This window comes from Leptolyngbya sp. FACHB-261 (genome assembly GCF_014696065.1).
Lineage (GTDB): Bacteria > Cyanobacteriota > Cyanobacteriia > FACHB-261 > FACHB-261 > FACHB-261.
The window spans coordinates 57672-115342 of record NZ_JACJPL010000016.1; the positions used below are offsets into that span (position 1 = coordinate 57672).

Here is a 57671-nt window from a genome sequence, read left to right on the forward strand (position 1 = left end):
CCAGAGGTGGTTCTGTGGGACTTCAAAACGGGTGCAGGGGGCGGTTCAACTAGCTCTAAAGCGTTGGTCGGCGACGACAACGACAACGTGTTAAACGGTGGTTCCGGTAAGGACGAGATTTTTGGACGCGGTGGCAACGACTTGCTAAATGGCAACGGCGGCAATGACAAGCTGTTTGGTGAAGCCGGAAATGACACGTTAAACGGTGGTGACGGCAACGATATTTTAGACGGCGGTGACGGCGACGATCGACTCTCTGGTGATGCTGGCAACGACACTCTAAGTGGCGGGGCTGGCAACGATGTGTTGGAGGGCGGTAACGACGACGATCGCCTGAACGGCAATGAGGGCAGCGATCGACTCGCAGGTGGAGATGGAAAGGATGCCTTGTATGGAGGGATGGGTAACGACACGCTCACTGGGGATGAGGGCAATGATGAACTGTTTGGCGAAGCCGGAGACGATTCTTTAGTAGGTGGCAACGACAACGACCTGCTGGTAGGCGGCGATGGGGCTGACGCATTATTAGGCGGCGACGGTACTGATGATCTAGTTGGTGAAGCCGGAAACGATCTGCTAGACGGCGGTGCTGGCAATGATCGTCTGTTTGGCAGTGAGGGTAGCGATCATCTCTTGGGTAGTGTTGGTAACGATCTACTGGACGGGGGTACAGGCGATGACACTCTGTCAGGTGGTGAGGGTAGCGACAATCTAGCCGGAGCTGAGGGCAACGACACCCTCAGTGGCGACGCGGGCAACGATACGCTCAACGGCGGTGTAGGCGACGACTCCCTCTTAGGCGGGCTGGGTAACGACCAACTCCTCGGCGATGTAGGCAACGATACGCTAGACGGCGGTGCAGGTGACGATCAACTCAACGGTGGTGACGGTAACGACAGCTTATTTGGCGACAGTGGCAACGATGCCCTGTTTGGCGATGTAGGCAACGATACGCTGGATGGCGGCAGCGACAACGACCGCCTGATTGGCGGTGATGGAAATGATCGGCTGCTGGGACAAGAGGGCGATGATTTACTAGCGGGTGGCAACGGTGATGATACGCTCTTGGGCGGTCTGGGCAACGATCGCTTTGCCGGACAAGAAGGCAACGACCAATTATCTGGCGAAGCGGGCGATGATCTGCTCACAGGAGGGAATGGCGATGATCTGCTGAATGGTGGCGAGGGCAATGACCAATTATTTGGTGAAGCCGGAAATGACACGCTGAATGGCGGCAGTGGCAACGACTCTCTCGAGGGCGATACAGGCAACGACCAATTGTTGGGTGAAGCAGGCGATGACACGCTTAGTGGCGGTACTGGTGATGATCAGCTAGCGGGCGATACAGGCAGCGATCTCCTAGTAGGCGGCGCAGGCAACGATTTGATTGATGGCGGCAGCGAGATTGATACGGTTAGCTATGCCAATTCTCCGACTGGAGTCGTCGTCAACATTGACGAAACCAGCAGCTACAGCAATCCAGGCAGCACTGTTGATCCTGAACCCGCCTTCACGATCGCTGCTGGGTCTGCTACCGATGGCTTCGGGACAACAGATACCCTGCAAAACCTGGAAAACATTATTGGTTCGGACTTCAACGACGTTCTGATTGGTAATGCGGCTGAAAATGTCATCCTGGCTGGAGCCGGAAACGACCTGGTGATTGGCAATGCCGGGAATGACACGCTGGATGGCGGTACAGGGGTTAATGTCGTCAGCTATCGCCGTGATCCAGAGGCAGCGTTCATCAGCCTGGAGGACGGACGCGCGATCGACGGATTCGGCACTGTGGATAGCCTCAGCAACTTCCGAGATGTGGTTGGGTCACAGGGCAACGACACGATCGTTGGCGACGGTCAAGACAACATCCTCTACAGCGGTAGCGGCAACGATCGCATCGAAGCTCGCGGCGGCAACGACCTAGTTTTTGGCAACGATGGTATTGACGCTCTCTTAGGTGAAGACGGTGATGACAAGCTGGTGGGTGGAGCCGGGGCTGACTTTCTCAACGGTGGCAACGGCATTGATACGGCATCCTATTTCACTGCCTTATCGGGTGTCACCGCTAACCTGACGATCGCCAGAGGTACCAGCGGCGATGCCAACGGAGACACTTTTACTCAAATTGAGAACCTGGAAGGCTCCGAATTTAACGATCGTCTGACTGGGGATGCTCAAGCTAACTATCTGTGGGGTTTGGGTGATGATGATTTCTTAGATGGCCGCGAAGGCAATGACACGTTAGACGGTGGCACGGGCAACGATCGCCTATCCGGTGGAGACGGCAATGACCTGCTGTTCGGGCAAGCCGGAGACGATGCTCTAGACGGAGGTGACAGCAACGACACCCTAGTCGGCGGCAGTGGTGATGATTTTCTCGAAGGTCGCGCCGGGAACGATCGTCTGGAGGGCGGTGACGGCGATGATACCTTCCTAGGCGGAGAGGGCAATGATACCCTCTTCGGCGAAGCCGGAAACGACAACTTAGATGGCGGCGATGGCAACGACAGCTTAAGCGGCAGCACTGGCGATGATCTTCTCTATGGCAGTGATGGTGACGACCAACTGTTTGGTGATGCAGGCAGTGATGTCTTGGAGGGCGGCACAGGCAACGACCAGCTATTCGGCAATGACGATGATGACTTCCTCTACGGACAGCAGGGGAACGACACACTCAACGGCGATGCAGGCAATGACCAACTCTTTGGCGGTGAGGGCGATGATCAACTGTTTGGCGGTGAGGGTAATGACACATTAGAAGGGGAGACAGGTAACGACCAGCTGTTTGGGGAGGCTGGCAATGATCTGCTCGCGGGCAGTGATGGCAACGATTCCTTAGCTGGAGCGGAGGGTGATGATCGCCTGCTCGGAGATGCTGGTGATGATTTCTTGTCAGGGGGAGCCGGTAACGATTCTCTCAACGGAGATGATGGCAACGACCTGCTTGCTGGAGATGATGGCAACGACGCGATCGATGGTGGCAGTGGTAGCGACACGGTTCTTTACCAAGCTTCCCCTACAGGAGTCGTGGTTAACCTTAACTCCACCAGCTACAGCAGCGAAACACTTCTGGGATTGCTGCCCTTTACAATTACTGCCAGTACTGCCTTGGATGGCTTTGGCACAACGGACACCCTGCACAATATCGAGAATATTGTTGGTTCGCAATTTGCTGATGCCTTGATTGGTGACGATACTGCGAACGTGATTCAGGGGTTGGCAGGCAACGATCTTCTAGTTGGCAACGCAGGCAACGATCGCTTAGACGGTGGAGAAGGTAACGATACCGTTAGTTACCAGTTTGATCCGAATGCAGTAACGGTAAATCTGGAACTTGGTACCGCAATCGATGGCTGGGGTAACAGCGACCAACTGCTTAGCATCGAAAATGTTATTGGCTCTGCCTTCAACGACTCCCTCACCGGCAACTCTGGGGCCAACGTGATCCTGGCAGGCGCAGACAATGATACCGTGCTTGCTCGGGCAGGCAACGACACCGTATTTGGTGGTACTGGCAATGATGTACTGTCGGGTGAAGCTGGAGACGACTTGCTAGAGGGTGAAACAGGCAATGACACTTTGTCTGGCAATATTGGCAATGACACGGTAGTAGGTGGGTCTGGCAGCGACCGGATTAATGGTGGTGTTGGTAACGACGTAATTGACGGTGGGCTTGACAATGACACGCTGTCGGGTGGCGGCGGACGCGATCGCTTCATCCTTCGAGGCGGAGATGGCATCGACACAATCACTGACTTTGGTGGTGTGGGTCAAGGCAAAAATCCATCAGCGGCAATGATTGCTGAAATGGACATTCTTCAATTTGAAGGCGAAGAATTGACTGCTGAAAATATGCTGTTGACTCAAAATGGAAACAGCTTAGAAATTACATTCGAGGGTCTTGCTGAAACCCAAGTGATTCTGCAAGGCTTCCCGCTAGAAAGCCTCGACAACCTAGGTCAGGGAAATGGAGATATCAATCTAGGCAACATTGCTTTTCTGTTTAATGGTCAAGCTCAAGTTACGGATAGCTTTGACGTGTTCAATGCTAAGTGGAAAAATGGAAACCCAGACTGGAACTATGGGCATGTGCTTAATCCAGATACAGTCACCTTCCTCAACGACTTGAACAATACAATTCAAGGTTTTGATAACTCTGATGATGTTATCAACGCTCAGGGAGGTAATGATCTCCTTGGGGGGCTGGGTGGTGACGATACCCTGCGCGGTGGTACTGGCAACGACACCTTGGTTGGTGGCTTGGGGAGAGACTCTTTAGCAGGCGACGACGGCAATGACTCTCTCTATGGCCAGGACTGGGATGATTTTCTGATGGGTGGTAGAGGGGATGACCTACTGGTAGGTGACACCGGCATCAACACCCTTTCTGGTGGCTCTGGAAATGACATCTTCGCTCTTACTAATGTCGGCGAAGACACTGTGTTGGACTTCACCCTTGGGCAAGACCGCATTGGGCTCAGCAGTAGTCTTACTTTCAACCAATTAATTATCATCCAAGGCACTGGAGCTGATTCCAGTAGCACCTGGATCAAACTCAACAGTACAGGCGAGACTTTGATGACCCTTAATAATGTTGAAGCTAGCGCTCTCACAACTAGTTCCTTCTTGACGTTGACCAATCAGCAACTAAAACCCTCTCTCTCTGTCTAATCTTGGCTAGACCTGTGGCTGGCTTCTCTTTAAATTCCTGCGTTGGCACTGTTTTAGAGCAATGAACCACAGGTCTAGTGCATCATTCGAATCTGGAAATTGGGAGAAACTTGAGGGCTATGCTATGGCATTGCCAGATTCTCTGTTATACAAAACGCAAGAATGGATGTGTTACCTACGGTTTTGCCATGACTTTGATAGCCCCTCGTCCATCCATTGCGGCATATTCTTTGAGGACTTCATCCAAATCAACGATCAAATCCAGCACAGGAGAAGCATCAGTTGAAGGTTTTCCTACCTTACTATCAACCTGTTTTTGCGACAGAACTATAGTGTAGATTCCACTTAAATAACTACGTCAAATGCTTTTGCATGAATGGAACGACTGCATCCACAGCTTTATACATTTCAGGAGCCACATCATAGAAATTGAAGTGGTATCCCTCTGACCAAACCAGTTCTTTCTCGCTTTGCACCAAGTCATAAAATTTGCGGGCCTGAGCAGGAATTAAGGCATCGTCTGTGCTAAACACCAGCACCGGAATTTTGATCTTAGGAGCTTGACTAATTGGGTCAAATACTTCTACCCATTCGTCCCAGGCACCCCAAAAGATCTCATTCTTCCAGTTAGCGATCGCTCCACCTCGATGCAGATCGAAGTAATACTCACCAGGTGTGAGATTGAAGCCTTCAACGTCAGGTGTATTTGTAAAAATTTGAGTGGTTAAAAATTCACCAGTTTGCTCAAACCGCTGGCGAGCCCCTTCAGCGCGGTTGCGATTTGTTTCCAGCGTTTCCTTACCCCAAAAGGGTTCTGCTAGTGCTGGTTCATACATCCAAGGAACAACGGTAGCCAGAGCAGAAAGGCGATCGTCGCTAGCCGCAAGATAGGCAGCATTCCCTCCAGACGTACAAATTCCCACCATGCCAATTCTGCCGACAAACGGCAAGGTTTGTAAGTAGGAAACTGCTGACTGGAGATCTTTTAACTTGCTTGCAACATTCTCATTTTTTCGCGGTACCCCTTCACTTTCCCCGTAAGAGGCGTAATCAAAACTAAGAACGACAAAGCCTTCACGGGCTAACAAACGAGCGTAATTGTCAGGCATCATTTCTTTCACCGAGCTAACTGAGCCTTGACAAATCAGCGCTGGGTATTTGAGCGTGTTATCAAAATCAGTAGGAGTAAATAGATGTCCCACTAATTTCAAATTATCTCGTTGGAAACTAACTTTTTGTTTACTGGTAATTTGCATGGGAGCCTCAAAAGAAGGTAATGAACAGTGCGATCGCTCATCATCCTTCCCGGATGCTGGGAATTCGCTCAGTGCCATACTTCTGCTGATGCCAGTATGGGTAGATGGCAGGAACTTCGCTGACTTCGTTTAGGCGCTTGACTTCATCCGGGGTGAGTTTCCAACTAGCGGCTCCAAGATTGTCTTTCAACTGTTGTTCGTTGCGTGCGCCAATGATCACGGAGCTAATGCCAGGCTGATGCAAGAGCCAGTTGAGCGCAACTTGAGGAATGGTGACATTGCGATCGCGGGCAATCTCATCCAATACGTCCACAATGTCATAGCCTTTTTCTAAATCCAACGTCCCTACATCGCCAAGTTTGGCGCGCCGCGTGTCTTCCGGTTCTGACTGGCCACGACGATATTTGCCTGTAAGGAAGCCAAAGGCAAGCGGACTCCAAACCAAAATACCAACGCCCTGATCGAGGCTCAGTGGAATGAGTTCATACTCCGATTCTCGTGCCACCAGCGAGTAATAGATCTGCTGTGACACATACGGCTCTAAACCTTTGCATTCCGACACACCTAAGGCTTTCATTAAATGCCAGCCGGAGTAGTTGGAGCAGCCGATGTAGCGCACCTTGCCACTTCGAACTAGATCATCCAGTGCTCGTAAAGTCTCTTCCAGAGGCGTGAGTGCATCAAATCCGTGCACCTGGTACAAATCAATGTAATCGGTGCCTAATCGCCTCAGGCTGTCCTCACAGGCACGAATTAAGTGATAACGTGAAAGCCCGACATCATTTGCACCATCGCCCATCCGCGCAAAGGCTTTCGTGGCAATTAAAACATCGTGGCGACGTTTGCCGATCGCCTGTCCCAAAACTTCTTCTGATTTACCTTGAGAGTAGATATCAGCAGTATCAAACAGATTCACACCTGCATCAATACAAAGGTCAATCAGCCGCCGGGCCTCATCCACTTGCGTTGCGCCCATGTGCTCAAAGAACTCACCGCCGCCAAAGGTCATCGTGCCAAAGCTCAACGCTGAGACACGCAGCCCTGAGTTGCCTAAGAACCGCATTTCCATCCCATTTCTCCTAAGTTTTCCGTTGATTAGTCGCGTTGATTCATCATTGAATCCTGCGATGAAAGTGTCTTATGTTTCAGCGTCCGGGTTGTCCTTCTGTACCAGTCCAAACTCGCATAATCAAATAAGGTGGTTTACCTTCATCACGATTCGGGTTGAGTAATGGACTGCGATTGAGTTGATTGACCGTAATATAAAGCCAGGTTGGTTCTCCAAACCCAACAGAATCAGCCCAAATCAGTCGATCGTCTTGCACCAAACGGCTCAACTGCCCTTTTGGAGTCAAAACATCGATCGCATTGTCGCCAACATTGGTGATGAAGTGATTACCTGCCGTATCTATGGTCATCCCATCCGAAACGGGCTTATTTCCAACTCGTTGGATAGCAGTCGCAATTGTGCGATCGTCCGCACCGTCGCGCAACAATTTCGTTGGAACAGACCAAATACTCGTACCTGTCATTGCCCCATAAAAGAGCGTTTCGCGATCGGCGGATAAGGAAATGGGGTTGATCCCGATCCGATTGGGAGTAAATTTGCCGTTGGTTGTGCGACCTATCACTTTTCCTTCCACAACCAGATCTACATTCTCAGCCCGAAGAGATGGGTGTGCCTCAAAACGACGGGCAGTCTTGCGTTGTAAGTCAACTACAATAATGGCTGGTAGAACGGTTACGCCTGGATCAGCAATATATACAAATCCATTACGATCGTCGATCACCAGATCTTGAACCAGGGTTTTAGATTTTGGGGCAACTGCTTCACTCAGATCTAACCGATACACCAATTCGCCTGTGTTGATATCAAATGCCAACAGCTTTGGTTGCTGATCCGGCAGTGACGATCGTCCGTTGTCTGGCAGAATTGCCCATGCGCCGCGATCGATCACCCAGAGGCGATTCTGCTCGTCTAGACGCACACCATGTGGACAGTTGAGAACATTAGGGCTACTGCCAAAGGTGGTATTCCAGGCAGCATTCGGAAACGGTTTGTACTGATTGCGTCCTGTAATTTCAATTAATGCGGGTTGCTCACGAGTGCTCCGAACGACGGTGGCAAACACTCGACCATCCCGGCTGACTGCGTGATTCCAGGGGCGCAACGGCAGTTCGGCAACAACCTCCAGGGTTCCCGGTTTGGGTTGAGTACTCGTCTCGGACTGAGCCAGTCCAGTTCGAGTTGGCACGTTTGCACTGACATGTTGAACGGCTGCGAGAAGGACGATCGCACTTACAAGAACAATATTGCGTTTGTTGCATCGAACATTATTCACAGCCACACTCCTAATTCGTAGTCGCTTTGCTTTTCATCGGTCCTGAAAACTCGATCGCGTTGTCGTTATTATCCAACACAAATGCAAGGCGGCGACCAATGGGTTGATAATCATAAGCTTCAGCAAAGATTGGTACACCGCGTCGGTTCAGTTCTGCTAAAATTGCATCGACGTCATCAGTACGAAAACAAAGATGGCGATAGCCTTGAAACTGAGTATGTGCAGCGATATCAGCGGGGTCAGCGATCGCTTGTTGCGGTTCTCCACCACCGAGGATTTCTAAGCGAAAGCCATTGAGTTCCAGGTAAGCCAAATCCACACCGGGAAGTGAAGGTTCTTTCCACCGAATCACTTCCTTAAAGCCAAATTTGTCTTTATACCACTGCATCGTTTCCTCAAAATTGGGAACTCGCAGCATGATGTGATCGGCTTGGATTGAGTTGAGAGATGACTGCGACTGAGTTTGGGCAAGCAGAGGAGTTGGAACGAAGTTGGCGACCGTTAAACCGGTCGTTGCAACGATGCCAAGCACAAATGCAGCTATGATTTTCAGCGATATTTTTCTTATCATGCTCATGTGTTTATCCTTTTATTTCAGATTGACTCTGACTTTATTTTGTTCAGTGTCTCAATTTCATCATCAGTCAGTTGAATTGAAGCAACTTCTACGTTCTCTTCTAAATGCGCGATCGTGGTTGTGCCGGGAATCAAAAGGATGTTTGGTGCACGGTGGAGTAACCATGACAACGCGATTTGATTGGGTTTTACCTGATGACGATCGGCAATCTCCGCTAATGCTCCTTCTGCACTGGCAAGTGGCGCACCTCGCTTAAGGGGATGGGCACCCAAAGAACCGTAGGGAACAAAGGCAATATCATGTTTCGTACAGTAATTGAGCAAGTCTTCCTCAATTCGTTCGGTAATGCTGAAGCGATTTTGTATCGAGGCGATCGGCACAATTTGACGCGCTTCTTCCAGTTGGGCGATCGATACATTTGACAATCCAATGTGGCGAATTTTGCCTTCCTGCTGCAACGTTGCCAACATCCCAACGGATTCCGTAAACGGCACATTGGGATCAGGGCGGTGCAGTTGGTAGAGGGCAATTTGCTCTAGCTTGAGTCGTTGTAAACTGGCTTCACAACCGCGTCTGAGGTTCTCAGGACGGGCATTGGCTTGAATGCGATCGGGGGCAGGTTTGTCAATTCCACCTTTGGTGGCGATCACGAGGTTGTCCGGATACGGATGAAGTGCCGCTGCGATCAATTCTTCATTGAATCCGGGTCCGTATGCCTCTGCGGTATCAATAAAGTTAATGCCTAATTCAACCGCACGATGTAAAAGTTTTTGTCCTTCTTCCCAGTCTGAGTAAGGACCAAAGTTACCAGGCTGTCCTGTCAAACGCATCGCACCATATCCAATCCGGTTGACGAGTAATTCATTGGCGATCGCAAACGAAGAAGCAGGGTATGCAGATATATGATTCATATTGATATTGATTCAGAATTTGAGGAATGACGAGACAGATGAGCAGAAAAGTAAAGTAAGCCAAGCGCCAGCAGAGCAATGACTCCAGCCACCCAACCAGTCGCAGTTAAGCCACCAAGACGAAGCACTTGCCCCCCAACGACAGCCCCTAAACCAATGCCTACATTGCAAATCGACACATTCAAAGCTGCGGCTAGTTCTGGTGCTTGAGGTGCCAGACCAATGACGCGATACTGGTTCACAATAAATGAGGCACTGTGAGCAACTCCCCAAACAACCAGTACTGCCACAGTGACACCAGGTATTGTACCGACTAAGGACATCAACGCCATTGCGATCGCCAGCACGAGCAGCGTTAGGCTCGTTGCCCAAATGGGACGTTTAGCAACCGCTTCTCCACCCAAGAAATTGCCGAGAAGGCCCATTGCGCCAAACAGTAACAGCAATGCACTGACGAAACTAATGCTAAAACCACTGACATCTTCTAGAAACGCTGCCAGGTAGGTGTAAGCCGTGAACATTCCCGTAAACGCGATACCTGAAACTGCTAACCCGACAATCAGCACGGGTTGTTTGAACGTACCGATCTGAGCTAGCGCATTGCCTTGAGTCACGATCGGCACTTCTGGTAATGCTACCCAAAGCGCCAGAAACGCCAGAAGGGATAAGGCTGCCACTACAAAGTATGCTGCACGCCAATCGAAAACACTCGCAACAAACGTCCCTAACGGTACACCTAACACCGCTGCCATCGAGATTCCAGCAAAAACAATGGCGCTGGCTCGTCCGCGTTGGGCCTCTGGGACCAGTTGCCCTGCCGCTACACTCACCACAGACCAAAACAAAGCCAGAGCAGGTGCAGGCAAAACTCGCGCAATCAGCAGCACCCAGAAGTTAGGAGCGATTGCACACAGCAGATTTGCACCCACAAACACAACTAGCAAAAGCAGAAACAATTTGCGGCGGTTAACATGGGCGGTTAACGCTGTGAGGATGGGTCCGGAAATGGCAACGAGTAAGGCAAACGCAGTCAGCAACCAACCTGCTTGGCTCAGTTCCACGTTCAGATCACGAGCGATCAGTGGTAACAATCCCACCACGATAAATTCAAAGGTGACGATCGCAAATGCGCTAAACGCAAGTGCCCAAATGCTTTTAGGAATGAAGGAATTGGGAGGCGAGGTTTGTCTAGAGCGATCGGCTGGAGTTGAATTGGATTTCATGATGATGCTTGTGTAACAGAGTAAAAAACGCGTCTAGAAATCTCATTGATTAGACTTGTCGGGTAATAACGAGAAAAACGGCTGAAAGCTTTGTCCTACGGGGTTTATGACGATTTTTAGTAAAAACAGCGGAAAAGACTGCCACGTAAGGCTTTCAAGGATTTTCCCTTCTATTTCCCGACGACTCTATCGTTAAAGCTTTCTAGCTCCAGTCGTTTGCGTTTGGGTGGGTCTACCCGATTCGTGGCACATATTAGGCGTTCGAGACCCTGGATAGAAAAAACCATTTTCTACTCGAAATAGTTCGTGGTCGCCAAGACACTCACCTCTAGGCGGGAAAAAAGCACACCCTGTTTCAGTCACGTCCTTTAACTCGCCCACTATCAATTGCTCTCCACAATTACCAAGAGCTTGCCGCCCTTCCTCACTTTGAGCAATAAAGAACATGCTTTCGATAAATATCGTTGCTTCTCTGGTATTCCTGAGTTCAGGGCGAACTTGCCCTAGTTCATAAGGACCCGTGCTGACAAAGGAATACAATGGGCGCTGGCATTCGGCATCAGCAAAGAAGCTGTAGCGAACCACAAAGTTGGTGTCACTCCAAACATAGTGTCGCTTGAGATTAACAACAGGTAACCCTTCACCCAGGCTAAGATTTCCACATCCAACTGATTCCCACTCCCCGACTAAGTCACGGGTTGTAAAAGGCAAACTCGTTGCGGTGGTAGCAAATAACGAACGGCTTAAGCCAAGTACCAAAACCACAATCAAGACAATTTGTAGAAATCGGGACAAATATATCTTGCTTGCTTTCACCTATGCTAAATCTCCACCATCAATGACAATATCAGCTCCATTAATGTAAGGTGCGTTATCGGTGCAAAGCCACATGACTAATTTTGCGACTTCCTCAACTTGACCGATGCGCCCAACGGGAACATTCGCTTGTACAGTTTCTGCTTTTCTTTGCTGATCGCCCCCAACAAATCGATCGACCTGTGGTGTATCAATGAAACCAGGAGAGATTGAGTTGGCTCGGATTCCTTGTCTTGGGTGGGCGAGAGCGGCAGATTTGGTTAACCCGATAATGGCATGTTTACTAGCAACATAAGCTGGAATGATGGGAAAGCCAATATGTCCTGCTGTAGATGCATTGTTGATAATAACGCCGCTTCCTTGCTTCAGCATTTGCGGGATTTCGTAGAGCATTGACAGAAACACACCCCGCGCATTCGTGTTCATTACAACGTTCCAGTTGTCTAAAGTCTGTTCAACAAACGGAACGACTGTACCTTCATAACCAGCATTATTAAAAGCGATATCCAAGCGTCCATAAGTTGCCACGGTTGTATCAATCAAGTTCTTCACTTGATCAGGTACCATCACATCTGTTCTGACATAAAGGGCTTCACCTCCAGCTTGTCTAATCTCCTGTTCTACTTCCTGACCCAGATTGGTACGTCGACCACAAAAAACAACCCGTGCCCCCTCACGAGCAAAGGCGATCGCCGTACCACGTCCGATGCCAGAGGTTGCGCCCGTAATCAGGACAACTTTGTCTTCAAATCGTCTTTGGGTGATACTTGAGGCAGGAGTGGGAACAGGAGCAGATTCTTGAGCTTTTCCTGAATTGGGGTTGAGGGTGCTGGCTGCCAAACCTGCTAAAACGGTTCCACCGCCAATAATGATCTTGCGTCGTTTACTTCGTTGCATGATTGATAACGTATTGATACGGTTTCATAGGAAATAAAGTGAATCATTGAAGCTAGATGGAATGCTGAAGTACTATTGCTAAACACAACACAACATTGACAGGTCGTCCTTTAATAGTTCTGTGCCAGAATCAGTTATTGAATTAGAATTTGACTAACAGTTAAATCAGATCTCCACCATCAATTATGGTGTCGCTTCTATGGATGAATGACAAATCATTTGCGTTAAGCCACATACCTCACTGATATTAAATATCGGCAGTTTGTCCTCCATCAATAAAGAACGAGGCACCTGTCGAGAATGAGCATTCGTCTGAAGCTAGCCACAGCACCATCGCCGACGTCTCTTCTACCCGTCCGATCCGCTGAAGCGGGACGTCGCGACGGACTCCCTCCGCCTTCTGTTGAGGGTCGTTGTTTGTGAACCGATCTACCTGTGCCGTATCGATGTAAGCAGGTACCAATGCATTGACGCGAATACCCCGTCCAGCAAGCGCGAGCGCAGCCGACTTCGTAAGCCCGATTATCGCGTGCTTGCTCGTTACATAAGGGGTGACAATACCGCCTGTGTTCGCGCCATAGCCGCCGACTGATGATGTGTTGATAATGACGCCGCTGCCTTGGCTAGCCATTACTGGAGCCTCTCGGAGAAGGCAGTGGTACATTCCTCGTACATTTGTATTCATCACAACATCATAGTTCTCCAACGTATCATCAAGGAGTGAGACAATCTGCCCCTCATACCCCGCATTGTTAAATGCGATGTCAATACGTCCTTCGTAGAGGTCGAGGATACGATCGAAAAAGGCATTCACTTGATCTGGCTGTGTAACATCAGTTTGGATGTACGTTGCCTCACCGCCCTCGCTGCGGATGAGATTCTCTACCTCACGACCGAGGTTCTCGCGCCGCCCATTAAATACAACACGTGCTCCTTCTCTAGCAAACGCGATCGCTGCTGCACGTCCCATACCAGAGGTTGCTCCCGTAATTAAGACAACTTTGCCTTGAAAGCGATTACCGATCCGGGTTGGTTGTGCTGATGTGTCTGGAGTATTAGGGCTTGTGCTTTGAGCATTAGCGATACTATTTCCTGCTGTGGCGATCGCTGCAACACCTGTCAGTGCCCCTCCACCCAATTGAATGAAGCGACGGCGAGAATTGTTTTGTAATAGCTTATTGAACATTTGTTTCTCCTACTGAAGTGGGGGTTCATAGGGAACTGATGAATGCTCATGGACAATTAACCATGCTCCATCCCGTTGCTCCCAAAGAATGGTCATCCGTCCTTCACGCTCATCAACAGTTCCATCTTTAGCACGGGCTGTAATGCGCCAATTAAAACCAGTCCACGCCAGGTTGCCGCGACGCTGCGCCCAGATATCCCAGGGAATCCATTCCAGTGATGCTAAGTTGGGATAGACATTTGTGAGCAAGCCCACTTTCAAGTTTTCCCAACCTTGATGTCCGTCTCTTGGTAAACCGTTATCGTAATAAATGATGTCTGGATCAGGAGCATAGAAACGCCCAGCTTGCTCAAAATCAGGCTCACCTGTGCGGGTACTCCACGAGGCGCAGTAATCCTGCACCAGTTGTTTAAATACAGCCAAATCATTACCAGCAAGCATAGTAATGGGTTCGTAAGAGGTACTTGTCATAGAATGTGATGTTGGTGAAACTTCAGGAAATTTAGTGAGTCATCTGTGTAGAAAAAGCAGTATTGACTGTAGTTTGCTCCCAAGCATCCAGCTCTTGAGCAACCGATCGCAGCTTGCCGCGAATTCGTTCTAGAGCATCTGCCCCCAACACTAGACGCTGAGGGGGATTTTCTACATTGACGACCTTCATCATGGCTGCTGCTGCCAGGGCTGGATCGCCTGCCTGGTTACCACCCTCTTGATCCATCCAATCCCGGGTTTGACCGCTGGACTTAGCATAGGCATCAATTACTCGCTCTGAGCGAACCATCGATCGCCCTGCCCAATCAGTGCGGAAAGAGCCCGGTTCAACAATCGTGATACGAATGTTAAATGGTGCAACTTCCAGAGCGAGTGCTTCAGAAATTCCTTCTAAAGCGAACTTTGTGCCGTTGTAGATACCAAAGCCTGCATACCCAGTAAAACCGCCCACCGAAGAGATGTTGAGGATATGTCCCGAGCTCTGTTCTCGCATCACAGGCAATACGGCTTGGATCATCCACAAAGCACCAAAAAGGTTGGTTTCAAATTGGGTGCGAGCTTCTGCTTCGCTTGCTTCCTCAATACTGCCTAACAATCCATATCCAGCATTGTTAACTAGCACGTCAATACGTCCAAAGGTATTGATAGCTGTATGAATTGCGCTTTCAACTTCCTGGCGATCGGTAACATCCAAACGAATCGCTTTAGCAGTATCTGGGTATTGCTGCGCTAAATCATCCAGTTGTTCAGGTTTACGTGCTGTCGCAATCACGCGATCGCCCTTTTCAAGCACAGCTTCAGTGAGCGATCGTCCAAATCCACTAGAGCTACCCGTGATTAACCAAACCTTTGTGTTGTTGCTAGCCATGTTTGATCTCCTGTTGAGTAATGAAACTGAACATCAAAGTACTCACTGCAAAAGTCTTTGGAAGCTTAGATTAGGATGGACGGTAAAACCTCAAGACAGCAGGAATTGTAATAGGGCTGCACTCAGTGCCTCTGGTTGTTCGACATGCGGTAAGTGACCACAGCGATCGATGAGTGTGAGTTGAGAGTGGGGAAGCTGATGAGAAAGACGTTCACTCCAGGCAGGTGAAGTAAACTGATCGTTTTGCCCGTGGATAAATAGCGTTGGAATGGTGAGGTCAGAGAGGCGATCGCCTAATTTATCCTCATCTCGACCAATGGATTGAATTAGCTGCTGTTTAGTATAGCCGTCATTTATAAGCATCTGCTGGGTAAATCGTTGATCAATTGCGTGTTCAGTCACAAAATTACAATTGTTGTAAAACAGAGATTGCAGTAATTGTTGAGCGTGTTCACGAACTGATGGAGGTTGTAATGCGATGAGTGATGATTGCTCTAACATCGTTGAACTCAAATGAGCATTCACGAAAGCAAGGTGATTGACTTGATCCGAATACTGCAATGTAAAAGCAGCCGCGACCCATCCCCCAATTCCTGCCCCAACCAAGGAAACTTCTCGAATTCCTAATACTTGACAAAATCCATCTAGGAAATCAACCAGCGTTTTAATTCGATAATTGAGTAGAGGTTTGGTGGAATAGCCAAAGCCAATTTGATCCAGCGCAATCACATAAAAATGGGTTGATAATTCCTCCATGACAAGATGCCACTGATACGCTGTTTCGACCAACCCATGCAGCAAGATGACCAATGGTCCCTCACCTGCTTCCAAATAGTGCAGCTCTGTACCATACACCAGGGCATAGTTTTCTGCGATCGCAGGATGCAGTTTTGAAGAAACCATTGCCGTACTCCTGAACGTTAAACTGCCAAAGCAGTATGGGCGGAGTATAAGACACTCCTGATGGAGAAGTCTTGTAAATTTACGATCGTCGTTGTAAATTCTGGCGATTTCTTGTATTCTTGAATAAGTTTTGAGAGGTAATTAGAGGCGATCGCGATACTGTTGCGGTGTCAGCGTTGTGTGTTTGCGAAACGTATGGGTGAAATGGCTCTGATCATAAAAGCCCAACTGCTGACCTACTTCAGCAATTGAGAACTGTGGATTGGATAGGAGTTTTCTAGCTTGTTCAATTCGGCATTTCATTACATACTGATGCGGAGGCATTCCAGTGCTTTGCTTAAACCGCTTACCAAAGTGATGCGGGCTCATATTCGCGACTTTGGCTAACTCAGCTAACTTTATTTCTTGTTCAAAATGGCTTTTAATGTAATCTATCACTTGCCTTAACTTAACTTGCGGCAATCCTTCAGGTGTGTTGGAATCGCGAACAGTAATAGCGCAATGCTGGCGTAACAAATGAACTGCTAACACGTTTTGCAGCGATTCAACATAGAGCTTGTTGAATGGAGTACCGCTATTTAGCTCTGTCATAAATGCCAGTGCAAGTTGCTCTAAAAAGGGATCACGGATTGCAAACCGATCAATCAACTCAATCTGCTGAGGCGGCTGTTCAAAACTCTCGATAGCCACTTGTTCTAAATGTGATGGCGGCAGATAAAGTTCTAACAGCTCAACCTCCTCATCCCAGAGCCATTCAGGTGCTTGCTGAGCAGGCACGAACGTGAATCCGCCTGGGTAGGAGGGGCTTCTTAGCCATTTGCCATCATTAAGTCGCCGTTCTAAATGATCGGCGTTAGCAATGTGAAAGATGAGGCAGTGCTTTGGAATGCCAGGATAAGCGACGCGATCGGGAGGCGGAGGACTCACATCTTGACACGCACGAAATCCATTCCATATCAGCTCTATAGGTTTATCAATCGGTTGTTTCAACGATGAAGACATACATTTCTCTCAAACTTTTAATTCGAGGTCACATACTCTTTGTACAGTTCTTCACTCGTTTTCTCTCAATTCTTTCACCTGAGCAAGAGTTTGGGTTGAATAATCTTGTCAATTCTACCAAAGCAGAATTTTCACAGGACTAAGCAGGCAGCTTCTGCTGATTTCTTTCTAGAAGCGTTATCAGCACGGGTGACAGAGACACCTTCGCGTCCGTGCAGGCTCTCAATTGCTGACCGTAAGGCTTGTCCGCATTGATGCACCGGAATTTTTCCAACGGCCCCTCCGGTCCTGCCGCCGTACGTCTCAGGCAATTGCTCCCGGCAGGTAACCCGTGAGCCTCCGGGTAATCGACACTGGCTGCTATCGCCACATAGTGGCTGAGGTTTACGAGGGCTCGCAATCGGTCAACCTCCAGATGGTGACAGACGCCATGCCGCTTCTTATCGCCAGTATCTAACACGATTTAGAGTTCCGCGCAACAATTGCCTACTATTTCGCAACTTCTCTAGTCAAAGATGCACTATGAAGTAGCTCCGGCAAGTAACTTTAAAGGCACGGGGAAACGTTCGTGTTGAATTTCAGCCTTCACATCACAGCAGCATTAATACGCCAGCTCGTTTTTATGTTGCTGGGCAAATTCTTGCCAAGTTATTGGTTTCTGTCCTGTAATTGCCTCAAAGTTATCAAAGGTTGCGTCCGCATTAGGAATTGCACCTGAAGAGTTAAGTTTGAACTGAGTGTAAATACAGGTCATATAGGCTGGATCTGCCCCTGCGGCAAGAGCGTTTTCCAAAAACTCTTCAGGTGGACGCGCCTCAGCGTAAAATGGCTGGCCGACAACCTCAGTTAAAAGTTCAGCCACTTCATTGAAGGTTTTCGCGTCATAGCCTAATGGAATGATCTGACCGGCATATTTCTCTGGCTCTTGTAGTGTATGGGCTGCGACCAAGGCAAGGTCTTGACAATCAATCCAACTCCACCGGGCATTACCGACATGATGACGAATCACATTGCCTTCTAACCAGCGATAACCTGGACCTGTCACATTCTGCATGAAGGCTTCTGGACGCAAGTGAGTATAGCTAAATCCCTGCTGTTCAATGTATGCTTCAACAAATTGATGCCAGCCCCAGTGAGCAACTTCATTCGTTGCTGCACCTGAAGCACCAATATGAACAATATGTTGAACTCCAGCTTGTTTAGCAGCATCCACAAAGCGTTTACTCTGGCGCATCATATCTACGCTGTAGCCTGACAAAAGGAGGGCACGATTGACCCCTTCCAAGCCAACCTTAAGGGTTTCGGGCTGGTCCAAATCCAACACCACAGTTTCAATGCCTTGAGCATGGAAGTGTTTCGCTTTTTCTGGCGATCGCACGGCTGCGAGCACCCGATTATCTCCGGCGGATTTAAGTTGCCGAACGGTTTCACCGCCTACTTTGCCCGTTGCCCCGAGAACGAGAATAACTGGTTGACTACTCATAGTTCTTTTCCTCTCTGAATATTATCAATTTTTCTGCAATGCTGCTGTTGGTCTGACCAGGATGAGCACCAGAGCCGCTGCAATAAAGCAAATCACTGCTAGAACAGCTAGGGTTGCCTGTAATCCGGCAGTGTAGGTTCCAATTGCAGCATTGAGAAATGCTGTTTGCTCCGTGAGCGGCACGAGTGCAACTGCACCTGAAATATCGCCTCGCGCGACTTGATTTGCCACCTCAGACATGGGAACCCCCACCGCACCTAGCTTGGGATCGACAAGCTGCGGCAGCACGATTTGTATAACGCTGATCAGAATTGCCCCGGCTCCTGCAAACCCAACGGCATCTCCTACCAATCGCATTGTGTTGAACATACCTGTTGCCATGCCGCTACGTTCAGAGGGGGCCATGCTCACAGCTACGTTATCCATAATGCCATTGACAATGCCCGCCCCAATACCAACGACCACCAGACAGCCTACAAATGCTTTCCAGTCGGTTGAGCCTGCGACAAGACGCATCCAAAGCCCGCCCAAACCAATGCAGATAAACCCAGTTGCTAATAGTTTTCGGGGCTGCACGCGCAACGACAGTTGGGCGCTAAGAGGTGGCAGAAAGAACACCGGAAAATTCATGGGAAGCATGACTAATCCGGCTTGCCAAGGGGCATAGCCTGCAATGCCTTGAAAGTAAAGCGGTAGGTAAACCAATAGAGCAACATAGCCGAACCCCAGGGTGATTGGCAAAATTAACATCCCAACAAAGACCGGATTACGAAATAGCTCCAGGTCGAACATGGCTCGTTGTTGCCTGCGTTCGGCAACAACGAATAAACCAATAAAGATCAAAAATCCAGCGAGTGATCCTTGGACAACTGGATGAGCCCACTCTAAATGTGGACCTTCAAGCAGCGCCAAGATTAGTAAGAACAGGCTGGTCGTGAAGGTGAACAGCCCTGACCAATCTACATAGGAAGCATCTGGGTTTCTTGATTCTCGCATCCGAGGTACTGCCAACCACAGGATGGCAAATCCAACTGGAATATTGATCAGAAATGTCCACCGCCAACCCAAAGTGCTGGTCAGCACGCCACCCAGGACTGGACCTAGAACCAAACCAATGCCAAACGAACTCCCTAGCATTCCAAAAGCAGGCGGACGCAGATCGTCGCGAAACTCGTTTGCTAAAACTGCCGTGGCGCCACTGAAGAGAAACGTGGCCCCAATTCCTTGGACTGCCCGAAATAGAGCCAGCATCAAGGCGCTCTTGGCAAAGGCGCAAAGCAACGAGAGCACGACAAAAATAATCATGCCAACACGGAACATGCGACGGCGACCCACGAGGTCTGCGAGCCCTCCACCTGCCAATAAGAACGCTCCAAACGTCAAATTGTAGGCGTTGATCACCCATTCGAGTTGGGCAAAGTTTGCCTTGAGTTCTTGTCCAATGCTCTCAAGCGCAACGCCAATAATCGGGATGTCGAGTGGCAGTATGGCACAGGCAAGACAGACCCCAATCAGGGTTGCTCGATGATAGACCGACCAGATCGAGTCTTGAGGATGCGAAACTGCCATATTGTGTGTCTGAAACAATACCAGAACCATAACGGCTGCATGAAGTGCAATAAAGGCGCTACGATGCAAATCACTAATGCATGAGACGCAAAAGTAAACCACAATGGCTGGCATTGAGCAGATTGGCGACCTCGTGATGTTCGTGCAGGCAGCGCAGCAGCTCAGTTTCTCAGTAGCAGCACGCCAGTTGGGATTATCCCCGTCCTCAGTCAGCAGAGCAGTACAACGGTTAGAGGAGCGACTGAAGGCGCGGCTTTTCAATCGTTCCACTCGCAGTATTGCTCTCACTGAGGATGGGTCAGTGTTTTACGACTACTGTCGGCAAATTCTAAGTGACTTAGAAGAAGCAGAACTAGTGCTTAGCCAATCTCGCTCGCATCCTAGAGGCACGCTCAGAATTGGTCTTACGGTTGCTCTAGGACGGCTGTACATTACTCCGGCACTCCCTCACTTTACCGCTCAATATCCTGATCTCAACTTGGATATAACCTTGGGCGATCGTCGAGCTGATTTAATTGAAGAAGGGATTGATGCCGTTGTTCGAGTCGGTCATACCCCTGACAGCCGTTTGGTGATTCGTCCCTTGGCAATAGCTCGCTTTTTTGTCTGTGCGACACCAGCCTATTTAGCGCGTCATGGAGAGCCGCAGACGCTGGCAGACCTACAGCACCACAATTGTTTGAATTTAGTGCTGCCTCAAACCGGTCGAGTGCGCGATTGGGTATTCCAGCACAAGGGTCAGGAATTACATTTGGCAGTTGACGGAAATTTTCGCTGTGATCATGCAGAGGCATTGCTAGAAGCGGCGCTCGCGCATGCAGGACTGATCCAGCTCTATAATTTTCTAGTCAATCCAGCCATCATTCGAGGTGAACTCAAACCTGTACTCGAATCTTATACTGTTCCAGGGTTTCCAATCTCTGTGCTTTATCCTCACAAACGTCATTTGTCTGCTAAAGTTCATGTCTTTGTTGAGTTTATGACCGAGTTGATGGAGGGACTAAAGCGCGATCGGATAGTGGAGTGAGTTGTAGCCATCACCCCAATTTGGTGCTGCAGTAAAACGTATCCAGTTGGTTTGTTGAGCTACGCTATGTATCACTCAAAGGAACTGAACATTCACTACCGCATTTGATATCATCAACTCAATTTCGGGTGGCTTAGGTGTCTCACAACGCCCTGCCATCAACGTCTATTGCCACTCCAGTTGTAAAGCGATTGGAGAGCAAATATAGGTGGGTTTCCGCAATGTCTTCAGGCATCCTAACTCTACCTACCATCAACTTTTGCCCAGAGGCTTTATACATCTTAAGTCGTTCTGCTTCAGAGAAGTTGTTCCACACATCAGTTTTCACCAACCGGGTCTGACGACATTGACTCTAATAGGAGCTAATTCAAGCACTAATATCCCTCTTCTGTCACTTTGGGAAAGTTTCATGAATTTACGTTGTTTCAGCCCTTGATTCATCAAGGTTTCACTCCAGTTTGACAGAAGAGGGATATTTCACAACTTCTCTAATATTCGTTGGTATTGCCCTTATCCTCGCTTGAATAGGGAATTGAGGTGGATCATGTTCGACCTTTAACTTTTAGGTTGGTGATGAGATGGATAAAGTTGTTGACTCCCTCCAGCGTTCCCGACCATACAAGAAAGCCCCTGCCTGGTAGACGGGGGCTTATATGTCTGAGGAAATCGTCAAAGTCGTGGCAGTAGCGCGGCGCTGGCGATTACCTGTTGATGCTTAGGCTTGTTGAATCAGACCTGTGTAGTACCCGTTGTCTTCAGGACTCGCTGAAGCTGTCAGCAGGTGGTCGCGGACTTGGGTCGGGATGGCAGCCGTCTCAAACCGTTCACGTATTTTGTCGGGAATTGCGGCTTGCAGGTTGCGCACATCGTACTGGCTGTCGGACGGGCCGATCACGCCAGCCGAGGCAGTCAGCAGGCGGTCCCGCAGTTGTTGGGGAATCTCAGCCGTCAGCATGTGGTCGCGGACTTGGGTTGGGATGGCAGCAGTTTCAAAGCGCTCCCGAATTTTTTCGGGAATGGCCGCTTGAGCAGCAGAAGCTAGACCAAGGGTGAAGAGGGTGGCTAGAGCGGCGTTGCGAAGAGTGCTTTTCATGTTCTTTACCTCAGACTGTTTGGACTCGAACTCTCTATGTCCTTAATGTAAGCCCTAACAGTTCGTATGTCAACAGTCTGGACAAAGGATTTTTGAGAGGGGCTAGAAACCCCTTGCCCAAGCCGCTCGTTTTTGCTGTTCGCTACCGGGTTTGCTAGAGCTGCTCTCTCTAGATTCGAAATCGCTTCGCTAGCGGGTCGCTCCCAAGGATTAACTCCTGCATTGCACAGGTCAAGACCTCAGCAAAAGGTTCGGAGCCAATGCCTCTAGCCCTGCGAGCGGAGCGGAGCACCCGTAGGGCACGGCCTTGACTCGGCCTGAAGACCTTGAACTGATTCCCAATAAAAAGCTCCTGAGACGTTTTGGGGCATTGGAACTGGCTCCAGTCGCAAGGCGATTAAGGATTGGTTTACAGCTAATAGCAACGGGTTGATGACTATCACGAGCGCAACGGGCTTACTGGCTCTAGGCGCAAAGGCAGGAGGCTTGGGGAATGAAGAGACCTTGATGCCATACTGGTTTTTCAGTATTTTCACAATGTTCTCTTGCACCCAGCTCACACGGCTGAGCTTTTCTTTTAGGTCTTACCCTAGCTGCCCTACCAGGCCCCACTAGTAGCCCTCAAGACCCAGGAGACCAAAGCATTCCAAGTGCTTGCACACCGCTCAGCTTCACTCGCCACTGCTGTCCCAGCTTCCGCTCAGGTCACCTTTTAACAGGTATATCTGCCGTTTCACCTGGGAAGTCCTGAAAAATTGCTCCCCGTTCTTGTAGCGCAGTTTTGTCCGTATCGGTTAGACCATCGTTGTTACCAAATACAGTAAGCTCTACCACTGAAGTCTTAAGCTTGACTCCTCTAAGGCTAGCTTCGATCAGGTCAGCTTCACTGAGGTCAGCCTCGCTAAGGGTGGCTCTCCTGAGATCAGCCTCGCTGAGGTTAGCCTCGATAAGGTTGGCTTCGCTGAGGTTAGCTGACCTGAGGTCAACTCCAACAAGGTCCGCTCCCCTGAGGTTGATTCCGCTGAGGTTGATTCTAATGCCCTGCCTCTCAGACCGCTCAGCTAAAAATACTAGGGGAGCAGCTAGAAAGGCTCAAAAGCAAGAAGATGCGGCTTCGCTTAATTCCAGATGCTAAGAAGCCGAGGCTTGCAGTAATCGACATCGACAGCATAAGCGTCGAAGCTGCCTAAGATGACCGAGGAGGAATTTCAGGCATGGAGAGAAAGGATTTCCGAATGGCACTCAATCCTTGACATGCAATACTGGCGATTTACATAGGCTTGAAGATGATAGATACAGCAAGCTATTCTGAGGAAGAGAGAGCTAGAGTCCAGGGCGACTTCTTAGAGCTAATGCAGCTCACAGCAAAACACTAGGGATTGAAATCCCAGAAGTGTAGGATTGTCTGTACCTAGCTTATAATCTCCTGCCGGAGGTTTTTATCTTCTTAAACCCAGTTTGCAAGACTAGGTTTTTCTCATGAAGCAGTTTGCGGATATGCTTAGGTCATTAATATTAGATGTCTGACATCCATAGCGTGTAAGCAATTAGAAGTCTAGGCATGCCATTGTTTTTCGTGAAATCAAGGAAGCTATCCTCTTCACTAGAGCCGTCGCTTATTGTAATCAGCACTGCTGCGTAGTTGTGCTTCACGGCAAAGAAACCAGGCCTTCCTTCAATGCCTTTTGATAAGACAATAAGCTTTGGGCACTCGTCCCTAGATAGACAAAACCCTCTAGCGCTAGCCAATTCATTAGGCTAGCAAAATTATGCTGGGTTGCAATCAAGCTAGCAAGGTCATCCAAAGTAGTCATATTGATTACTTGTAAAGCGCAACTTTGCAGTTTAGCGACTTTGGTCCCCGCTGCCTGCTAGTTTGCCGCTGGTCCTGCCCAACTTTATGAGCTGGGCTTTTCCTTAGCTAGAGGCGGTAGCTGGAAAGGCGCAAGTATATTCCTGTGGGTAGTGCCTACCCACATCTACAGAGTCAAAAGTCATACGACGATGAATGTAGGAGGAGATGTTTTGGGAAAGTGGGCGATCCCACTCCCAGGGGAAGAGAAAACAGGAGATTACGTCACAGTCTATTTCTTCAAAGGCAGATGGAATCCAATACTGTATTGCCCACTAGCTCAAGGCATTGAGTTGAGCAGGCAGGCCTTGGCAAAGGGAATCGAAATTCTCGTTTTCCCTTCGAGGTTGGACCCCAATAGTTGTCCCTCTCGGACCAGTTCCTAACAAAAAGCTCCCCGCAGTGCCTCGGGGAGCTGAACTGGTCGTTTTTGTGCCAAATGGCCCCCTCCAGGATTCCCCTCGAGCTGGGCTTTTCCAACAAGAAAGCCCCTGCCATGAGGCGGGGGCTTAGATGTCTGAGGAAATCGTCAAAGTCGTGGGACAGCGCGGCGCTGGCGATTACCTGTTGAGGCTTACGCGGTCAGCATGTGGGTTTCTACTTGGGCGGGAATCGCAGCTGTCTCAAACCGCTCACGGATTTTGTCGGGAATTGCGGCTTGCAGGTTGCGCACGTCGTACTGAGCGTCAGAGGGGCCAATCACACCAGCCGAGGCAGTCAGCAGGCGGTCCCGCAGTTGTTGGGGAATCTCAGCCGTCAGCATGTGGTCCCGGACTTGCTGAGGAATCTCAGCGGTCAACATGTGGTCCCGCACTTGGGTTGGGATGGCAGCAGTTTCAAAGCGCTCCCGAATTTTTTCGGGGATAGCAGCTTGAGCAGCAGAAGCTAAACCGAGGGTGAAGAGGGTGACTAGAGCAGCGTTGCGAAGAGTGCTTTTCATTTCCTTTGCCTCAGACTGTTTGGATTCGAACTCTCGATGTCCTTAATGTAAACCCTTATTGTTTGTGTGTCAACAGTCTGAATCAGAGAATTTTCGACAAGCTTTGACCAGGTCCTAATAAGCAAGGCCCTAAGGGGATTGATTCGCTGCTGGTTTTGCAACCAGATCCCGCTCAGCCGTGCTTAATCGGTAAGCGAGCTGTAGGGCAACTGTAGGCTGGGATGGGTCGGTCGGACCCCAACCTTCCCAAATGCCCTCCCAAGCTGCAGGCGCAGAGTTCTTGGCTCCCCCTGTAGCTCTCATCTATATTGCTTGTGGCTCTGACGCAGTTGCTCACTGTCAAAGCCATAGACAGCAGCACTACCTAGCTTTTTATGAAAGCTGACTCAGGAGCTGATAGTTGATCGCACACCACCTGCAGCTTCGAGGCTTGATGAGCCCGCTCGATCTCAGTCTCGGCCTTCAGCTTTTGCTTCAGGGGTAGATAAACGCGTTTGACTTTGCCCTGCTCACAGGTGACATGGTTGCAGTAGGTTCGGCCATTGGGTTTAGGGTAAGCGGCGATTGAACCCTCCCGAGTTCCCTGAGCCACCAACTCTCTCACCGCCTGTTGCAGCTCTGCTACTGCTTGGGTGAGGTGAGTGGCAGCTCGGCCAACTGGAGTTAGAGAGTCATGCCAAACTTGAGGGCTTTGGCATGAAAGCAGGGTTGTTGCTTGAGGCGGCTTCGGAGCTTCTGCGTCACCGAGTGATTCATGCAAAAGTTCTGTGTCTTGGCATGAATTGCTCACCAGCGGCCCAAGCTCTGGCCCAACGGCTCCCGTTCCCGTCTGTTCATGCAAACTGCTGTTGCTTTGACATGAATGCAAAGATGCTTGGGCAGCAGCTTCTTCAGGCCAACCCAGAATTTCTGTAGGGGTACTGGTTATTGCGCGGCGCCGTCGTTTGCTCATCTGCCGCTCGCTACCTCCAGACAGACGCTCTTAGTCCAGCCCCAGCTGGCTTACCCCTGACACTCAAAGCCAGCAACTCCCCCAGCCGCTCCTGACGCTCAGGGCTCAACTGCTCTATCGCTTGCTCCAAGCTCTCGCTGCTGTAGCTCGAGGCCAGCTCCTGAAGCTGGGCAGGGGTCTCACACTGCTGCAGGGCAACACATAAGGCAGCCGGGGCAGGACTGCCCCAACTAGAGGGTAATGGTGCCGCAACTTCAATGTCGGATAATTCACTATTATCTTTGGTACGACTACGCTACGACTAAGTAAACCTAGCCTGAGGTAAACTGCTCAACAGTTGCCATTGGCGGTGCCACGCCTCGTCCCCAAGCTGAGAAATGCCGACGCTGTGCCAAGCTCACAGCCGCTGAGGCCCAAAAACTCCACGGGCCCGAAGGGGATGGTTGCTGGACCGATGAGGCCAACCGCTGCAATCGCCGCCGCAGCTACTACCGTCACCGCGACCGCTTCAATCAAAGCCGTCGTCTCCAACGAGACGTAAAACCAGGGCTCGAGAGAGTTGAGATTCTGGCGGTCCCGGCTGCTGTGCTGCATTTATATCGAGCGAGGGTGGATGACCCGTTGCATGCGGTCGGTGCCGAGTTATGGATCAGTCAAGAGCGCAGAGCACGCCTTGAGCCGGTTCACTGCTTTGGTCTAACTCCAGGCCAGTTGTCCACTTACGCCCAGCAAGTGCTAGCAGTGTTCTCGACCAAGTATGGGGCTCAGGATGGGAAACCGCTACGGCTGGAGAAGTTTGCCAGCCATGTCGAGTTGAACCCCCAAAACTGTCCGATTCGCCCCTGCCCCTTGCACCCCTGATGACCTCTGGCTTCACTGAGCAATTGGAACTGAAGTTGTGGGAGGACCTCAAGGCCGCCAGCGCAGATCCTGAGGGAGCTGATATTGGCCTGCTGCTGGGGGAATTGGAAGCAGTGGTTGCGATGATGGAAGAGCAGGAACGGATGCAAGTAGCTGCTGCTGCCATTGAGCAGATGGTGCAGCTGTATGAGCTGCGCTCTGGGGCTCTGTTAGGGGACTGGGAAGACAGGGGTAGGGTTGAAGGGCCGGTAATGAACGGGGATTGGTTGACAGCACTCGTGCGACAGACGATGGCGTTTGACTTAGCTAAGTTACTAGAACCACCGATACCGGAGCAGCGACGCAAGCGAGTCGGGGCAGTGGAGACAGGTGAGTCGATCACTGGCGTGGTAGACAAAGCAGTTTTACTGGAAGCGCTGGATGAGATAGCCCCAACAGAGGCATCTGATCCACTAGCAGTTGCCCATGCAGAGGATGTTGCAGCCTGGTCTCAAGCAGTGCTGGGATGGCTAGACAGACTAGCCACCAATAAAGCAGTGTCTTTGCTTGAATTACAGCAGGGGTTGGAGAGGCCTTCGGTTGAGGTTTGGCTGGGGCTTCTATTAGCAGGTGAGAGGCAGCCACGTTAGAGCAACATCTATACTTTTACGAGCCTGCTGGCCTCTGGCTCAAGCCTCTAATGGGCTAATCCACAAAATATTTATAGAGGGAGCAGAACATAGCATGAGTCGAATGCTGACCTCATAAACTACTGGTTCATTCATTTTGGGTAGGTGCTTGCGCTCCTACTTGGACGGAGATATTACCCCAACCAGGCGAATGTCTCTTGGCACCTATTCTTTGCTATCTCTCAACAAGCTTGTCGTAATATTTATCTTCATACTTTAATTTTTACCAATGTTAAAGCTGAGAGCTTCACCTAATGTTCTTTAGCCAGGTAATAGCTCCTGGTTTCGTGCTCCTGGTCAACAACAATGATAAAGGGTTCGCTCTTCAATTTTTAAATGTCTATTCTAGGTTTTCTGAAACAATAAAAAGACTTATGAAATGGTTTTTTAATCCATTTCTTCTGTATAATAGAATTAACCTAGTTCAAGCCTAATGCTTATGACTAAGCGTCAACCTGAAAACGTTAATGCTGATGCCTATCTGGATCGATTAGCTGCTGCTGTTCAACAGCAAACAGCTAATATCAGAAATTTGGACAAAAAGCTTGGAACTGTACTTTCTCATATAGAGCGCACGACTGAGCCTTCGCCCTTGCAGGGAGGGATCCTTGAAGAGCGTCTAGAAGCAATTGACAAACGTTTAGAAGCTATCACAGCTGTTGATCCCACACAATCAACAACTACAGGGAAATCAGTTAGAATCCGAACAACAAATGGACGATCAGTGACAGAAGTATTAATTTCTGGCAACTGTGCTCACCGTATACGGATCAGCCAGCCTCGGCCCTAGCGAGTGGGGGCAGTATAAACCTTTATACTGCCCCCACTCAAACGTAGGATGATGAGCTAGGTAACAGGGTAGAGGGGTTAATAATGTCTAAGATTGAGACTGAGCCCTCTATCCGCAACAACCAATGCTAGAAACTGACGATGATACTTGGAGCCACAACCATTGATGAGGAGGTTGTGGCATAAATTGAAGTTGATCTTTCTTCTGATAGCCCTCGTCCTGCAATGGCAAACCGCTACAACTGCAGGCACTAGAAAGTGCTTCAACCCATTCAGTAGGACGGTTTCAAGAAGGCTGAAGCAGCCAGCTCTTTCATACCATCGCAACAGCGCCGACCTGCGGCTGAAGAGGCGAGCTGAGGCTGGGAGATGTCAAGCGAAACGTGCTTAGCTGCCAGGTAATCAAGTGAACTGGAAAGTTCAACAACCTCCCAATTCATCTTCATATTGTGCCACTAAAGCCAGAGGCCAACGAGAGTAGCAACAGTCTAGATAAGCGTGAGAAGGGTAATCAGGTCTGTTTGAGCCTCTGCTGACGCACGACAGGAACGGCTCACTCCGGCCCATTCCAGCGTAGAGAGTGTAGGCCCACTTAAAGCCGTGGGCGTGTTTGAACTCTTAGAGCCACGGAGCTAGCCCCACGCCTCTACAGGCTTAGCAACCTGTATGCGGCATCAATGGCATGAAAGGAAGTGAAGGCTGGGATAGCTTCTGTTCTTGCGCGGAAACCATTGGTGTTCAATGGCATGGCTTTGAGGTCAGTGGATAAAGGGTAGATAGAGCAACTCTCGCCTGCGCCCTCTACAACAGCAGGCTGTACTCAAGTCACCTGCGTTAATTTACTAAATGTGACTAAAGACAGTTTGAAGACATAGACAGTTTTACTAGCGCAATGGCTGAATAGAGTTGCATCTAGTATGAAATAACTTCAGACTCCCACGTCACCCTCACGTTCAGAAGCTTACAATAATGCTCTACAACACACTTCGAGTCTGGATGCACAGGCCCGAATAGATGTATCCTCGGCGTGTGATTTGGAAAGTCTAATGCGTAAACTAGAGCCTGGCCTATTGCTCCCCTCCAGGACTCCACCGCCTTAACCTCAATCACTTCGGTTTGAGTCAGAAGATCGATATGACCAGCTTTTGTTTTGATTTCTCCAGTTCCCCCCTCTCGCCGATATAGAGCGTCGGCAACAGACTCCTCAGACATTCTACTCATCGATTCAGTATGATCTTCAGTGTCATCCATAGATGGATGTATGAGTTCAGGGCAGCTAACAGGCGCTTGATTGCAGTAGACTTCGATGGCTCTAGAATCTACTGTAAGACCTAAGCTGGAATATGCTGCTGCATAGAATTCGGCAGGTTTGAACGTGTCACAGAAGTGGTTAAGTAATTTAAGATCAATAACCTTTCTGCCTGGTTCATCCCTCAAATCCATACACAGACGATAACTGTCCGCTACATCAATAACGTTACAAGGGCTTCCCTTAAAACACCGAATGTAATCACTATAGAAAGTTTGACCAGAAGGAAGAATAAATTGGGTGCAGTCAATAGAAGCTCTATGGAGCGGAACTTGAGCTTGCTTACCCTCATAGTAGTGGTGCGAACAGGCAATCATAGTTTTAGCTTTGTACCAGTAGGCGAATCTCCTCATTATATTTACCCCGCATAGAGCTGTAATTGTTCTGATAGAGAAGCCCAGCCGAGGTAGCTCGGGTACTACGCCACTAATATCTAGAGTGACGCAGATAATCGGCCTGCCATTGTAATCTACCGTTAGATAATTTCCTGCCAATAACTCCATGAGCGGTATTTTTTCCTATTGTCTGGTGCGAACTAAGTGCTCTGAATCAATTCCTATCGATGGGATTCATATTTTTGTCGAATCCCATCAATTTAAGCTTTAGGTAAACAGTAGGTTTTGATAGAAGCTACAGTAAAGCCCTCCATGCCTGGAGGGCAAGCAAAACCTTGCACGGTGCAAGGTTCTAGTTCTCAGACTGCTGCGACTGCTGACGGCATAACCGTCTACGCAGGGCTTTAGGAATCTGCTCGTAGCTCTCCCAAAGAAAATCCATCTCTGCAAGGCGATAGGTATAGATCGGCTCAGCAACTCTTCGATTTCTACCTTGGAGGAACCAGCGGTCCACGGTTGAGATAGAGCAACGGCAGATCCTTGCCATCTCTTCATGAGTGACTGACCACTTGAGATAGAAGTCCTGGGGCTGCATCGACAGATAACAACCACTATAGAGCTGTAACAGGGTGAGTTCTCGGTCGCTGAGATGCTTGCCACTCATGATGCTACATCCATTAGAGGGCACTACCAGGGGCGCTGAATTGACCATCACGTTGGGAGGCCTGCGGCTCTGCTCCTAAGAATTGCTCAAGGTCATTTTCCCAAGCCCAGTCTGAGCTGCAGATGGTGCTAGATGGGCTTTGCCTATCTAGCTGGACTGTATAGCGCCAGTTCCAGAGGTGCTGATGGTTGTCGGGAGCATACTCCATACCCACAACAGTGCCGTAGTCCTGGGTTGAGACACTGTGCCAATGCACTCGCTCACCAAAGCCGAACTTAGGCTTCTTTGTGTCTTGGGGAAACCCCTGTGGCAGGGTTAGGTGAGGGCCTGGAGAACTGCCGTTATTTATATCGGCTCGGCTTTCTAAATCATGGGAAATTGATCCTGCCTTGTCTAAAGGAGGACTGAGCAGTAGCTCGCCATCAGCCTGCAAGGCTTGGCCTTTCGCTTCCCCATCACGTGGGTACTCCCTCATAGCTCCCGTGATCACTCCATCTAAGCAAATTCAAACGTTATAGTAACGCACTCTAACGCGTAAACACGTTAGACTAGAGAAAATCACGGAAACCTTGGAGGATGGAGGTGTTGAACGCCGAATGGGATGAATCTGCTTTGGTCCAAAAGCTTTCGGTCTACTTACCCGAACATGTCATGGAGACTCTACGGAAAAGGGCAGAGAGGGAGAAGCGCTCTCTAAGCAACTTGGCCGCCTACATTCTGGAGCGAGCTGTTGAGCAAGACAAAGACCAGGATTCTGAGGGTAGTAGTTAGTTGAACTTCTTGCCCATACGCTCCTCTTTTGCCGCTGGGGAACATTGGGAGACAATCAAGCGAAGGTCAGAGGCTCAATAATTCACCAGTTCACCTCCCATTTCACTACTGAAGCCAGAGGCCAATTAGAGTGGCAACGGTCTGGATGAGGGTGAGAAGGATGAGCAGGTCCGTTTGAGTTCGTGCCGGTGCACGGCTGTAAGGGGTTACCTCAGCTCCTGTCTAATACAGAAGGCTTAGGTACAGAAGGCTCAGGCTTATTTAAAGCCGTAGGCGTGTTTGGAGGTCTTAGGGTTATGGAGCTAGCTCTACGCCCCGCTACGGAAAACGTTTTCCGTAGTCTTTGCCCTTGCCCCTCAAACTTAGGGAAACCTTGTGCCTCTACATGCTGCTTGCAACTTTTTGAGTAGAACAAACTCTCAACTGTTTTCTCAGTAAAAACATTTGGTAGAATTTGATTCTAAGGTGATGAAGGGTGCGGGTAGATACGTACTTGACCTATTTTGACCTATTGCTCGCAATTGATTTTGAAGATACAGGCACCTCAAACGAGCGTAGGAAAGCTGCTTTTTACACATCGGTGCAAGGCTGGCCTAAAATTGGCCTAGTCAGGTAAAGCCTGGAGCCATTGCTAGGTATATGTTTCAGAAAACAAGGAAAATAATTCCTTCAGACCGTTTAGGTAAAAATTAACACATAACCTAAGCCAGCCAACAGACAAGACCTCACCCTTGCCCTTGCCCCTCCAAAAGCAACCGGACGGTCAATGTGTCCTGCCCGCGGCATGGTTGAACGAATGGCACTCATATCCTCAAGTAATTGCCCCCGACCCTGTACCAGCGGTTCTATACTCTGACACTGTTCCCTTGACACTTGGACGAGCGCATCAATGCTTGCTCGTTGAGTTTGACTAGCCTCAACCAGTGCAGAAGCCATATGGGCAAGCTTTGAAGGCTGGGAAGCCGGTCGCCCGTTCGTCATGCCACTCTCACCTCATCTGGAGCTGAAGTTAAAGGGGTGAGGCCAGGGCGGCGGTAATGAAGCAACTGATACTGCATCCCCTGGCTACGGGTCGCTCGCCAGCAGGGCCCGGTAAAGTAAGCTTACGCTCTCTAGCTTTTATTATTCGGTGAGTAGTTTATCAACAAACTACCTTTCCAGATGTTTCTAGAAACCTAAAAGGTGAACAAAACCAGTCGGGATAGCTTCTGTCAGAAACCAGTCAGAAGCTGTACACTTCCTTGTTATGCTCTGAGTTGGAGAGTGGCGCAGCACCCCTGGAGTGATGTCTCCGCACAGAACCCTAGAAGCAATACTCAAGATTCCGCACTGCATTGGCTGTCCCTGAATCATACTTTGGCTCTCTTAGTGGATTAGCCTGCAAAGTCATAAGTTTGTGAGAGTGAGGTGAAGATGAAGCCCAAAGCTGTCGTTCTCCTGTCGGGTGGCTTAGATTCCGCTACTGCTGCAGCCCAAGCCATTGCAGATGGTTATGAACTCATTGCTCTTTCGTTCCGATACGGTCAGAGACATGAGCGAGAACTGCAGGCAGCCTCGAAAATCGCGCAGGCCTTCCACATCGAGGAACATCAGGTCATGGAGGTCAACTTAAGCCAGTGGGGAGGGTCAGTCTTGACGGACCAAGCCACAGAACTGCCAACTGAAGGAGTGAAGCCTGATGTCATTCCCCCCACCTATGTCCCAGGCCGAAATACAGTTTTTATTGCTCTTGGTCTTTCTCTTGCTGAAGTGAGGGGAGCAGAGGCCATCTACTTAGGAATCAATGCAATAGACTACTCGGGCTACCCTGACTGTCGGCCTGAGTACCTCGCTGCCTATCAGCACCTGGCTTCACTCTCCTCTAAAGTGGGAGTTGAGGGGCTTGCCCCAAAACTCATTGCTCCCTTGGTTCTGGATAGCAAGGCGGATATCGTCCGTCGGGCTCTGCGGCTGGGAGTTCCGATTGAGATGACTTGGTCTTGCTACCAAGGCGGAACGGAACCTTGTGGCCTATGCGACTCTTGTCGCATCCGTGACCGGGCACTGATCGAAGCTGGTCGGTCTGATTTAGCTACTGTGACAGGGCAGGAGTTTTATAGAAAGGAAGCAGGAGGTTCCTCCCCTATGTCTTAGTCGTCACCTCCTGCAATAGGGAAGAGCGTTTTAAGCCGAACAACGATGCAAAAAACTCTACATTAAAAAAGATCACGCGTTAAATGACAAAATAGCAGTTAGTGAAAATCTTTCCGAATCGACCCGTCAACCTTCTAAATAAGAGATGTCATTTAGTGAGGTAGAAGGCGAGCGCCTTCACTTCCCCCACAGTTCTACAAATTCTGTCATCCGACTGCGATTTCCACATCGAGCGCTACTTAACTTAAAACTCGACACATTGAGCGATCACCTACATGACCATCGTTTCCCAGCTACTTTTGCTCCAGGTATCGCTGAATCTCCCGTAGTAAACTAGCACTGCCTTTGCTGTTCACCCGTAATAGCCGCTCTTGAGTACAGTGTTCCTCAATAAAGCCAGTTGCGGCATGTTTGGCACTAGCTGTTACCATCACAACTAGGTCATCGTTACGAACCCATTGACGAAGTCGGTCGCTTCCTCCCTTGTCATGGCTCAGATGAACTGTGATGTTCTCACAAACATTCTCTAGGAAGCTCTTCACTCTTTGAGCAACTGGCTCAGTGAGAGTGTAAATCAAAACAGCCTTATTCTTTAATTTTTGGAAAATATTCTGTGAGTTCTGATCTGCATCTCCCTCTGTCTTGCTCTGCTGGGTAAGCAAATCAGAAAGAGATGCCTCCAGTTTTAAGTCGTTGACAAGATGTCGAAAGATACTCCATTGAACCTCGTCAAGCCTGCTAGTAAAGTCCCGTATGCTATCAGCAATCTTAAACAGAAGTTGCGATCGCCGAGCTCGATCAGCACAGGGATGCACTACAAAAATATTGACTAAATCTAATCCCCAATCGATTGTATTGGGTGCTTGATAGTAATCCCACAAATCGAGCGCGTAATCAAGTAGGTTGGTATACTGCTGGGTATCAACGCCGAGAGCCAACAAGATAGTGACCAATTCGTTGAAGAGAGTAAAGTGTTGCTCTCCTGCCCCAGTGGGAACAATGCCAAAAACAAGAGTATCCAGAATCGCGGTATAAATAGGTGAAAATTCGTGGCGAGGGAAATTTGAATCTTTTTGAAATGAGCTGAGTAAATGGGGAAAAGAATTTTGTAATGCCTCTTGTGCTTTTGCCGCAACGGAGTTCTGTAAGGACAAAAATTGGGCGATCGCTCCTGGTTCATCTAGCAAGTACGCCACATCCCACTCCTGCGCTCCTTGTCTTGCACTATAGGTTGCCCGCTCCCACGCTGGATTCTGGTCTAAGATTGACAACCACTCTAACCAACTAGTTGGTACAGAATCCGCCGTAGCATTCGTGGCAGTTTGGGCTTTGCCAATCAACGACTCAAGGAAGGTTCGGTTCCTCCGGCTTGCTTGAATTGCATCCTGCTCCTCATTGGAGAGTTGATCAAACGCTTGTAGAGCAACCCACTCTGCTTCTAGGGTTTGCAATTCGTAAGCTGCCTCCAGTAGTAGTCTGACAGACTGTTGAGAGGATGGATGTTCCTGAAGAAGGGCTAGAACGTGATCGTAGTTCCCAATTTCTGCTGCTTGTACCGCTTCTTCTAAAGGATCAGATTGGGGTGTAGGCGGCAGGGTGTCCGGCAGAAGCCTTGCCAAACTCTGCATATATCGCTGATCGGCTTCAGATAATCCTGGAACGGTTAACAGTTCGTCTCGCAAAGCTGGGTTAGGAGGTTCGCTTCCTACTGCTAAAAGCATGAAAGACTTCACAACCTCTGCAACTCGGCTACCAGCTCGGTTCGTGAAGAGGATTCCATAGTTCGGTAGGATAGCTTCCTGAAAATAGGCAGCAGCGCTGCGAGTTGCATTCGTGATTTCAAATCGGCTTAACTCGCATTGGTAGATTGCTTGAATAACAGCTTGAGTAACAGCAAAGGGACGACGAACCTGTAATAAATCGGGTAACTCGGGCAGACGTAACAACTCGTTCCATGCCTGTAGTTCCGCCAGCATCTGTACCCGAAGAAACAGCAGATTCAGAGTATCCAGACGATTTTGATTGCGGAGGTATTGAAGTTCCTTCTCAGCAGTAGAGCGATCGCCCACTCGTAATGCCGTATAGAAATCTCGCAGAACTCGCCCTGTCGCTCGCGGTGCTTCATAGCTACCACTGGTTTTGCGATTGAGAACCTTGAGCATTCTAGTCAAAGCACTTCGGACTTCCACTGAATTGTTGGATTGATCACGTTTACCTTGAAACTTAAAGGCATTTCCTTGGGTTATTTCCTGTACCGCCACTTCAACGGGATCGCTGAGTTCAAGAGAGGCTCTCTGTCCTCGAAAGGTTGACCAAGTTGGACCAATAAAGGCAGTAAGTTCCTCTCGCAAGCCACGAAACTGCTGCTCAGAAAAGGTAATGCCATACCAATCCGTCCCTGCTTCCCGAGCGCAAGGAAGTACAGAAGGTAATCCTTTTTCTAATCGAGTAATCCAAGGTCGGAGGAAGGGATTTCCTTGTGCCCATTCCAGCGTCAGCCGGTTACCCTCACCAAAAAACTGTTCTAAAAACTCATGAATTTCTAGGCTGTCTCCTACATTCATAATCCCTTACCTCCCCAACGTACTCTGAAATTTAATTTCTGTTCTGCGATCACTGTTGGGTCAGTTTCATAGCTCAATGTTTCCTGATTGACTGTAATTCCGTTGAACGTGAAATTCATTGATCCAGCCAAATAGAAGGTATCAGTCAAGATTCCCTTTGAATGTAACTCTTCTACCTTATAGATTCTCAAATAGTCTGAATCTGCTTTAGCTCTCAACGTTTCCAAGAAACTGTTGTTGTGAGAGTCAGGGCGAGTTGCTACATAAACTGTCGTGCCTTGTTGAGTCAGAGAAGCAAGAACTTGTGAAAGACGGATCTTGGAACGATACCAGGATGGTTCAAGGGCTTGAAATGTATTAGCCGTGTTGTCAATCACTGGGATGTCTGAAATCCAAGGAGAAACGAGCCATAAATTTTGGCTAGGAGCAATTAATTCAGCCACCAGAATGGTTTGAAGGAGGTCTGGAACTTGACGGGAGGTTAAGCGAGAGTGAATATAGCGGGTCATTGCACTGCCTCCCGAATTCGTAGCCTCACAATATATCCCTGTACAGTTCTGCGGAAACCTTCGATAACAGGGTATACATTGAGAAATTCAACATCTACTGGCTCAGTCATTAACTGTAAAGCGGCTTGCTTTAAGGCTTGTCGATCAGTCAATTTTGCCATTAAGGAAACAGCGCCTACGGTCTTTAATGCCTGATCAACCTGTTCACGCCAATTGGGTTCCTCTAACTTCACCACATTTTCTGCGGGTTGCAACACATCTAATAGGATTTCTCGATCGGCTTCTGGTACGGTCGCAAACGGGTTATAGAACGAGATTGCTCGATTACGAATTAAGCTGCCTCGGAGCCATAAACGACCGTAGAGTACCTGAAAGCAGACATAAGGGTTGTTTCTCGTTTCTGGCAGTAGTGCATCCGTGAAACGGCTTTGAGTGCTAGCGATGTAAGCAAACACTCGTGCATCAATCTCGATACCTAAACGCTCTTCTTCTGCTTGCCAGGCACGAATCAGATTCAGCAGTTGGCGATCGGTTTCAACGTTACTGCCTGGAGTCAAAACGCGAGCATGGATGGCTGTCATCACAGTGGGTGTGACGAGGATACCTCGATGTGACAAAGTACGTCTCAGATTTTCGCTGGCGATCGTTAAGGATTGATAGGACTCTGCACCTCGAACCTGAGCGAGAGCATCACAGATCGAGTCATCTGAATCCGTTAGCTCCAATAGATTTGTCAACTCTGAGTCGATGATTTCAAAATCTGAAGGTTCTAGCGCACTTTCGACTAATCTAAAAAAGCCTGCTGGGTCTGCTGCATAGCGTTGCAAGATCTCCTCAACTACACCACTGCCACCTGGACTTGCCTCAGTCAACCAGATTTCTTCAATGCCTTCAGGCTTGGCAGGGCTATCAGGCGATCGCGGACCAGGATCAAGATCTAGCAGCAAATCTCCTGAATCAAACTGGGGACACAACTGCCAACAGGCTTCTAATAAAGCACCACCCAGCGTTGCACTGAATCGCTGTTTTGCCCACTCATCCCACCTTGCATGGGGTGGATTCCACAGAATTTGTGCTAAATCATTCAAAACATTTTGAACAAGGGAAGTGTTACACAGTTCCCGCAGTCTTTCATGGGTGGGTTGACGACCCGGAGGTAAGTGAGGATCTGGTTGTTCCTCATCTTCACCTAAGTCACCTCCAAACCCCTCGTCATTTTGTTCTTCAACTGCAAGTGTCTGAAAAATCCCATCTAGAACTGCGATCATTGCTCGTCCTACCCCGTCTGCTTGCAGCGTTTCGAAAGCTTCAGGCAAGGGAATATCTTTTTCTAGAGCACGGGCGACCAGCATTGACAAATAGATCTGGTGCAACCATCCTCTCTGGAAGATGTTGGCAATTCCATCTAAGCGAGGATCATGCAAAATACGATGTTTGAAGTAAGAACTGCGGAATGAGTAGACTTTGGCACGATTGGCATCATAGGGGCTAATCGTAAAACCTTCTGGAATCCGATAACGGCATACCAAACCATCCACCGTTTGAGCAAATCCAACCCCTGCAGATCTGCCACTCTCAGCCTCAATAAACTGAATTGATGTTTCTAGTTCTTGAACCTGACAATTGCGCTTGACTCGTAGGTTTGCTTGAGAACCCAGAGCAAAACGTCTTACTTCTAAAGGATTTTGCTGGTTATGAGTAAAGCTACAAAGCTCAGAAACAATCTCTAACCACAGCGAACCTTGGGGTAAGTCCAAAGAATTTCCGCTAGATGGTGGGACAGTTTGTGTATACCATTGCAGTTGTGCATTCGATTTATCACTGACTTCCGACGGAATCTGAGCAACCCTCAGCGTCCAGGGACGAATACAGCGAATATTTGCAACTCCTTCCTGCTGCCAAATCTGGAATGTGCCAGCTTCCTCAAACTCAGCACAATATTGGTCGATCGCTAAGGTCTGATTTCCAGCAATAAGCTCAGGTGGTGCAATCCAATGGCTAGTCTGGCTACGTTGCACACCAAAGCGCCGGGAAACACGCCCAGGGGCAAAAGTTTTAAGAGCCTGAAGGATAGGTAGATAGTATTCAGCGGATTCTGTCGTCTGCTGTGTGGCGGGGGGTGTAACAATGCGAACTTCAGGCAGTAATAAGTCGCTAAAGAGACTCGTAGGTACAAAGTCAGGTAAGGGATCGTTCGTGTGATAGTCCAACTCCGGTTCCCCTGGCAATGGGAGTCGCTGCCAATTTGCCTCTAGTCGCCTGAGGAGGGTGGGTAGAACCGCCGTCATCAATGCTCTGGGGGGTTCCCACAGAATGGCTTGTGTCTCTCCCAAAGAAATCTTGAGTGCAGACTGAAGGTAGCTTTCTAGAGATTGCTGCTGTTTTTCGTTTTCAAGGATAGATTGAATAATCGTTCTAGCTTGTTGCTGACGTTGTTGCTGCGGTGAGAAGGAAGAAGGCTTAGAAAAGTCTTTCCAGATACTCCCTTGAGGAGCGCCTTGCATCTGCTGTGCAATCCAGTCCATACAAGCAAATGCGGCTTGGATGCGAATAACATAGCGGTTGGCGATAGGTAGTAATCGCTCTTCAAGGGTGGGAGCAAACAGCAAGTCATAACTTTGATAAGCAATTCGATCGCGCCCATAATCAGACAACACGACAACCGTCCAAGGGCGCATGGCTCTACTGCGTCCAGCTCGTCCCTTGCGCTGTAGAAAAGATGCTATATCTCGCGGAGCTTTGTGCTGGATAACTGCTCCTACTTTTGGGTCATTGAAGCCAACTTCTAGTGAGGATGTAGCAACAATGATATCTGCGGTTGCATCAACTCCCGTATCTTGGGAACTGGTTCGAGTAACCCGAAGCGGATTCTGAAGTGTATGCCCAATTTCTTCGCACAGGAACCAGGACTGACCAATTAGCAGACGCGGTGCTGCAGCGGTTGCGTCATGAGTACGGAGGCTTGCTAAGGGTTGGCGTTTAGCCATAGGACGACCGAAGCTGTTAAGTCCTTCAGCATCAAGCAGGTTGTGAAAGAGACGGTTAGTGACATCTAGATCATCCGTGAAGGCAAATACACGGGAACCATAAGCACCGTTGCTAGGTGTGCTGTTTGAGGGATCTAGCACCCGTTGCAGCAGCATGGCGGTTTGAATACTGGTAGATAGTAAGCTCGTCCCTGAAACCGGATCACCTCTCAGGGCTAGGAGGTATTCCATCCCCTCTGGTTGTACATCGTCACTGGGAGAAATTTCTTCGACCGATCCGGGTTCTAATCCAACGAGTTGCGTGAAGAATTCGGCGGCACTCCGAAGTGTCGCTGACAAACCTGTGAATTGGACTCGCCTACCAACAAGCTGCTGCCATCGCCTTAGCAGGTAAGCAACTTGCGCTCCATGAATCCCGACATAAGTATGAACCTCATCCAACAGCATCAGGTGAGGAGGTTTAGCCGCATTTATCCCAAAGATATGACCATATCGAGAATCGCCAAGCGAGCGATTGAGCATCTCAGTGGTCGTGAAGAGTAGATCAGGCGGAGTCTGAATCATGCGATCGCGCGTCAACACAATCTCATCCTCATGAATCACTGCACTACAAGTTGGCTCCAGGCACGTTAACTGCTCTTTCCCTTGTTCTAAGTCGCTTCGCCTCCAACTTAAAGCACCACTACACCGAGGACATCGAATATAGGGACAGGTAAAACCGCCTCGCTCAGCTTCCCAATCATTTTTTAGGGCATAATCCTCTAGATTGGCTCGCCTAGGCGTTGAACCAAAGAGAGCTCCAATCAGAATCTTGCGTTGACCTTGAGCAGTGAGTGTGGCATCAAGACGACGGGCTTCAACATAGGTTCCAGAGAACTGGTCTTTGAGCAGCTCATTACGGGGGTAGATGGCGATCGCCTTTATCCAAAAGATTGTTTTCTTAATCAACCCAGCAATATGAGTTAGGGCAGGCAAATAAAAGGCTAGAGTTTTTCCCGTTCCTGTGCCAGCGCAGACAATCATTCCACGACTCTTCGTACTGTTTAGGTCACGGAGCATGCGGGCAGTTGCTCGGAACTGAAAGTCGGCAAGTTCTAAGATGCGGTTGGGCGATCGCAGCAAAGCTTCCAATGCGGTACGCCTTACGGAGGTTAGTAGCTTCTCCGCTTCCAGTTGTTCGACTACTTTTTCGGGTTGGATTTCTCGCTTGGGATAAACTCGCTGTCGTAAGGAAAAGCGGTAGTCTGCAACCAGCGTGGGTGAAGTTTGCCAATCACGGTTAGGAAAAAGCTGCCTCAGCCGCGCAAACAACCGCACAGCCTCATACATGCGCGTTCGATAAAGTCGTCTTCCTCTCCAATTAAAATCAAACAGAAGCTTTCGCTCCTGCATCTCATCAACTAAATCCCAGGCACTAAGATCAGCATCCTGAGTTTGAATGATTTCTTCTGCGAGTTCTTCAACCTCATCTTCGTTAAAGCCACCATCTACTACTCCCCAAGCCAATAGTTTAACTTCGCGGTTCTCTAATTGATTAAGAAACTCAAGAACTAGCAGATTGAGTTGAGCATCCATAACAATGTTGCACAATAGACTTAATTAGAGACACGAATGTAAAAGAATCGGCTAAGACCTTTTTCATCCAGCCAAGCCTTGATCTCTGGAGTGAAACGATCAAGAGTGGCTCCATGAGTAGTGGCAGCTTTTAGAAAATCTTGAACGGCTATGGGTACCTCACCAGAACTAAGACTGTTCCATTCTGAGACAAGAAGAGCAATTTCCTGGTCAATTTTCTGAAACTGACCTGAATCTTGTGGAAAAGCAACTGCATTGATCTTTGCAAGACGGCTCTTGACTCTTTGAACCTTTATTTTCCAACCCTGATCCTTTTCTAATAGCTCTAGCAAATCAGGATTAGTTTTAGGTAGCTTTTGTCTTTTGTAAGTTATCCAAACTTCCTGAAAATATGTTTCTAGTTCATTTTTTAGATCAGCAATTTTTGATTCAAATTTCTGGAAAGATTTACCTTTAAACTCTTCAATTAACCAACCCCGATCTTTTTGAAACTTTGACAGAACGAAAGCGGTTTCTCCGAGTAAAGCATCAGTTTTATGGCTGAAATCAAAATCCATTAATCCTTTTTCACGAAATGCTTTTGTAGCAGTTTCTATAGAACTCAACTCTTCAACTAAAGGCTTAATCTTACTCAGGCGATCGCGGAACTTACCTAAATCAGCGGCATATTTTTTAAGATCAGTCACATCCTGTGCTAATTTGGTTAACTGTGTACATTCATCTATTAGCATTGGGCTTCTCCCTTTATTTCATTCGCTAAATTTTGAAGTTCTTGGAGTGAGTTCTCAGTGGCTAAATAGGTTGATTCGAGATCACTACTACCTGTAGCTCGTAAGTTTTCAATCTCTGTAGTTGCAGCAGTAAGTGAGCGTCCCAAAAACTCCTTTGCCTGCTTCAAGAAATTGGATAAAATTTCAACTGGCTTTGGGGAAATTGTACTTAGTTGTGAAAGAAGAACTCCGATATCTTCCTCCCCTTGAATGTCTCGCATTGACTTCAGATATGCATTTAACTGAGCACCTCGAAAATCATTAATCGCTGCCTCTAAACTTGCTGAGTTCGGTGAACGGAAAACCCCCGCATTTTTTGCTTGAGCCACTGCTTGTTCAAGTGAGCTAATTATGTTCTGCTTAGAAAAATCTTCTCCTAATTCCTGTACAACCTGTTGATAGAACGCAAGTTGTCGCTCTTGCTCCTCCCGAACGGCCTGATCTAAAAGTGTGTCTACTGCTTTACGTGTTTCACCAATGACATCAAAAGGTGGATTAATACTGACTTCCGAAACGTTTACTTTTGGTTGCCAATCTTTGACAATCTCATTAAGAGGAGTCAGAAGTTGTGCTGTATCAATTACTTGAAGTCGAGTGGAGCCTCCTTTTGTACAGGGAATTCGAGCATCGAGAATCTCCCGTAGCTTAGGTTGATGCTTCTTTAGTGTGTTAAACAACTTCTGCCAACTGTCGGCACGGTGAGCAACATCAACCTTTTCTAAATCCATGAAGATAGCGTTAATGCGCTTCTCTAGAGATTCTGTAGAACGTCCTGCCATTCGGCTTGCGATCGCTAAAAGCTCTACAACTGCTGGCACAGGATCCAAAACAGTACTCGATTTCGCCGGAATCTTAGGAATCTCACTTAGAACGAAGTTGCTCCACTCCTCTAACTTTCTTGCGTAGGTACGGAAGTAAGCCGCTCCGTTGTCAAACCGCCAATGCTTGTAGTGATGATACAGGAGAATCGCTTGAAGGGTGAAAGTGGTGTCCCCTAAGTCGGAATCCTCGGCAGGAAGGATCAAATTGATACCTTTTGTGAGCCGTAATGACGCATTATCAGACGAACTAGCATTTCTACCTTTGAAATCATTGCGAAAAACAATGTTGGTAGATTTAAATGCCTTCTCCACGAACTGATTGCGGAGTAGCAAGGCAGCAGCCCAATCAGTTCTTGTATTGATTGCATCAAAAACGAGAGGGCGAAGAGCTTGAGCAACCAACTGGGGCAGTGGGGTGCCTGTTCGCCATTCATCTAACGCTTGAAGTTGTTCAGCCAACTTGGTGGGAAGACTGACTGTTCCTATCGCCTCAACTACTGGAGTCGTCGGAGTAACTGTAGTAGGGGTAACAACAAAGGTAGCTGTGACGGTCTTAGCTCGGGTTGAAGTCGTCGTGATAACTGGTTTTTGAACTTGAATACCTAGTGGACGCAAATCAAACGCTGCGTGAACCTCAGGCGGAAGATCACATAATTCACTACCGTCTGTCCAAAGGTTGAGTAGGGCTTCCCTACGGGAAGCATTGTCAGGAGTATCTGTACTCTTAATATTTTGAGTGATTATCGTACTAAGCGGACTTCCTCTGAAGTGAGCCAGTAACAAGGGGGAGGGAAAACGCCCTTCCTCAAGGTCAGACCGGTGATACTCCAAGATGTACCTCAGTACATTCTTGATCAAAGTGCGAGGATTGAACACTCCTGTATTCACGCGAGCGCGCATTCGCTCAATGGCTTTAGCGTTAAAAGGATACAGGCCAACACCATCAATTTGCCCAAAACCAGCGTGACAGGCAGGTCTGTAGTCACAATCCAGGCAAGCATTTGGCACGGAATGGTAAGGTTGCCCCGTCTCTTCATCCGTATCTCTTAGCCATGCCTGAATCTCTTCATTGCTAAGCCGAGCTGCGTTGAGATAGCGAGATGCTAATTGTTGCACATCCGTTTGAGTTACTAGGGATTGCTCATCGACAGTCTCAATGTCCAGATTCACACTAAAATCTGTGCGGGTACGAACTGTGTCAATCAAGCCTTGGAAGTAGCCTGTTGTACAAGCTAGCGCTGTTCGCATTGCACAGAGGGGTTCCCCTTCAATCTGTTGAGGCCGTGCGAGTACAGCTTCCAAAACTTCGCGATCGATTCCTTGAAGTTTGGCAAAATCTTCAATCAGTAGAATTAGTTCTACTCCTTGTCTTGCTAAGGCACGACGCACATCCAGCATAAGTCGCTGCAGATCTTCACGACCTAGATTAAGCACTTTCGCGATCGCTGCGTCTAAATGCCTGTTTAACCATTCGACGACCTCCTGTTTGGGAATAAAGTCGTTATCGAGATGGGTATAGAAGTCACGGGCTTTTTCACTTGCCCTCTCTCTATTAAGAATTCCCGTAGGCAAATCTTCGACTGAAAAACCGCGTCGTTCTTCTACATCTTCAACACGGTTCTGAGTACCTAAGATGTGAGTCACTAGGCGCTCAATAATGCCTTTAGGCTTTAACCAAAATTGTTCAGTAAAGTATGGATCGCGTAATAAATCTGGCAATCCTTTTGCAACTTCATATTCTATTTCTGAGAGGTATGAAATATTACTTTTCCCACTCAAACCAACAGAAATCGCTAAGTTTGCCAGCAGTTGTTCACGTGCTTCAGCTTCTGTTAAAGTATTTGTCGCCTGCCGTAAACGGCTCCGGTACTCATCAAACTCGGAGCCTTCAATACCAGTCAAGATTCGTTCAAGAATGTCTCTCAGGTTTGTCCCTACTTTTGGAATCAACAGAACTCGGTAATGAGGCTCTTTACGGATGCCCTTAAGACGGGTGTATAGCCAGCGAATCAGATGTGATTTCCCAGTACCGGAAGTACCTAGAATTGGCACAAAAGCAAAATCTGGTGTTTCTAAAAAATCCTTTAAAAGTCTCTCTCCATCGTATGGGATACGTGATTGTGCCTCCGTGAGATTCTGGCGATACATTTTAGTGGGATGATGTGTCGCTAAAAAAATGTGATCTTCCGGTTGAGTCGCCTCGACATCCATGACTTGGCGAACCATATCTGTTTTCCAGCATACATACTTGCTGAATGTCATGACTGTCCTCCATTTGTTTTACTGCCAAGCCACGTAATATGGGAGATACCTGGATCTCCAAAGCCAGCGGTTAATAGCAATACTGGTGCATCTGAAAGTTTCTCTAGCCTAATGCTTCCTTCATCTTCTAAACGACGTAGAGCAATTGACGTGACACCTGAAAGATGATTTGGTTCTCTTAATTCAATTTGCTGTTCGATTTCCTCACGAAACTGACCTGTCTCAAATATGGGACAGTATTTTCCCAGTCGATTAATGAATTCTGCTAAAGGGAGTTGCTGGTTAACTTGGTTATTAAATAGTCGTTTCAGGTTATACCTCAGATAAACTGTAGGATCTGGAACTAAGACTGGTTTTTTGGACAAAGAATTTCGCCAACAAAATCCTAAATAACAACTCCAATCCTCAAACTGTCCATAACGAGTATCATTAAGTTCAAGTAATCCATCGCCAACTTGTTGACGTAATTGTGTCTCTGTCTCTTCCCAGTTTCCAGGTGCATCATAAAAATTCTGAGCTAAATACCAAGCTATAACTCTGGCAAAATCGTGATTTTCGCAATTGTCTGGCGACAGAAAAAGATTGACAACAATAGACGGCAATGAATCTTTTTTATTGATTTCTGGATTAAGCTTGATACTCGCATCGTCCTCAATCAGAAGTCCCATATTAATACACTGTCTGGTAACAGCTTTAATCATTTTATGAGGATCTTTCTTAATTTCCTCTTCTGGTATCTCATCAAGATTACTGGAAACATCTTGTTTCTTTTTGTTTAGGCTCATCAAAAGACTTATAGGAGACAGAACTTGATAAAGCTTCTCTCGATTCTCTTGATGACCTTTAGCCTTGATGAGATAGTTGTAAATTCCAATGACACGACTGGGAACTGTGTAGGCACCTTCCTTTAAAACACTCATAATCCTAGCTCCCCGCAAAGAAATTCAAAGTAGAAGTTACGACCATTGAAAACATCTTTGAGTTGGCGATGATTAGCAGTTGGATCAGGCGTATTTTCTGGTAGAAGGATGATGCGAGGAACTCCCATCTCCGGTGCTAAGAGATATCGAACTGACAGAGGCTTGCCCTCAGCGTGAAAGATTAATGTTGGAACTTTGAACATCTGAAGGGGACGATATTCCTCAAATAGAAAAATGACATTCTTGCCTGATTGTTTAGTAAAGGCTTTATGTAGTGCTGTGGGTGCAACAACATTTTGAATCCCTTGATTAATCAACCACTTAAAAAGGCGATCGCGATTACGCTCTGATCGTTTATCTTCAAATGCTGAGTAAAACACAAGCAGCAGTGATTCTCCATCCAACAACTTTTGAAGCGGTTCATCTAAGCAGAAGCTTGGCTTATCCCATACAGGTGCTGGTAATGGAATGCCGCCAGCAAACGGTTCAACTCCTTGCGCTCGGCAAACCGGGCAACCACCACACGATCGCTCCACATGAACTCGGTTGCGGTAAGGTGACTCACGTGCTGGGATACTGTACGTTTCTGAGAAGATTTCAGAGATACATTGTTGAGGTCGTAATGCCTCTCGCATGAGCTTTAGAGTGCGTTCAGCCCACCACTGGCGTTGACTACGGGCGGGTTCGACGAACTGATTCCATGTCTCGGGGGATAAGTGAGCATCGTTTAGAATCTTGACCGTGCGTAGGCTTCGATGGTGCTCAAGAGCCTTTTTATAGGCTTCCTCTGAATCAAAATTTGTTCGTTGAGGGGGTGGTTCTGCGTCAATTTCAAGCAAACCAGCCCGGCTCATCAACGTTAGTGTCCGGATGTTCCAGTCCTGGTTGCCTGTGCTAGATGGATCGAGGTCGAGGTTGTAGGACGGTAGGACGTTGATAGGCACCTGAAATCGCCCATCAGGTAGCCGTGATTTTCGAGCGAACATTTCTTCCCAGCGGCTTCTACCTTTCTCGGATGAAATGTAGGTAATTTCGTTCAGGTTGAAGGCTACATCATAGTCTGACTGGGTATATAGCGTTAGGGATAGAGTTGCCTTCCCATCTCTGCCCCCTCGCCCAACTTCTTGATAGAAGCGATCGATGGTTTCAGGAATACACACATGAATAACAGCGCGAACATCCGGTAAATCTACCCCTAAACCAAACGCTGAAGTTGCTACGACAACATCGATTTGTCGATTTCTCCAAGCCTCTAGAAGTTGCCAACGGTCTTGCTGCTTCGATTTGCCAGTCATCTTCGCAATACGCTTGAAGCCTGCACGCTGAAGCTCGCTGTACCAACGATCCACATCTGCTACTTTGCTGCCATAAATGATGAGTGGACGCGGGAGATTATGCAGCGCTTCAATTAAACGCTGTCGTCTTTCTTCCCAACTGGAACACCAGGCAAACCAATAGGCAGGCTCTGGTCGCAATTGAACTGATGAGACAACCTGGAAAGTCCCCGGTTGCCCAAACAGTGTTTCTAACGTGTCCAGACAGGATTCAGTAACCGTCGCGGTTAGTAGTAGTGTTGGAAATGATGTCAGACGCAGCAGATCTCTGCGGAATCCAGCGAGTTCCTGAAATTCAGGGCGAAACTCGTCTCCCCATTGCTCAACGATGTGAGCCTCGTCTATGATGAAATATCTGAGAAACTCCTGCCGTGCTGCTTGATAAACGCTGGGCGACAGCGACTCAATCAAGCCCTCTGGAGAGGTGAAAATAATCGACTGGGTTCCTTGACGGATGCGATCGCGAATTTCATCACGGCGTTCCTGTCCATCTATAGAATTATCGCTGTAGTAAGCAGTAGCATAGCTGATTCCAGTTTTTTCCCGAAATGCTCGTTCTTGATCAATTGCTAATGCCACCGTCGGGACAACTACGATTGTGACCCCCACTGGATCTGATCTTAATTGGGCTGGTAAGTGGGCACACAAGCTTTTCCCAGAACCCGTTGGTAAATTAACAACTAGCGTAGCTCCTGGAGGAGACGTCAGAATTGCTCGAACGGCTTCGCGTTGTCCCACACTCTGATAGGTTTCATGCCCTAACAGCGATAAAAAGGGGTCACCAATTACTGAGGAATTATTGCGGCGTTTTGCTTTGTTCTCTGAGAGAGGAGGTTCAGGAGAAGCTGTCTCTGAATCTGATAACCATTCTGGCTTCCAAGGACGAGCGCTCAACACAAAGAAATCAGGTTTTTCAGTCAAAACATCCATGCTGCTTAGTTCCCAGACTTTTCGGTGTGTTGGGAAGGGTAGTGTTCGAGGCACCTTGATTGTTGGTGAAACACCCCCTTGCAGTTCCGCTTCATGCCTTAATACGTGCCTAATTAATGCAACAGTATCGCCAATACCAAGTTGGGCAGTGGAGTTTTCTAAAGCATTAAGCAAACGCTGTTGGCAAGACTCAAAACCTGTTAGATCATCCAGATTAAGGTTGGAAGCTTGGCTGAGATAGTCGTAAATTTTCTGAAAACTCATAACCCATTTTCTTCCTCAACATCTTGAGAAGGCGCCCGCCCTGAAACAATGTAAAATCCAATAGAATCAAGTCGAATGTGAGGATGGCGAGTCCCAGTTATCAAAACCTGCTTTAATGTACGTTCAATCTCAACTTCTAGCGCCAGCGATGTGTCTCCATTGATTTGGGCTTGCCGTTCCAAGCGAAGTTGAAGCTGCTCTAGTCGATCACCCAACTGCTGCTCTGCTTGCGTTGCATAGTGCTGACAGCGATCGCAAAAATTAGGGTGCTGTCGCAGCAGTGATTCGGACTGTTCACGCGATGTTCGACAGAGTTTTGTCCAATCATCCCGGCTCACAAACTCATCAATGACCTGCAATCTCCCTTTGCCGAGGCTGTAGTCATGAGTCGGCTTTCGTTTATCTGAGTAGGAGCGTTGCAGGATATTTAAAAGCTGCGGATTGTCTACAACGTTCATCCGAGTATCTAAAAAGATAGTTTCTATTACTGGTGGGAAGATGGCATCCATGCGTCGCTTCAAAGCTGCTTGGCTTGCATGCTTCCAGTTGTGTTGCTGAAATACTCCATCCACTAAGGCTAAATCTGCTTCAATGACATAATCAAAGCGGAAACCTATCCATTCCATGCCTTCCTCTTCTGACCAGGTTTCATCGTGCCGCCACATAGCAAATGCTCGCCCCCGGTCGTCCCAATGAATGTAGTCCTTTAAAGTCTCAATCAAACCTTCGCCAATACGATACAACATAGCCTCTGGGTGCTGTATTGCTTTACGCCGTTGATAGGTTCCGGGTTGGTTGATGTAGCCCTTAAAATACTTAATCAAGTCATCAGCTGGCACTAGAGTTCTGGAAGTTCGTTTGTAGCGGACAATCCCTGGCTCATTATCATCTCGATGGCTTCTAAACATCAGGGCGCGACAAATCCACCCTTCTACAGCCTTTTGAATGTCCTGATGATGGGCATCATAGTCATCCAAAGCTTTAAAGTATTGAGTTGCGTTTTCTCCCAAAGCATCAATTTCATCGAGCGCATTTTGCTCATCAATGCTGACTTTTTCGGCAGCAATTTCCTCGTTAATTAATTGAATCGCCCCAGTGAAGCCATAGGCACCCAACTGGAATAGAGTGGCTTCTATTTCAGGTAACTTTCTGTCTACGTAAAACTGAAGACTGGAAATCGATCCTTGAAAGATTTTAAAGCCTTCTTGCAAGAGCCGATACCATTCACCATGAATGCTGTCACTGGTATCAGCTCCTGCAAAGACAACAAACTGTAGCAAACGGTTACGCCCAATTCGATTCAGACGGCCATTCCGTTGCTCTAATCGATTAGGAGATAAAGGAAGATCAAAGTGAATCAGCCAATCGGCAAATTGCAGATTATGTCCTTCTTCGCCAGAAGTATCACAAATTAGGACAAAACAATTGGGGTCATCTCTAAACTGATTGGTGTTCTCTTCCACCTGATCAACGGATTGCCCAATTCGATAACTGGCAATCGACTGCCTTCCAAATACGCTCGACAATTGTTGCACTAGTTCCTGGCAGGTATGGGTGAAGCTTGTGAAGACCACAATTTTGGGAGGTTTTCCCCTATGGTTCCTAACACAGTTCTTCAGAACCAGTTGAAGATGCTCGATGCGATCGCCCTCCTCAGAGGGTTGTTGAAGCACATCAAGCAGAGCTTGAAGGATCTCGACTTCACCAGGAAATTGGGGGGTTTTCAGTAATAAATCAACTGCTTCTGAGCCCAGTTCTTTGATAAGAGCGGGCAGGGCAGTACGCTTGAGCCGCGCCAGAACTACCCATTCTAAAATCGCTAACCAAGTTCCACTAGTACAAAACAGTAGCAGAAACACTTGATGGAGGTGCTGATAGTAAGGATCACCCTCTTCTCTTGTGGCCCCGATTGCCCGGATGCGCCATTCATCTAGATACTCATGAATATTGGGCGCTCGCTCATCCAGGTCATACTCTACCTGAAGGGTTGCCCCGGATTGGTCTAATAAAACATCTTCCACAGTATCGCGTCGGTTGCGCAACATACGGCGATGGAGACGATACATATCGCTGATATGGGTGCGGATAGAGTGAATCACTCTTCCTCGCTCAATTAAATCAACCTTCGGTGAGCTTAGAAGAGATTCAAGTCGCTCAGCCAGAGCTAATAGACGAGGATCTCGGGCAAAAAGGCTCCGCAAGTTACCAAGACTCTTTTTAAGAACAAAGGGCGAGGCACTCTCCTTGAAGGAAAGGAGTACTCGACCAACATCCTGACGCAAGTGAACACGCTCTTTGAAACCTGCAACATCGTCAAGGCGGTATGTGGTTGGGTCAAGAAGATGCAACATCGCTAAAAAAGTCTGCTCATGGTTGAGCGCAGGTGTGGCAGAAAGAAGTAAAAGGCGGTCTGCTTTGTGTGCAAGCCCCTGGGTGATTGCAAAGCACTTCTGCTGTTGTGGATCAGTGGATTGTGCTAGCGCAGCAATATGCTGCGCTTCATCTAGAATCAGGAAGTTAGGTGAGGTAGCACAGTGATAAGTAGGAAGGTCCTCAACTGTGAGCAGTTTTACTTCGTCAGTCAAATGAAATTTGCTTTCTAACTCCTGCTGCCATTGCTTAAGCAAAGGACGAGGAACAACCACTACTGCCTGCCCATTAGGCTCATCCAACAGGTATTGCCGCAAAATTGTCCCTGCTTCGATTGTCTTACCCAATCCAACTTCATCTGCCAGTAGATATCTCTGTACTGGGTCCTCTAAAACCCGCCTCACTACTTCAACTTGGTGCCTGTATAATTCAATGCTGGCCGAGAAAAGCCCAGGCATCCCGCGACTAACTGCACGTTGCTCAATGAGACAGCGAACAAAAGCAGAGCGAAGAGCATGGAAAAAGGGTGTTTCCTGCCCCTTCATGATAAGAACTTCAATGGGATCCTCAATAGGGAGATCACAACGGACGTAAACCTCTTCTGCAGTAGCGTAGCAAAACCTCTTATTAGGTAGATGAACTTCGTAGCGGCAATCTTCACTGTGCCAAGTAGAAATTCTGCCCACTTGCCAGGTCTCATGTTCTTCCAATCTGAGATAGCAACGGGTATGACGCTGAAGAAAGATCAGCTCAAGCGAGCGTAGAGGAACCGTTGAGTAGATAAAATTCTCAAAAGAACAAAAGTATTCTACACAAGCATCCGAGCCAAAAATTTGTGTGATCTTTCCTATGCCAAGGGTGTTGTCCCGAGAACGGACAAAGTTCCCGGCTTCTATTGAGTTAGAATTTTCACATGGAGTGGCTAGAGAACACATTTATTTAGCACGTTGACTTGTGCTTCTATAGGAGTACAAACATTCTAAAATATTAAGATTTTGTTTCTGATTACTGGAACTTCAACATTTTATTTTGAACTATTTAAAATGCAGAAAGCATAGAACTCCTTTAAAATTATTTCAGCTCCAGAAGTTTCACTAAACAGTGCTCCTCAGATAGTGCAATTATTCCTTACACTATAAGTGCGCTGCTGATCTAGAAACAAAACTGAAAATAGTGCGTTGCCAAAAGCAAGCCTACTCTTCATTCACTATAAATCCGTCATTTTTTTACCTCCCATTCTTTCGCGAGCCAGTTTTCGATGCTCCAATAAATCACTCAAAAGTTTGGATTGCTTCCCAGAGTTTTCCCAATCTTTAATGAATTGCTGCAAGGCAACGTTGACCATATCTTGTATCGCCGGCGTAGCACTTTGATAACGCGGCTCAAGGGAGTGTCTAATCCGGCGTAGAGATTCGTAGAGTGCGTCTGGAACACGAACGACTTTAGGTTGAGGCAAGGTTTTTGATGATTTACTGACCTAACCCAGCATTGTAGTGATTTTGCTAGGAAGGCTGCTAGCATGTATACATGCATACAGGGTGTTGTCAATGCTGCAGTTAGTGATACGAGCCGTTCCAGTACAACGTGGCCCCCAGGGCGAGCATGTCAGCTACTTGAGCAGTCTCCCCTTCGGGGATATAACTCGGCTTCTAGCTGATGGCCGCCTCTACGTTCCTAATGAACCAGAGCTACCAGATCTCGCTCAACGTAAGACAAATCCTACACGGGTCAAGTCAATTTCTCGATACATTCTCGACACCTACCAAAAAGGAAGTACCTTCTTCCCCCCAATTTGTGTGAATGTTCAGCCGTCTCCTAACTATTCAGACGGCAACCTTCTTCTGCCTTACGATTCAGTTGTGTTGCGATTAACGGATGGTCAACATAGGTGCTTTGGAATCAGAAAGGCCCTTGAAGATGTCCAGTTTAACCAACCGGCTCATTTTCCTATTCTTTCTCAAATTGAAGTAGGAGTGTTGTTGTATTCGGGATTGTCCATAGAAATGGAACGTCAAGCCTTTCGTGACCAAAATCTACTAGCCCAAAGACCAGGGACATCCTTGTCATATTCTTTTGATCAACGTTCTCTAGAGGTCACGATTGCAAAATCCCTAATAGAAAGAGTCCCGTCATTCTGCAATAACGTAGAGATGTTTGAGAATGGCTTAGGAAGAAATAATGCAAAGCTCCTTACATTCTCAACTCTAGTTAAAGCTACTCAACATATGTTTCCAGGCTTAACATCTGATGATGGCTTAGAACTGCGTACCTATTGGGCAACCTGTTTTTGGACTGCGACGGCACGTAGCCTACTTGGCGATCCATGGGAAATCCAAAGTAGTAGTAAGCGAATTAAACAAAGGCAGCAATCACTATTAGGAAGTGCTGTTATTTTCCAGGCTCTAGGCTTATTAGCTTATGATCTTCAACTAGAGGGGATCTCTGCCGGAAACCTCCCTCAATGGCTCTTTAGGTTAGGAGAAATGGATTGGAGCCGTGAAAATGCACTTTGGCAATTACATGGAGTAACTACGATCGGGTCTCAGGGAGTTCCAATTCTCCAAAACACAAAAACAAGTATTGATGCAGCGCATAGGATTCTACGCGATTTCATTGGCCTTGCCTTAATGAACAGTAATCTTAGAGAGAGGACCAAGCCAGAACTTCCTGAAGGGCATCTCGCTGACCAAATCGTTGATGATCATACCGAGGATTCCACCATAACCAGTTAGTTGAATCTGACCAAACTTTATGTTTCTTCAGTATCTCAATTCGGCTTAGGGCAAGTCCTCCAAGCACAAACTCCGGTCTACTCCATGTCAACAATTCATCCAATTGCTGGTTAGACATCCCAAACTTCAACCCTGTAGGCATTGTGTTGTCGATTTTCAGTAGTCCACCTAGAGCTATATATTGATAGCCTATATCACGATATGCGCTAAGTAGGGAAGCTAAAAAACTTTTGGGAGAATTGTAATGGGGCAATAAGGAATCTTGTTGCGGAATGGATTCGCTACTCCAGTTGTATAGAACCGCTCCAACTTGAACGACACCGACCAAGGTATATGCTCGATACTTACAAGAATATTCTTCCCAACTAAGTTTGGCTAAGTGTAGAGATAATAGAGGCTCACCAAAGATATCTGGTGCAAAGACGTAATCAGGACTGAATTTTCCACAACGATCAAGAAAGAGCTTGATCCGCTGGCGTAACTGTAAATCGTCTGCGAGGCGTAACTCCCTCAGCCATCGGTTGTTAGTAAACTCGCAGTGAAGCTGTTTATACCAAGGGCGGCTTTGTTTTTCAAATACACCACTGTCAATGAAGTAGGGCTTTCCAAGAGCACGAACACTGGCGAGAAAGTTATCCGAGCATGTACTAGGAGCTAGGATACCAAATTCTCCTTTTAGAGCCTCAAGCTTTTTTAATAAACTGAAGTAATCTGCAGAGAAAACGGGTAGAAACTGCCTTTCCATAAGCTAAAAATCAGTTAACTCAGCTTAACCTCTGGATGCTACCGACCTAAACCGAGCTCTTGAAGCAGTGCTTTGAATCGCTTGTAAAACACGTAAGTATTATGAAAACCTCGTCTCCGGTTACGATCATTTCCCCGGAAAATTACTACCTCAACTTTAATCTTTTGACAAATTGGGCAATTACAGCTCTGCCAAGGGCGATCTTCTAGTAATTCCCTGTACCTCGTCCTGCGTTTATTCTGTTGTTTGATCTGGTTGATTGGATCTAACTTGCTATCGCGGGGTTTCTCTAATAGTTCACTGTAGTTCAGCAGCTCCTCCAAAGTTTCTTCTAGGCTCAATTCTCCTATGTCAAACTTCCGAAGAGCACTCAATGTTGCTTGTTCAAACCCTTTAAGGGTTTTACGATCAGCCACACCAGACTCAATACAATTTTTAATCCGTGCTCCAGAGCCATCAGCTTGAGGTACACGAATGGAGGTGTACTTCTTACCGGAGGCTACATGATAGTTAGTAGTGGGATCCAGCCAGGCGCTTCGCAATGGGCTTGCTGAATCAAAGCTTGTCACTCCTAGATGACGGAATGCAGGGATGGCATTGATGCGACCTACCCCAAAGAGATGTAAACGAGTTTTAGAAGTCAAATGTGGATAAATAGCTTCAAGGATCTTGATGATTTCTTTGCTCTGAGCGTAAGCTAGTCCTCCCAAAGCAATGTAATCATACCCCGCTCGAATCATTTCTCTAACTGCAACAGCATAGGATTGCGGGTCCCACCCTTGAGCAGCAGCAATTGGAGTGAAGGTATAACCTTCATCTTGATGTCTCTTGAGAAATTCCTTTGCGTTGGCTAGAGTTAATTCGTAACGTTTTTCTCGAATTCCTGGTTCAGCAAATGGACCTACAATTAGATGATCGATGCTGACTCCAAAGTTGAAGCCTAGAGCCTGATAATAATTTAAAATCTCATCAGTACTGTATGGGGGAACCTCTTCCTTAATATATCCAAAAGCTCCACAATCGCCCATGACCCTTCCAGAAAAGCGGATGAATTTGTGAATCCCTACTGCTTCAATTTGAGATCTCTTTCTCTTGGAACCATCTACAACTACTTTAGAAACAAGAATTCCGTCATAATTCGGGAAATCATAGATTTCATGAGCATAGATCTCATCAGCATAGGGATCCCGATTGGGCGTGAGTTTATCAATAAGGAAGTTGTAACCTGGATCCACCCGATCGTCCCATTCAGGAATGAAATACTGCATACCTAAATGCAAGTTGGGAGCAGGAGGGACATTAGGAATAGCAAGAAACTCGGCATCCGTACTCTTCTTAGCCTGGTCAGTGGATTGTCTCTCAGTCGCTTTTTCCTGACTCAGCAACTCGGGGAATCCTAAAGATAACTCTAGCTGAGTTATGCTCCGCTCGATAACTTGTTTAAAAATCTCAGGAGTTTCATAAACGCTCTGGACCAGGTTCAACTCTTTACTAGTAGCCTCAGCAAAGCGTTTGAGAAGAAAGCCTTTGAGACCTACCAACCCGTAACTGTAGCGTTTAGCATCAACATTAGATAGGGGAAGAACAAAAGTTTTTGCAGACATTCCCTGAATGCTTTTTGCTCCTCTTGCTGAAGCTAGAAAAATTAAGGTTTGTTCAGGCCGAGTTTCAATAGGCAGATTGATTGCTCGTAGATAGTTCTCCCCTAAGAGAACAAACACAAGTTCGTAGCCCTGTATAGCCTTCTCCAGAGCTTTATGCACTTGCAGAAATTGTGCCCACACATCCACCTCACGACTCTTCATAGAGTTGAAGGTCACCTCGTAAGGCGCTATGTCTTGGTCCTCAGGAATTAATCCATATCCTGCAGAAAGAATGAATACTTTAACCGCCTCCTGTCCTAGTGATTGACGCAGGATTTGAACACCCTCCATTACTTGGAGATGTTGCATTCCTGTGTACATCTGCCTTGCAGGGCAAATAAACTCAGCCAGCCGTGTCTCACAAACATGCAAACGAAAGGGGTCTTTGAAGTCCTGCAGGATAAGCTGATTCTTTGGCTTGAAACGCTTTTCCCCAGTGCAGGAGGTGATGACTAAGACACGGGGATGAGGCATGAAGTTTCCTGTCCGTAACGCTCTCGTCCTACTTAGTAGCGAGATCAAGCCTACCTCAATAAATGCTCGATCACGGATGTGGCAAGAATCACACAGACTGTGAGATTACCACCTCTCCCTGATAGCAAGACCAGGTCACTTTAATAGGAACCTGTAATTCCAGGGGCTGAGTACGACATCAGCCGGTATCGAGAACCAAGAAGGTGACGAGCTTCAGTGCTTGGCCTTCAAGGCCGTCCTACTTCAGAAGACAGTGAAGCGGCTGATAGGCATTAAGATACTCTAGCTGAGAGTCGGGTTAGCCTGAGTAGTCTACAGCATTGATTCCTAGATAGCTAGATAGTCTCTGTCCCCTTGGCTTCAGCTAGCAAAAGGGCAATGGCGATAAAGATGTTTCATCTTGGTATGTAAGTCAAGGGAATTTCATTGGGTTTTTCCCCATCACTCGGCACTGCACCCTAAAATTTAGGACTGCCTCACTCAGCTAGATTAACCTCAATCACACGGTGTTCCTGAATGCCCGGCTCCTGCACCATCTGAGAGGCTACCTGCAACTGCTACTCTGCTACGGGCTGTAGCAGAGTAGCAGAGCGGAAGAGCAATCAGCTCATAGTCAGTTGCAATAGCTAGGCGGTGACTGTGGCAGAGTTAAAGCTACAGACAGTAGAACAATGGCTTTGAGGCTTATGGACTCACCTCACCTTTAGAAACTTGTGGGTTTGCAGACTGATCCGCCACTGAGGATGAGTCAAAACATACTCAATGGCCAGAGCAGTGCTCTGCTCGCGATTACTCCATTCTGGTTGGAGATACTTTAGTGCTGTAGAAGGTACTCTAGCTGCCTGTTTCTCAGCCCATTCGAGATCACTTCGGTGAGACACAACTACCTTTAGCTCATCAACATAAAGGTACACACTCTCATGCGGAACTTTCATTTTCTTAGGTGATAATGTAACCCAATCGAAGGTCCCACTTATTGGATATGCTCCAGAGGTTTCGAGGTGGACCCGGAGACCCATTGTACGTAGCTGGGCTGTGAGAGGGCCCAAGTCATGCATGAGTGGTTCGCCTCCAGTGATGACTACAATTCCTGGATTCGGTCTACAAACTTCATCAATTAGGTCAGTTATCTTGTGCTGAGGATGAGCTCCGGAATTCCAAGACTCTTTGGTATCGCAGAA

General features: G+C 47.9%; 46 protein-coding genes and 1 pseudogene (2 of these 47 cut by a window edge). 8 read left to right on the top strand and 39 right to left on the bottom strand.

Annotated elements, in window-relative coordinates; all coding sequences use genetic code 11:
• Positions 1 to 4671: the 3' portion of a beta strand repeat-containing protein gene (locus H6F94_RS32205; protein ID WP_190801886.1), read on the top strand. It extends 2064 nt beyond the left edge of the window; only the last 4671 of its 6735 coding nucleotides appear in the window; its start codon lies off the left edge, out of view; its stop codon occupies positions 4669 to 4671.
• Positions 4672 to 5024: 353 nt separating this feature from the next.
• Here H6F94_RS32205 and H6F94_RS08915 read toward each other — a convergent pair whose 3' ends face one another.
• The 16 genes from H6F94_RS08915 to H6F94_RS08990 form a co-directional block, all read right to left on the bottom strand.
• On the bottom strand, positions 5025 to 6005 hold the full coding sequence (locus H6F94_RS08915; RefSeq protein ID WP_190801887.1) for an alpha/beta hydrolase: 981 nt from the start codon (positions 6003 to 6005) through the stop codon (positions 5025 to 5027).
• Complete coding sequence (locus tag H6F94_RS08920; RefSeq protein WP_190801888.1) at positions 5968 to 6996, bottom strand: aldo/keto reductase; 1029 nt, start codon at positions 6994 to 6996, stop codon at positions 5968 to 5970. The genes H6F94_RS08915 and H6F94_RS08920 overlap by 38 nt, the downstream gene beginning before the upstream one ends.
• A 76-nt stretch (positions 6997 to 7072) precedes the next feature.
• Positions 7073 to 8269 (bottom strand): L-dopachrome tautomerase-related protein, encoded by a 1197-nt coding sequence (locus H6F94_RS08925; protein ID WP_190801889.1) that lies wholly within the window; start codon positions 8267 to 8269, stop codon positions 7073 to 7075.
• A 10-nt stretch (positions 8270 to 8279) separates the two neighbouring features.
• Complete coding sequence (locus H6F94_RS08930; protein WP_190801890.1) at positions 8280 to 8846, bottom strand: VOC family protein; 567 nt, start codon at positions 8844 to 8846, stop codon at positions 8280 to 8282.
• Positions 8847 to 8863: 17 nt separating this feature from the next.
• Positions 8864 to 9757, bottom strand: a complete 894-nt coding sequence (locus H6F94_RS08935; RefSeq protein ID WP_190801891.1) for an aldo/keto reductase — start codon at positions 9755 to 9757, stop codon at positions 8864 to 8866.
• Entirely contained in the window at positions 9754 to 10980 is a 1227-nt protein-coding gene (locus H6F94_RS08940) for an MFS transporter (RefSeq protein ID WP_190801892.1), read from the bottom strand. Before H6F94_RS08940 ends, H6F94_RS08935 begins: the two co-directional genes overlap by 4 nt.
• Before the next feature lie 192 nt (positions 10981 to 11172).
• Positions 11173 to 11796 (bottom strand): hypothetical protein, encoded by a 624-nt coding sequence (locus H6F94_RS08945; RefSeq protein ID WP_190801893.1) that lies wholly within the window; start codon positions 11794 to 11796, stop codon positions 11173 to 11175.
• Positions 11797 to 12693 (bottom strand): glucose 1-dehydrogenase, encoded by an 897-nt coding sequence (locus tag H6F94_RS08950; RefSeq protein ID WP_190801894.1) that lies wholly within the window; start codon positions 12691 to 12693, stop codon positions 11797 to 11799. It abuts the gene before it with no gap.
• A gap of 247 nt (positions 12694 to 12940) precedes the next feature.
• Complete coding sequence (locus tag H6F94_RS08955) at positions 12941 to 13879, bottom strand: SDR family oxidoreductase (RefSeq protein WP_190801895.1); 939 nt, start codon at positions 13877 to 13879, stop codon at positions 12941 to 12943.
• A gap of 9 nt (positions 13880 to 13888) precedes the next feature.
• The gene (locus H6F94_RS08960) at positions 13889 to 14350 is read right to left on the bottom strand and encodes a YybH family protein (RefSeq protein ID WP_190801896.1); all 462 of its coding nucleotides are present in this window, start codon (positions 14348 to 14350) and stop codon (positions 13889 to 13891) included.
• A 31-nt stretch (positions 14351 to 14381) separates the two neighbouring features.
• Positions 14382 to 15239 carry an oxidoreductase gene (locus H6F94_RS08965; RefSeq protein ID WP_190801897.1) on the bottom strand — a complete coding sequence of 286 codons (858 nt, stop codon included), beginning with the start codon at positions 15237 to 15239 and terminating at the stop codon, positions 14382 to 14384.
• A gap of 90 nt (positions 15240 to 15329) precedes the next feature.
• Positions 15330 to 16142 (bottom strand): alpha/beta fold hydrolase, encoded by an 813-nt coding sequence (locus H6F94_RS08970; RefSeq protein WP_190801898.1) that lies wholly within the window; start codon positions 16140 to 16142, stop codon positions 15330 to 15332.
• 141 nt (positions 16143 to 16283) lie between these two features.
• Positions 16284 to 17144: a helix-turn-helix domain-containing protein gene (locus H6F94_RS08975; protein WP_190801899.1), complete on the bottom strand. Its 861-nt coding sequence runs from the start codon at positions 17142 to 17144 to the stop codon at positions 16284 to 16286.
• Between the two features lie 139 nt (positions 17145 to 17283).
• Entirely contained in the window at positions 17284 to 17604 is a 321-nt protein-coding gene (locus H6F94_RS08980; protein WP_190801900.1) for a hypothetical protein, read from the bottom strand.
• A 141-nt stretch (positions 17605 to 17745) separates the two neighbouring features.
• Complete coding sequence (locus H6F94_RS08985) at positions 17746 to 18627, bottom strand: SDR family oxidoreductase (RefSeq protein WP_190801901.1); 882 nt, start codon at positions 18625 to 18627, stop codon at positions 17746 to 17748.
• A 24-nt stretch (positions 18628 to 18651) separates the two neighbouring features.
• Entirely contained in the window at positions 18652 to 20196 is a 1545-nt protein-coding gene (locus H6F94_RS08990; protein WP_190801902.1) for an MFS transporter, read from the bottom strand.
• Between the two features lie 103 nt (positions 20197 to 20299).
• Between H6F94_RS08990 and H6F94_RS08995 the strand changes: the two genes are divergently transcribed.
• Positions 20300 to 21223 (top strand): LysR family transcriptional regulator, encoded by a 924-nt coding sequence (locus tag H6F94_RS08995; RefSeq protein ID WP_199320306.1) that lies wholly within the window; start codon positions 20300 to 20302, stop codon positions 21221 to 21223.
• 715 nt (positions 21224 to 21938) lie between these two features.
• Here H6F94_RS08995 and H6F94_RS09000 read toward each other — a convergent pair.
• The 6 genes from H6F94_RS09000 to H6F94_RS31635 form a co-directional block, all read right to left on the bottom strand.
• Positions 21939 to 22316 (bottom strand): hypothetical protein, encoded by a 378-nt coding sequence (locus tag H6F94_RS09000; RefSeq protein ID WP_190801903.1) that lies wholly within the window; start codon positions 22314 to 22316, stop codon positions 21939 to 21941.
• Between the two features lie 705 nt (positions 22317 to 23021).
• Positions 23022 to 23354 carry a pentapeptide repeat-containing protein gene (locus H6F94_RS09005; RefSeq protein WP_190801935.1) on the bottom strand — a complete coding sequence of 111 codons (333 nt, stop codon included), beginning with the start codon at positions 23352 to 23354 and terminating at the stop codon, positions 23022 to 23024.
• A gap of 1388 nt (positions 23355 to 24742) precedes the next feature.
• A complete protein-coding gene (locus H6F94_RS09010; protein ID WP_190801904.1) occupies positions 24743 to 25108 on the bottom strand; it encodes a hypothetical protein in 366 nt (121 codons plus the stop codon).
• A 129-nt stretch (positions 25109 to 25237) separates the two neighbouring features.
• Positions 25238 to 25411 (bottom strand): hypothetical protein, encoded by a 174-nt coding sequence (locus H6F94_RS09015; RefSeq protein ID WP_190801905.1) that lies wholly within the window; start codon positions 25409 to 25411, stop codon positions 25238 to 25240.
• Positions 25412 to 25472: 61 nt separating this feature from the next.
• Positions 25473 to 26060: a hypothetical protein gene (locus tag H6F94_RS09020; protein ID WP_190801906.1), complete on the bottom strand. Its 588-nt coding sequence runs from the start codon at positions 26058 to 26060 to the stop codon at positions 25473 to 25475.
• A 330-nt stretch (positions 26061 to 26390) separates the two neighbouring features.
• Positions 26391 to 26654 (bottom strand): hypothetical protein, encoded by a 264-nt coding sequence (locus H6F94_RS31635; protein ID WP_199320307.1) that lies wholly within the window; start codon positions 26652 to 26654, stop codon positions 26391 to 26393.
• A 15-nt stretch (positions 26655 to 26669) separates the two neighbouring features.
• On the opposite strand from H6F94_RS31635, the gene H6F94_RS31640 reads away from it, so the two are divergent.
• The 3 genes from H6F94_RS31640 (at position 26670) to H6F94_RS09035 (ending at position 28379) form a co-directional block, all read left to right on the top strand.
• Entirely contained in the window at positions 26670 to 26921 is a 252-nt protein-coding gene (locus tag H6F94_RS31640) for a hypothetical protein (RefSeq protein WP_199320308.1), read from the top strand.
• On the top strand, positions 26921 to 27550 hold the full coding sequence (locus tag H6F94_RS09030) for a hypothetical protein (RefSeq protein ID WP_190801907.1): 630 nt from the start codon (positions 26921 to 26923) through the stop codon (positions 27548 to 27550). The genes H6F94_RS31640 and H6F94_RS09030 overlap by 1 nt, the downstream gene beginning before the upstream one ends.
• 478 nt (positions 27551 to 28028) lie before the next feature.
• On the top strand, positions 28029 to 28379 hold the full coding sequence (locus H6F94_RS09035; protein WP_190801908.1) for a hypothetical protein: 351 nt from the start codon (positions 28029 to 28031) through the stop codon (positions 28377 to 28379).
• A gap of 911 nt (positions 28380 to 29290) precedes the next feature.
• On the opposite strand, the gene H6F94_RS09040 is transcribed toward H6F94_RS09035, so the two are convergent.
• The 3 genes from H6F94_RS09040 to H6F94_RS09050 all read right to left on the bottom strand — a co-directional run bounded on the left by H6F94_RS09040 (position 29291) and on the right by H6F94_RS09050 (position 31161).
• Complete coding sequence (locus tag H6F94_RS09040) at positions 29291 to 30190, bottom strand: hypothetical protein (protein ID WP_190801909.1); 900 nt, start codon at positions 30188 to 30190, stop codon at positions 29291 to 29293.
• 184 nt (positions 30191 to 30374) lie between these two features.
• On the bottom strand, positions 30375 to 30686 hold the full coding sequence (locus H6F94_RS09045) for a helix-turn-helix domain-containing protein (protein ID WP_190801910.1): 312 nt from the start codon (positions 30684 to 30686) through the stop codon (positions 30375 to 30377).
• A gap of 13 nt (positions 30687 to 30699) precedes the next feature.
• Positions 30700 to 31161 (bottom strand): hypothetical protein, encoded by a 462-nt coding sequence (locus H6F94_RS09050; RefSeq protein ID WP_190801911.1) that lies wholly within the window; start codon positions 31159 to 31161, stop codon positions 30700 to 30702.
• Between the two features lie 107 nt (positions 31162 to 31268).
• Here H6F94_RS09050 and H6F94_RS09055 point away from each other — a divergent pair, with 107 nt between their 5' ends.
• Positions 31269 to 31457, top strand: a complete 189-nt coding sequence (locus tag H6F94_RS09055; RefSeq protein WP_313949252.1) for a ribbon-helix-helix domain-containing protein — start codon at positions 31269 to 31271, stop codon at positions 31455 to 31457.
• A gap of 678 nt (positions 31458 to 32135) precedes the next feature.
• Here the strand turns inward: H6F94_RS09055 and H6F94_RS09060 are convergent.
• Entirely contained in the window at positions 32136 to 32438 is a 303-nt protein-coding gene (locus H6F94_RS09060; RefSeq protein ID WP_190801913.1) for a hypothetical protein, read from the bottom strand.
• 432 nt (positions 32439 to 32870) lie between these two features.
• Here H6F94_RS09060 and queC point away from each other — a divergent pair, with 432 nt between their 5' ends.
• A complete protein-coding gene (gene queC, locus H6F94_RS09065; RefSeq protein ID WP_190801914.1) occupies positions 32871 to 33590 on the top strand; it encodes a 7-cyano-7-deazaguanine synthase QueC in 720 nt (239 codons plus the stop codon).
• Between the two features lie 293 nt (positions 33591 to 33883).
• Here the strand turns inward: queC and dpdD are convergent, their stop codons facing one another.
• The 9 genes from dpdD to H6F94_RS09110 all read right to left on the bottom strand — a co-directional run bounded on the left by dpdD (position 33884) and on the right by H6F94_RS09110 (position 52352).
• Positions 33884 to 36154 (bottom strand): protein DpdD, encoded by a 2271-nt coding sequence (dpdD, locus tag H6F94_RS09070; protein ID WP_190801915.1) that lies wholly within the window; start codon positions 36152 to 36154, stop codon positions 33884 to 33886.
• A complete protein-coding gene (gene dpdK / locus H6F94_RS09075; RefSeq protein ID WP_242041075.1) occupies positions 36151 to 36663 on the bottom strand; it encodes a phospholipase D-like domain-containing protein DpdK in 513 nt (170 codons plus the stop codon). The genes dpdD and dpdK overlap by 4 nt, the downstream gene beginning before the upstream one ends.
• Positions 36660 to 41225, bottom strand: a complete 4566-nt coding sequence (gene dpdJ, locus H6F94_RS09080; RefSeq protein WP_190801917.1) for a protein DpdJ — start codon at positions 41223 to 41225, stop codon at positions 36660 to 36662. The genes dpdK and dpdJ overlap by 4 nt, the downstream gene beginning before the upstream one ends.
• A 20-nt stretch (positions 41226 to 41245) precedes the next feature.
• Entirely contained in the window at positions 41246 to 41956 is a 711-nt protein-coding gene (locus tag H6F94_RS09085; RefSeq protein ID WP_190801918.1) for a hypothetical protein, read from the bottom strand.
• A complete protein-coding gene (dpdH, locus tag H6F94_RS09090; protein ID WP_190801919.1) occupies positions 41950 to 45078 on the bottom strand; it encodes a protein DpdH in 3129 nt (1042 codons plus the stop codon). Before dpdH ends, H6F94_RS09085 begins: the two co-directional genes overlap by 7 nt.
• Positions 45075 to 45998 carry a protein DpdG gene (dpdG, locus tag H6F94_RS09095; protein ID WP_190801920.1) on the bottom strand — a complete coding sequence of 308 codons (924 nt, stop codon included), beginning with the start codon at positions 45996 to 45998 and terminating at the stop codon, positions 45075 to 45077. Before dpdG ends, dpdH begins: the two co-directional genes overlap by 4 nt.
• On the bottom strand, positions 45995 to 48526 hold the full coding sequence (dpdF, locus tag H6F94_RS09100; protein WP_190801921.1) for a protein DpdF: 2532 nt from the start codon (positions 48524 to 48526) through the stop codon (positions 45995 to 45997). The genes dpdG and dpdF overlap by 4 nt, the downstream gene beginning before the upstream one ends.
• Positions 48523 to 51831, bottom strand: coding sequence for a protein DpdE (gene dpdE, locus H6F94_RS09105; protein WP_190801922.1), 3309 nt, complete (start codon positions 51829 to 51831; stop codon positions 48523 to 48525). The genes dpdF and dpdE overlap by 4 nt, the downstream gene beginning before the upstream one ends.
• A 272-nt stretch (positions 51832 to 52103) precedes the next feature.
• Complete coding sequence (locus tag H6F94_RS09110; protein WP_190801923.1) at positions 52104 to 52352, bottom strand: hypothetical protein; 249 nt, start codon at positions 52350 to 52352, stop codon at positions 52104 to 52106.
• A gap of 91 nt (positions 52353 to 52443) precedes the next feature.
• Between H6F94_RS09110 and H6F94_RS09115 the strand changes: the two genes are divergently transcribed.
• Entirely contained in the window at positions 52444 to 53628 is a 1185-nt protein-coding gene (locus H6F94_RS09115) for a DNA sulfur modification protein DndB (RefSeq protein ID WP_199320309.1), read from the top strand.
• Here the strand turns inward: H6F94_RS09115 and H6F94_RS09120 are convergent.
• The 4 genes and pseudogenes from H6F94_RS09120 to H6F94_RS32215 all read right to left on the bottom strand — a co-directional run.
• Positions 53537 to 54373 (bottom strand): hypothetical protein, encoded by an 837-nt coding sequence (locus tag H6F94_RS09120; RefSeq protein WP_190801924.1) that lies wholly within the window; start codon positions 54371 to 54373, stop codon positions 53537 to 53539. The genes H6F94_RS09115 and H6F94_RS09120 overlap by 92 nt on opposite strands.
• A gap of 38 nt (positions 54374 to 54411) precedes the next feature.
• Positions 54412 to 56490, bottom strand: a complete 2079-nt coding sequence (gene dpdA / locus H6F94_RS09125; protein WP_190801925.1) for a tRNA-guanine transglycosylase DpdA — start codon at positions 56488 to 56490, stop codon at positions 54412 to 54414.
• Positions 56491 to 57182: 692 nt separating this feature from the next.
• Positions 57183 to 57425 carry a radical SAM family protein gene (locus tag H6F94_RS32210; protein ID WP_242041083.1) on the bottom strand — a complete coding sequence of 81 codons (243 nt, stop codon included), beginning with the start codon at positions 57423 to 57425 and terminating at the stop codon, positions 57183 to 57185.
• Between the two features lie 57 nt (positions 57426 to 57482).
• Positions 57483 to 57671: pseudogene (locus H6F94_RS32215) on the bottom strand (radical SAM protein); its annotated part runs 126 nt beyond the window's last position; the annotation flags it as partial.

What these genes read in the sequence shown, in the direction of transcription:
- H6F94_RS09020 (WP_190801906.1), bottom strand. Translation starts at nt 26,060, where the DNA reads ATGAGCAAACGACGGCGCCGCGCAATAACCAGTACCCCTACAGAAATT.
- H6F94_RS08995 (WP_199320306.1), top strand. Translation starts at nt 20,300, where the DNA reads ATGGCTGGCATTGAGCAGATTGGCGACCTCGTGATGTTCGTGCAGGCA.
- dpdA (WP_190801925.1), bottom strand. Translation starts at nt 56,490, where the DNA reads ATGCCTCATCCCCGTGTCTTAGTCATCACCTCCTGCACTGGGGAAAAG.
- H6F94_RS31635 (WP_199320307.1), bottom strand. Translation starts at nt 26,654, where the DNA reads ATGCAGCACAGCAGCCGGGACCGCCAGAATCTCAACTCTCTCGAGCCC.
- H6F94_RS09010 (WP_190801904.1), bottom strand. Translation starts at nt 25,108, where the DNA reads ATGAAAAGCACTCTTCGCAACGCTGCTCTAGTCACCCTCTTCACCCTC.
- H6F94_RS09120 (WP_190801924.1), bottom strand. Translation starts at nt 54,373, where the DNA reads ATGGAAAGGCAGTTTCTACCCGTTTTCTCTGCAGATTACTTCAGTTTA.
- dpdH (WP_190801919.1), bottom strand. Translation starts at nt 45,078, where the DNA reads ATGACATTCAGCAAGTATGTATGCTGGAAAACAGATATGGTTCGCCAA.
- H6F94_RS08915 (WP_190801887.1), bottom strand. Translation starts at nt 6,005, where the DNA reads ATGGCACTGAGCGAATTCCCAGCATCCGGGAAGGATGATGAGCGATCG.
- H6F94_RS08965 (WP_190801897.1), bottom strand. Translation starts at nt 15,239, where the DNA reads ATGGCTAGCAACAACACAAAGGTTTGGTTAATCACGGGTAGCTCTAGT.
- dpdJ (WP_190801917.1), bottom strand. Translation starts at nt 41,225, where the DNA reads ATGGATGCTCAACTCAATCTGCTAGTTCTTGAGTTTCTTAATCAATTA.
- H6F94_RS08955 (WP_190801895.1), bottom strand. Translation starts at nt 13,879, where the DNA reads ATGTTCAATAAGCTATTACAAAACAATTCTCGCCGTCGCTTCATTCAA.
- H6F94_RS08920 (WP_190801888.1), bottom strand. Translation starts at nt 6,996, where the DNA reads ATGGAAATGCGGTTCTTAGGCAACTCAGGGCTGCGTGTCTCAGCGTTG.
- H6F94_RS32210 (WP_242041083.1), bottom strand. Translation starts at nt 57,425, where the DNA reads ATGAAAGTTCCGCATGAGAGTGTGTACCTTTATGTTGATGAGCTAAAG.
- dpdK (WP_242041075.1), bottom strand. Translation starts at nt 36,663, where the DNA reads ATGACCCGCTATATTCACTCTCGCTTAACCTCCCGTCAAGTTCCAGAC.
- dpdG (WP_190801920.1), bottom strand. Translation starts at nt 45,998, where the DNA reads ATGAGTGTTTTAAAGGAAGGTGCCTACACAGTTCCCAGTCGTGTCATT.
- H6F94_RS09045 (WP_190801910.1), bottom strand. Translation starts at nt 30,686, where the DNA reads ATGAGTGGCAAGCATCTCAGCGACCGAGAACTCACCCTGTTACAGCTC.
- H6F94_RS09060 (WP_190801913.1), bottom strand. Translation starts at nt 32,438, where the DNA reads ATGACGAACGGGCGACCGGCTTCCCAGCCTTCAAAGCTTGCCCATATG.
- H6F94_RS08975 (WP_190801899.1), bottom strand. Translation starts at nt 17,144, where the DNA reads ATGTCTTCATCGTTGAAACAACCGATTGATAAACCTATAGAGCTGATA.
- H6F94_RS08970 (WP_190801898.1), bottom strand. Translation starts at nt 16,142, where the DNA reads ATGGTTTCTTCAAAACTGCATCCTGCGATCGCAGAAAACTATGCCCTG.
- H6F94_RS09050 (WP_190801911.1), bottom strand. Translation starts at nt 31,161, where the DNA reads ATGAGGGAGTACCCACGTGATGGGGAAGCGAAAGGCCAAGCCTTGCAG.
- dpdF (WP_190801921.1), bottom strand. Translation starts at nt 48,526, where the DNA reads ATGAGTTTTCAGAAAATTTACGACTATCTCAGCCAAGCTTCCAACCTT.
- H6F94_RS08990 (WP_190801902.1), bottom strand. Translation starts at nt 20,196, where the DNA reads ATGGCAGTTTCGCATCCTCAAGACTCGATCTGGTCGGTCTATCATCGA.
- H6F94_RS08940 (WP_190801892.1), bottom strand. Translation starts at nt 10,980, where the DNA reads ATGAAATCCAATTCAACTCCAGCCGATCGCTCTAGACAAACCTCGCCT.
- H6F94_RS08985 (WP_190801901.1), bottom strand. Translation starts at nt 18,627, where the DNA reads ATGAGTAGTCAACCAGTTATTCTCGTTCTCGGGGCAACGGGCAAAGTA.
- H6F94_RS08950 (WP_190801894.1), bottom strand. Translation starts at nt 12,693, where the DNA reads ATGCAACGAAGTAAACGACGCAAGATCATTATTGGCGGTGGAACCGTT.
- H6F94_RS08935 (WP_190801891.1), bottom strand. Translation starts at nt 9,757, where the DNA reads ATGAATCATATATCTGCATACCCTGCTTCTTCGTTTGCGATCGCCAAT.
- H6F94_RS08930 (WP_190801890.1), bottom strand. Translation starts at nt 8,846, where the DNA reads ATGAGCATGATAAGAAAAATATCGCTGAAAATCATAGCTGCATTTGTG.
- H6F94_RS09085 (WP_190801918.1), bottom strand. Translation starts at nt 41,956, where the DNA reads ATGCTAATAGATGAATGTACACAGTTAACCAAATTAGCACAGGATGTG.
- H6F94_RS09000 (WP_190801903.1), bottom strand. Translation starts at nt 22,316, where the DNA reads ATGAAAAGCACTCTTCGCAACGCCGCTCTAGCCACCCTCTTCACCCTT.
- dpdD (WP_190801915.1), bottom strand. Translation starts at nt 36,154, where the DNA reads ATGAATGTAGGAGACAGCCTAGAAATTCATGAGTTTTTAGAACAGTTT.
- H6F94_RS09015 (WP_190801905.1), bottom strand. Translation starts at nt 25,411, where the DNA reads ATGAGAGCTACAGGGGGAGCCAAGAACTCTGCGCCTGCAGCTTGGGAG.
- dpdE (WP_190801922.1), bottom strand. Translation starts at nt 51,831, where the DNA reads ATGTGTTCTCTAGCCACTCCATGTGAAAATTCTAACTCAATAGAAGCC.
- queC (WP_190801914.1), top strand. Translation starts at nt 32,871, where the DNA reads ATGAAGCCCAAAGCTGTCGTTCTCCTGTCGGGTGGCTTAGATTCCGCT.
- H6F94_RS09040 (WP_190801909.1), bottom strand. Translation starts at nt 30,190, where the DNA reads ATGGAGTTATTGGCAGGAAATTATCTAACGGTAGATTACAATGGCAGG.
- H6F94_RS09030 (WP_190801907.1), top strand. Translation starts at nt 26,921, where the DNA reads ATGACCTCTGGCTTCACTGAGCAATTGGAACTGAAGTTGTGGGAGGAC.
- H6F94_RS08960 (WP_190801896.1), bottom strand. Translation starts at nt 14,350, where the DNA reads ATGACAAGTACCTCTTACGAACCCATTACTATGCTTGCTGGTAATGAT.
- H6F94_RS09115 (WP_199320309.1), top strand. Translation starts at nt 52,444, where the DNA reads ATGCTGCAGTTAGTGATACGAGCCGTTCCAGTACAACGTGGCCCCCAG.
- H6F94_RS09035 (WP_190801908.1), top strand. Translation starts at nt 28,029, where the DNA reads ATGACTAAGCGTCAACCTGAAAACGTTAATGCTGATGCCTATCTGGAT.